Annotated in this window: 50 protein-coding genes and 1 tRNA gene (1 of these 51 running past the window's edge); 25 read left to right on the top strand and 26 right to left on the bottom strand. The window is 41.1% G+C overall.

Annotated features, from left to right (window positions below; all coding sequences use genetic code 11):
• The 4 genes from LX64_RS14455 to LX64_RS14470 all read right to left on the bottom strand — a co-directional run.
• Positions 1-277, bottom strand: partial view of a hypothetical protein gene (locus LX64_RS14455; protein WP_111598383.1) — the 5' portion only. The gene continues 14 nt to the left of window position 1, outside the view; 277 of the gene's 291 nt are visible here — the first part of the coding sequence; the start codon lies at positions 275-277; the stop codon falls past the left edge of the window.
• Positions 278-1,073: 796 nt separating this feature from the next.
• Positions 1,074-1,478, bottom strand: a complete 405-nt coding sequence (locus LX64_RS14460; protein ID WP_111598384.1) for a protein-export chaperone SecB — start codon at positions 1,476-1,478, stop codon at positions 1,074-1,076.
• 8 nt (positions 1,479-1,486) lie between these two features.
• Positions 1,487-2,056, bottom strand: a complete 570-nt coding sequence (locus LX64_RS14465; protein ID WP_111598385.1) for a hypothetical protein — start codon at positions 2,054-2,056, stop codon at positions 1,487-1,489.
• 4 nt (positions 2,057-2,060) lie between these two features.
• Entirely contained in the window at positions 2,061-2,465 is a 405-nt protein-coding gene (locus LX64_RS14470; protein WP_111598386.1) for a HEPN domain-containing protein, read from the bottom strand.
• A 636-nt stretch (positions 2,466-3,101) separates the two neighbouring features.
• On the opposite strand from LX64_RS14470, the gene LX64_RS14475 reads away from it, so the two are divergent.
• Entirely contained in the window at positions 3,102-4,379 is a 1,278-nt protein-coding gene (locus LX64_RS14475) for a hypothetical protein (protein WP_111598387.1), read from the top strand.
• 403 nt (positions 4,380-4,782) lie between these two features.
• Here the strand turns inward: LX64_RS14475 and LX64_RS14480 are convergent, their stop codons facing one another.
• From LX64_RS14480 to LX64_RS14500, 5 genes are all read right to left on the bottom strand, one after another.
• On the bottom strand, positions 4,783-5,676 hold the full coding sequence (locus LX64_RS14480; protein ID WP_111598388.1) for a site-specific integrase: 894 nt from the start codon (positions 5,674-5,676) through the stop codon (positions 4,783-4,785).
• Positions 5,677-5,758: 82 nt separating this feature from the next.
• Positions 5,759-6,982: a site-specific integrase gene (locus tag LX64_RS26060; protein WP_158538629.1), complete on the bottom strand. Its 1,224-nt coding sequence runs from the start codon at positions 6,980-6,982 to the stop codon at positions 5,759-5,761.
• Between the two features lie 294 nt (positions 6,983-7,276).
• A tRNA-Ser gene (locus LX64_RS14490) sits at positions 7,277-7,363 on the bottom strand.
• A 76-nt stretch (positions 7,364-7,439) separates the two neighbouring features.
• On the bottom strand, positions 7,440-8,474 hold the full coding sequence (locus tag LX64_RS14495; protein ID WP_111598389.1) for an asparaginase: 1,035 nt from the start codon (positions 8,472-8,474) through the stop codon (positions 7,440-7,442).
• A gap of 42 nt (positions 8,475-8,516) precedes the next feature.
• Positions 8,517-9,290, bottom strand: coding sequence for a TatD family hydrolase (locus LX64_RS14500; RefSeq protein ID WP_111598390.1), 774 nt, complete (start codon positions 9,288-9,290; stop codon positions 8,517-8,519).
• A gap of 110 nt (positions 9,291-9,400) precedes the next feature.
• Between LX64_RS14500 and LX64_RS14505 the strand changes: the two genes are divergently transcribed.
• Positions 9,401-10,285, top strand: a complete 885-nt coding sequence (locus tag LX64_RS14505) for a hypothetical protein (RefSeq protein ID WP_111598391.1) — start codon at positions 9,401-9,403, stop codon at positions 10,283-10,285.
• Positions 10,286-10,364: 79 nt separating this feature from the next.
• Here LX64_RS14505 and LX64_RS14510 read toward each other — a convergent pair whose 3' ends face one another.
• The gene (locus tag LX64_RS14510) at positions 10,365-10,988 is read right to left on the bottom strand and encodes a polysaccharide deacetylase family protein (RefSeq protein WP_111598392.1); all 624 of its coding nucleotides are present in this window, start codon (positions 10,986-10,988) and stop codon (positions 10,365-10,367) included.
• Positions 10,989-11,097: 109 nt separating this feature from the next.
• Between LX64_RS14510 and gltX the strand changes: the two genes are divergently transcribed.
• Positions 11,098-12,630, top strand: a complete 1,533-nt coding sequence (gene gltX, locus LX64_RS14515; protein WP_111598393.1) for a glutamate--tRNA ligase — start codon at positions 11,098-11,100, stop codon at positions 12,628-12,630.
• 954 nt (positions 12,631-13,584) lie between these two features.
• Here gltX and LX64_RS14525 read toward each other — a convergent pair.
• Positions 13,585-15,249 carry a glutamine--tRNA ligase/YqeY domain fusion protein gene (locus LX64_RS14525; RefSeq protein WP_111598395.1) on the bottom strand — a complete coding sequence of 555 codons (1,665 nt, stop codon included), beginning with the start codon at positions 15,247-15,249 and terminating at the stop codon, positions 13,585-13,587.
• Positions 15,250-15,386: 137 nt separating this feature from the next.
• Here LX64_RS14525 and LX64_RS14530 point away from each other — a divergent pair, with 137 nt between their 5' ends.
• The 6 genes from LX64_RS14530 to fumC all read left to right on the top strand — a co-directional run bounded on the left by LX64_RS14530 (position 15,387) and on the right by fumC (position 20,793).
• The gene (locus LX64_RS14530) at positions 15,387-15,815 is read left to right on the top strand and encodes a cobalamin B12-binding domain-containing protein (RefSeq protein WP_245952679.1); all 429 of its coding nucleotides are present in this window, start codon (positions 15,387-15,389) and stop codon (positions 15,813-15,815) included.
• Positions 15,816-15,874: 59 nt separating this feature from the next.
• Positions 15,875-16,621, top strand: coding sequence for a hypothetical protein (locus tag LX64_RS14535; protein WP_111598397.1), 747 nt, complete (start codon positions 15,875-15,877; stop codon positions 16,619-16,621).
• 114 nt (positions 16,622-16,735) lie between these two features.
• Positions 16,736-17,524 carry a hypothetical protein gene (locus tag LX64_RS14540; protein WP_148707323.1) on the top strand — a complete coding sequence of 263 codons (789 nt, stop codon included), beginning with the start codon at positions 16,736-16,738 and terminating at the stop codon, positions 17,522-17,524.
• A gap of 85 nt (positions 17,525-17,609) precedes the next feature.
• A complete protein-coding gene (locus LX64_RS14545) occupies positions 17,610-18,380 on the top strand; it encodes a hypothetical protein (protein WP_148707324.1) in 771 nt (256 codons plus the stop codon).
• Positions 18,381-18,522: 142 nt separating this feature from the next.
• The gene (locus tag LX64_RS14550; protein WP_111598633.1) at positions 18,523-19,299 is read left to right on the top strand and encodes an enoyl-CoA hydratase/isomerase family protein; all 777 of its coding nucleotides are present in this window, start codon (positions 18,523-18,525) and stop codon (positions 19,297-19,299) included.
• A 96-nt stretch (positions 19,300-19,395) separates the two neighbouring features.
• Positions 19,396-20,793, top strand: a complete 1,398-nt coding sequence (fumC, locus tag LX64_RS14555) for a class II fumarate hydratase (protein WP_111598400.1) — start codon at positions 19,396-19,398, stop codon at positions 20,791-20,793.
• Between the two features lie 198 nt (positions 20,794-20,991).
• Here fumC and LX64_RS14560 read toward each other — a convergent pair whose 3' ends face one another.
• The 8 genes from LX64_RS14560 to LX64_RS14595 all read right to left on the bottom strand — a co-directional run bounded on the left by LX64_RS14560 (position 20,992) and on the right by LX64_RS14595 (position 33,661).
• Entirely contained in the window at positions 20,992-21,966 is a 975-nt protein-coding gene (locus LX64_RS14560) for a sulfite exporter TauE/SafE family protein (RefSeq protein WP_111598401.1), read from the bottom strand.
• 153 nt (positions 21,967-22,119) lie between these two features.
• Positions 22,120-24,996, bottom strand: coding sequence for a TonB-dependent receptor (locus tag LX64_RS14565; protein WP_111598402.1), 2,877 nt, complete (start codon positions 24,994-24,996; stop codon positions 22,120-22,122).
• Positions 24,997-25,352: 356 nt separating this feature from the next.
• Positions 25,353-26,036, bottom strand: coding sequence for a lipoprotein signal peptidase (locus tag LX64_RS14570; protein ID WP_245952681.1), 684 nt, complete (start codon positions 26,034-26,036; stop codon positions 25,353-25,355).
• An 80-nt stretch (positions 26,037-26,116) separates the two neighbouring features.
• Positions 26,117-28,624, bottom strand: coding sequence for a bifunctional UDP-N-acetylmuramoyl-tripeptide:D-alanyl-D-alanine ligase/alanine racemase (locus LX64_RS14575; protein WP_170132817.1), 2,508 nt, complete (start codon positions 28,622-28,624; stop codon positions 26,117-26,119).
• Between the two features lie 132 nt (positions 28,625-28,756).
• A complete protein-coding gene (locus LX64_RS14580; RefSeq protein ID WP_111598404.1) occupies positions 28,757-29,698 on the bottom strand; it encodes a TerC/Alx family metal homeostasis membrane protein in 942 nt (313 codons plus the stop codon).
• A 70-nt stretch (positions 29,699-29,768) separates the two neighbouring features.
• Positions 29,769-31,487, bottom strand: a complete 1,719-nt coding sequence (gene gldG, locus LX64_RS14585) for a gliding motility-associated ABC transporter substrate-binding protein GldG (RefSeq protein ID WP_111598405.1) — start codon at positions 31,485-31,487, stop codon at positions 29,769-29,771.
• A 60-nt stretch (positions 31,488-31,547) separates the two neighbouring features.
• Complete coding sequence (gene gldF / locus LX64_RS14590) at positions 31,548-32,285, bottom strand: gliding motility-associated ABC transporter permease subunit GldF (RefSeq protein ID WP_111598406.1); 738 nt, start codon at positions 32,283-32,285, stop codon at positions 31,548-31,550.
• A 158-nt stretch (positions 32,286-32,443) separates the two neighbouring features.
• On the bottom strand, positions 32,444-33,661 hold the full coding sequence (locus LX64_RS14595; protein WP_245952683.1) for an IscS subfamily cysteine desulfurase: 1,218 nt from the start codon (positions 33,659-33,661) through the stop codon (positions 32,444-32,446).
• Between the two features lie 92 nt (positions 33,662-33,753).
• On the opposite strand from LX64_RS14595, the gene mce reads away from it, so the two are divergent.
• Complete coding sequence (gene mce, locus LX64_RS14600; RefSeq protein ID WP_111598636.1) at positions 33,754-34,158, top strand: methylmalonyl-CoA epimerase; 405 nt, start codon at positions 33,754-33,756, stop codon at positions 34,156-34,158.
• Here mce and LX64_RS14605 read toward each other — a convergent pair.
• The 3 genes from LX64_RS14605 to LX64_RS14615 form a co-directional block, all read right to left on the bottom strand.
• Complete coding sequence (locus LX64_RS14605; protein ID WP_111598407.1) at positions 34,153-34,593, bottom strand: hypothetical protein; 441 nt, start codon at positions 34,591-34,593, stop codon at positions 34,153-34,155. The two genes, mce and LX64_RS14605, sit on opposite strands and share 6 nt — an antisense overlap.
• A gap of 86 nt (positions 34,594-34,679) precedes the next feature.
• Positions 34,680-35,489: a fimbrial biogenesis chaperone gene (locus LX64_RS14610; RefSeq protein ID WP_111598408.1), complete on the bottom strand. Its 810-nt coding sequence runs from the start codon at positions 35,487-35,489 to the stop codon at positions 34,680-34,682.
• A gap of 67 nt (positions 35,490-35,556) precedes the next feature.
• Entirely contained in the window at positions 35,557-36,075 is a 519-nt protein-coding gene (locus tag LX64_RS14615) for a hypothetical protein (protein ID WP_111598409.1), read from the bottom strand.
• Between the two features lie 88 nt (positions 36,076-36,163).
• Here LX64_RS14615 and LX64_RS14620 point away from each other — a divergent pair, with 88 nt between their 5' ends.
• Positions 36,164-38,947, top strand: coding sequence for a hypothetical protein (locus LX64_RS14620; protein WP_148707325.1), 2,784 nt, complete (start codon positions 36,164-36,166; stop codon positions 38,945-38,947).
• Between the two features lie 404 nt (positions 38,948-39,351).
• Here LX64_RS14620 and LX64_RS14625 read toward each other — a convergent pair whose 3' ends face one another.
• Positions 39,352-40,635: a UDP-N-acetylmuramoyl-tripeptide--D-alanyl-D-alanine ligase gene (locus LX64_RS14625; RefSeq protein WP_111598411.1), complete on the bottom strand. Its 1,284-nt coding sequence runs from the start codon at positions 40,633-40,635 to the stop codon at positions 39,352-39,354.
• A 124-nt stretch (positions 40,636-40,759) separates the two neighbouring features.
• Here LX64_RS14625 and LX64_RS14630 point away from each other — a divergent pair, with 124 nt between their 5' ends.
• The 5 genes from LX64_RS14630 (at position 40,760) to apaG (ending at position 44,034) form a co-directional block, all read left to right on the top strand.
• Positions 40,760-41,131 (top strand): hypothetical protein, encoded by a 372-nt coding sequence (locus LX64_RS14630; protein WP_148707326.1) that lies wholly within the window; start codon positions 40,760-40,762, stop codon positions 41,129-41,131.
• Positions 41,132-41,145: 14 nt separating this feature from the next.
• Complete coding sequence (locus tag LX64_RS14635; protein WP_111598413.1) at positions 41,146-41,694, top strand: YceI family protein; 549 nt, start codon at positions 41,146-41,148, stop codon at positions 41,692-41,694.
• Positions 41,695-41,702: 8 nt separating this feature from the next.
• A complete protein-coding gene (locus LX64_RS14640; RefSeq protein ID WP_111598414.1) occupies positions 41,703-42,635 on the top strand; it encodes a DUF5777 family beta-barrel protein in 933 nt (310 codons plus the stop codon).
• A gap of 609 nt (positions 42,636-43,244) precedes the next feature.
• Entirely contained in the window at positions 43,245-43,562 is a 318-nt protein-coding gene (locus LX64_RS14645; protein WP_148707327.1) for a DUF4157 domain-containing protein, read from the top strand.
• Between the two features lie 22 nt (positions 43,563-43,584).
• Positions 43,585-44,034: a Co2+/Mg2+ efflux protein ApaG gene (gene apaG / locus LX64_RS14650; RefSeq protein WP_245952686.1), complete on the top strand. Its 450-nt coding sequence runs from the start codon at positions 43,585-43,587 to the stop codon at positions 44,032-44,034.
• 26 nt (positions 44,035-44,060) lie between these two features.
• Here the strand turns inward: apaG and gldB are convergent, their stop codons facing one another.
• The gene (gldB, locus tag LX64_RS14655) at positions 44,061-45,107 is read right to left on the bottom strand and encodes a gliding motility lipoprotein GldB (RefSeq protein WP_111598417.1); all 1,047 of its coding nucleotides are present in this window, start codon (positions 45,105-45,107) and stop codon (positions 44,061-44,063) included.
• A 78-nt stretch (positions 45,108-45,185) separates the two neighbouring features.
• Between gldB and LX64_RS14660 the strand changes: the two genes are divergently transcribed.
• From LX64_RS14660 to LX64_RS14700, 9 genes are all read left to right on the top strand, one after another.
• On the top strand, positions 45,186-45,869 hold the full coding sequence (locus LX64_RS14660) for a porin family protein (RefSeq protein ID WP_158538630.1): 684 nt from the start codon (positions 45,186-45,188) through the stop codon (positions 45,867-45,869).
• Between the two features lie 85 nt (positions 45,870-45,954).
• Positions 45,955-47,625, top strand: coding sequence for an NAD+ synthase (locus LX64_RS14665; RefSeq protein WP_111598419.1), 1,671 nt, complete (start codon positions 45,955-45,957; stop codon positions 47,623-47,625).
• A 107-nt stretch (positions 47,626-47,732) separates the two neighbouring features.
• Positions 47,733-49,004 (top strand): serine--tRNA ligase, encoded by a 1,272-nt coding sequence (gene serS, locus LX64_RS14670; RefSeq protein WP_111598420.1) that lies wholly within the window; start codon positions 47,733-47,735, stop codon positions 49,002-49,004.
• Positions 49,005-49,093: 89 nt separating this feature from the next.
• The gene (locus LX64_RS14675) at positions 49,094-49,375 is read left to right on the top strand and encodes a c-type cytochrome (protein ID WP_111598421.1); all 282 of its coding nucleotides are present in this window, start codon (positions 49,094-49,096) and stop codon (positions 49,373-49,375) included.
• Between the two features lie 91 nt (positions 49,376-49,466).
• Entirely contained in the window at positions 49,467-50,018 is a 552-nt protein-coding gene (locus tag LX64_RS14680) for a GNAT family N-acetyltransferase (protein WP_111598422.1), read from the top strand.
• Positions 50,019-50,024: 6 nt separating this feature from the next.
• Positions 50,025-51,125 (top strand): M48 family metallopeptidase, encoded by a 1,101-nt coding sequence (locus LX64_RS14685; protein WP_111598423.1) that lies wholly within the window; start codon positions 50,025-50,027, stop codon positions 51,123-51,125.
• Positions 51,109-52,194 carry a HesA/MoeB/ThiF family protein gene (locus LX64_RS14690; RefSeq protein ID WP_111598424.1) on the top strand — a complete coding sequence of 362 codons (1,086 nt, stop codon included), beginning with the start codon at positions 51,109-51,111 and terminating at the stop codon, positions 52,192-52,194. The genes LX64_RS14685 and LX64_RS14690 overlap by 17 nt, the downstream gene beginning before the upstream one ends.
• A gap of 70 nt (positions 52,195-52,264) precedes the next feature.
• The gene (locus LX64_RS14695) at positions 52,265-53,710 is read left to right on the top strand and encodes a DUF1800 domain-containing protein (protein WP_111598425.1); all 1,446 of its coding nucleotides are present in this window, start codon (positions 52,265-52,267) and stop codon (positions 53,708-53,710) included.
• A 29-nt stretch (positions 53,711-53,739) separates the two neighbouring features.
• Entirely contained in the window at positions 53,740-54,948 is a 1,209-nt protein-coding gene (locus LX64_RS14700; RefSeq protein ID WP_111598426.1) for a DUF1501 domain-containing protein, read from the top strand.
• Here the strand turns inward: LX64_RS14700 and LX64_RS14705 are convergent.
• Positions 54,934-55,431 carry a hypothetical protein gene (locus LX64_RS14705; RefSeq protein WP_148707328.1) on the bottom strand — a complete coding sequence of 166 codons (498 nt, stop codon included), beginning with the start codon at positions 55,429-55,431 and terminating at the stop codon, positions 54,934-54,936. The two genes, LX64_RS14700 and LX64_RS14705, sit on opposite strands and share 15 nt — an antisense overlap.
• A gap of 65 nt (positions 55,432-55,496) precedes the next feature.
• Complete coding sequence (locus LX64_RS14710) at positions 55,497-57,572, bottom strand: OPT family oligopeptide transporter (protein WP_111598428.1); 2,076 nt, start codon at positions 57,570-57,572, stop codon at positions 55,497-55,499.
• Positions 57,573-57,671: the final 99 nt, after the last annotated feature.

A 57,671-nucleotide genomic window follows, 5' to 3' on the forward strand; every position in this document is an offset into this window, starting at 1 on the left:
CATACCTGTGTGTGAGTGTTACAACCTCTCCTGTAGCTGGAATTGCGTATTCGTAAGCAGCACATTCTTTTTTGACGATTGTACCTGATATTTGCTTTCCAATCATGAGCTTTGCAGTTGCTTCATCCAGTCTGGTAGGCATTTTACATTTTTTTATGTCCACATAGAACTTACCTGAATTGGATTGAAAAACTTCTATATTCCCAACCAGTTCAAAGTTTATAAACTGTTTCCCATCCCCACTTTGAGCGAGGTAATAATTTTTGATAGTAAGCATCGTGAGAAAGTATTTTTGAATTAAAAAATTGATTTATGGCAAATGGGGAATACTGTGCAACCCCCAAAATTAGGCTGGGGATGAGTGATGGGGTGGCCATTATATTAATACGATTATGCCATATATTTTAATAGGAAGTAAAAAATTGGCTGGTGAAATTTTTTGCTGAATAGTGGCTATAAGAGCATATGGTTATATTTATGTATATTCCCAATATAATCCTGAATCATGACCTTGAAGGAATTACTGATAAGCAACCCAGACAGGCATTTAACTTATGTAGAGTATTTAACAACAGAGGAATGGGATAGTAAAAGAAATGAAATGAAATAATTACAAGAGATGGGTATCTTTGTACGAATTGTAATAAAGCAGCTACATTTTATCTTAAGAATTTTAATTCTCCTACGAAATATCACTTCTGGAATATTGCTGAACAAGAGAATAGAATCATCCCTTTAAAAAGTGCAGAGAAATCACACTTAATCCATGCTGATAAGGCTTATCATTTAGAAGTACATCACAAGAAATATATAATTAACAGATTACCCTGGGAATATAATAATGATGACCTGATTACTTTTTGCAATCACTGCCATGCTGAATTCCATCAGAATAATAAGGTGGCTGTGTATAGTGAATTTGGTCTAACTATGCTAGAATATGAAATATGTGATAGATGTAATGGATATGGTTATTTACCAGAGTATAACCATATGCAAAATTGGATTTACTTTAAATGTAATGGAGAACGATATCTTAAATCTTTAATTAGAGAGTAGGCAATAACTTAAACTCAGATTTTAAAATTGACAGAAGGTAAAAGTACAGTTCCGATGCCAGCTTTAAGTGTCAATGATGAAACATGTTCTCTTATGAAGGGATATATAATTGCGGGTGCATTTACTTTTTTAAAAGCTTCTTCTGATAAAACTGCATCTCCTGCCTTTTCAAATAGCCCAACCATTTTAATTCTTATTTGAAACGCAATTTCTTCATTCTGTACTGCTTTGAATTCCAATGTCATGCTGACAGTAAATTTACTCTCACTTACTTCCTCATCGGATACTTCGTTTTCAATTGAGATTTGATTGTCAAATCCTCCCTCATTAAAAGAAATATGGGGTTGGCGAGAAAAAGTTGATTCAACCAAAAAAATATTATCAATTTTATAACCAGATCCTTTTTGTTGTTGTTCCATATAATTTTTTAAGCAGCCATTGTAAAATCATCGTCAATAAATACTTCACTGTTCCTGTCATCTGATCTTGGTGACAGAACAATATTAACAATATTTTGATAGTCTAAATTGAACTCTGTTTTACTAAAGCTTACTTTAAATGATGTGTCACAAGACTTTATTAGTGCAGAAAAATTAGGCAGCTCTACTAATTCCGTAATGCTGGGGAAAAGTATGTCCGTAGCTTTAAACTTGTCCAGATAAAAGGAAACTTTTTCTGAAAAATGGAAATCTAAAATAGTATACTCAGCGATTTTATTCCATTCAAGTTGTGGGTTAGTTACTTTTAAGGAGGAATCTGAAGATATGAATGCAATATCTTCTAATTCGTACCTGCCTTTAAATTCCAAGGATATTGGTATCCAAGCATTGTCTAGCTCCTTATTATTATAATATTCATAAATAGGAGTCAATTCCACAATATGGGTATTGATGGATTCATTAAATTCATATTTTATTGTAATATATTGAAATTCAGAGGCTAATTTTTCCAAATTTTCCTTAATGAATTCAACAGGAATATCGTGAATATTAGACATTGTTTTAAATTTTGTTAACGAGAGTTGCAATGCTTTGAGCTTTATTGAGAGCCTCATGTACCTCTTCTTGGGCTATAAATTCGTCAGAGTAATCAGCTTTTTCTCTCAGCTTTTTTAATTCAGGAAAGTGCTTTTGATACCATTTGTAGTCCTCCATATTTACTTTCGCTATTTCAATTCCTATCAATTTTGATGCCTGCAAATGCGTCCCCGTATTATTGTTTTTTGTATCTGCAATAAATTGTGCCTTATCATATTTCTTTTTTGTAAATAATACGTGCAACAGATTCTGCAAACAATAATAAAAAGAACAATGTACACTACTACAGTATATATGTTTGTCTATCAATAGCTTTGCAGAAATGAGATTTTGATTTGCTTTTTCTTTAAAACTTGGTGCATTACTCATGTAGTTCTTAAGTAACCGTATTGAAAAAAGGGATAATATTTTTGGGAATTCACGCAACAATAATAACAAAACTTTTTATAAAAACCCCAAAAAATATATAAAGGTTTAAAAAATCATTTAAAATCCCCTTAAAAGACAGCTTATTCACTTCGTAATTAATTATGTTAATAGTACAAAATAATAATGCAATTAAATGGCAGTTTCATGAATTGTTTCAGGATCAGTGCAAAAAGAAAATGTTACTTCAGAATCCTATATTTAAAAACGCTTTGGATGCAATCAAGATTATAAAATTTATAGGAACTATTAATAGTTTTTTTGATTAAAAGTGATAGGGTATCACCGAATTGGCAAGAGAGCTCTTGTTTTTCTATTTACACATTTTGAAATTCGATAGATTATCTTCGATTTATTCCTCCAAAAAAAGAAACGATTAAGATTTTTTTCAATGCTATTTGCAATGAAATTCATCTAATTTAATTTTGTTTCCACAAATTTTAAAAAGACTGTTCAATATGGGATTTGCCCAACAGTCGAGAGGATTTTATTAATCACCTTAAACGAAAAAATTATGAAGAAAATTTAATGCCCACAGTCAGCTATAACATATAAGCTGATTGTAAAATCGTTATTGAAATGAATCAATTCAATTTCTTGATTCCTGAAAACCTTGATTTAGACGAGATAATCAAGAACAACCCCATTGTTGACTTTAAGAGCTTTAATAGAGAAAAACTGCTCTATGTCTTACACCTTCTGGCAGATATTCCATCGAATAACAAAGATTTGGCAAATGAGGAGGGCTATGTACCCATTAATGCTGAAATCCTTAAACAGTGGATAAATAAGGGGTATTCGCGCTACCTGAAATACTTAATTGATGCTGGAATTATTGAGACAGATAATCAGTTTGTTGTAGGATTGAAGTCAAGAGGGTACAGGTTTTGCCCTGTTTACCAACAGCCATTAAAATCAATTCCTGTTACTAATTCCATCCTGCTAAAAAAGATGGCTAAACGAAATCAGTCAATTTCAGCAGAGTTAACTATAGATGAATTACCTAATGGAATTGATTTGCCTGCCATTGCAAGAAAATATTTGCCAATTGAAAGATGGTACAATACTGGTGGGCTGAAAATTAATGATAAGGCTGCCCATTCATACAATGCTGAACAGTTTCTACTAAAGAAATCAGATCGCTCAAAATGGGATAAAACTGTTTCTGCAAGAGGATTTGAATGGAAAAACCCATTTATACAGTATTTAGGGGGGGATTCCAATATTGAAAAAATTAAAAATGGCCAGTTTAACGCGCATTTTGATAAAAATGTGTTTAGATACCATTCTGCTTTGACTTCCTGCAAAAGAGAGATCAGAAATATCATTACCTATGATGGTGAAAGGTTGGTTGCTATTGATTTATCCAATAGCCAACCCACACTGCTTACCTTACTATTGGATCATGAATTCTGGTTGAATGAATCGAAGGGAGGAAAATTGAATTCTTCAGATATTCCTTACCTATTCATTAATCCAATATTCTCTACCAACAACCCATTTACCAATTTCATTACTCTGGTAAAAAAGGCCCAGAATAATAGAATAACAGAAGGGGGTGAGTTGTGGAATTATTATAGAATGGTGGGAAGTGGAAATTTCTATTATGAATTTCGCCAGTTACTTAAAGAAAAGATGGGATCAAATTATGCCACGAATGATAAAGTAAAACCAATGCTATTTACTGATAACAGATTTATTGGTCAGAAAGGAGCCAAGCCCAAAAGGATTTTCAGAAATTTGTTTCCCACCATATACGAAATAACTTCTCGCATAAAAAAACATGGGGCTAAGAATTTGCCAATTTTGTTGCAGCGAATTGAAAGTTACATTATGTACCATAAGGTTGTACCTTGAATAACAAGAGAAAGAGGTTATTTACCCATCTTTACACTGCATGATTCAATGGTTACATTAGTGGGGCATGAAGATTATGTAGAAAATGTAATGAAATAGGAATTTGGCAAATGCTTGGGCTTTTCTCCCCATTTTAAACGAGAGTATTGGAGTGAAGAAGTGCTGAAAATTGCAGCTTAGGTTTAATATAACAGGTGCAGTACATATCTCTGCACCTGTTTATACTACCTGCTTGACAGAAAACCTACCAGTATTAAAATCAATAATCCTGCTATAATCTGGCCTATGGTGTTCTGATCTAAATCAACAATTATTACACTTAATAGTCCCCCTAATCCCCAACAAATCAGCAGTAACAAAGGAATGCTGAATGCTATACTTAAAATTTCCATGAGTGCCAGATTTAAAAGATTTCTGAGATTTTCTTCCTCAACAGGTTGAAATCATAAAGAGGACATTCATCAACCAGATTCAGATACTCCTGTGTTCTTGTCAAGTTGGAGTGATCCAGTAGCTTGCTGACTACTTCAATAGGTACGCCATTATTCAGGGCCACTGTTAACCCAAAAGTTCTTCTGACCACAATAACAGTTACTTTCTTTGAGATGCCTGCTAATGCGATTATCTCAATTAAGTATTTATTAATACTGTGGCTTCTGATATAGGGTAATAGTTTTTTCTTTTCTGCTTTCTTTTGCCAGTTGTATTTTTCAAGAATTTTCAGCGCTGGTGGAAGTAATGGAATAGGGATTCTGTCCTGTAATATAATCCAGTGTTTGCCTTTTTTATCAACCTGAATGTTGGTTTTGGTAAGAGAAAGAATTTCTGCGTAACCTAATCCTGTAAAGCATTGGAACAGAAAAAGATTTTTTGCTATTTCCATTATCTCACTGGTTGGCTTTATTGCCATCACTCTTACCAATTTTTCCATTGTGAGGATAGTAATCTTACTTTTCCCATACTGTGTTTGATGAGTTTTAAAGGGGTTAGCATCTAACCAGTTATTTTGCACACCAAAATTGACAAATATTTTGAGGTCAATAGAATGTTGCCTTACTGTATTGGGCTGGTGATTCAGCACATTCAGAAGGTAGTTTTCAAAGTCGATAATAAATTCTGGTTGTAAGTCAGAGAGGTTTATATCCTGTTGGTTGTACTGGTATTTCACAAAACTTTCCAGCTTTTTAGCACTAAGTAGATGTTTTTTATATGGCCCAATTGCTCTGGTATTGCCAACTGCATCCTGCATTTCATTTTGGTGGAATGCTATAAGTTCAAATAGTGTTTTATTTTCCATGATAGTTTGATTGGTGAGGTGAGGAAATGAAAAAGCCCTACCAGTGCTTACTGATAAGGCTTTTAATGTAGAAGTGATTACTTTATTTATCCAGTTGGGTTTTGTCAGACAGTATGGATTTTAACTGCTGCATATCCTGACTAATCTTCGTATCCACCACTTTAGCATATACCTGTGTAGTTTTAAGGTTGGTATGCCCCAGAAGTTTAGATACACTCTCAATAGGCACACCATTGCTCAAAGTAATAGTCGTGGCAAAAGTGTGTCTGGCCAAATGGAAGGTGAGTTTTTTAGAGATGTCACATATATCCCCTATCTCCTTTAAATAAGCATTTATTTTCTGGTTGCTTATTATTGGAAATATCTCTGCTGCTGCATTTTCAAGATATGGCGTTAATATAGACAATGCTTTGGGGAGTAAGGGAACACTGGTTCTGACATTGGTTTTCTGTCTGAATGTATTAATCCACTTTTCACCATCCACACCAGTGACAATATTAGCAGGTTTAAGCTGACTCACATCTGCATAAGCAAGGCCAGTATAGCAGGAAAATAGAAATATATCTCTTACCCTGCATAGCCTGGCATTTGAAATGTGTTTAGCCTCTATTTTGCTCAGGTCTTCATTGGTGAGATAGCCCCTTTCTACAGCCTTTATAGAGCATTTGAAGTTCCTGAAAGGATTCACTGTAATCCAGCTATGTGCAATGGATAGATTGACTATTTTTTTGAGATGCTGGATATATTTAATTGCAGGATTATGGATGATCTGTTCTGTTACTTTCAGGTATATTTCAAAGTTCACCACAAACTCATGGTTTAGCTCCTTCAAAAATATATCCTTTCGCTTGTAGTACTGTTGAATATACTTAGTAACCTTATTCTGTAGGGTTCTGTATTTTGTTAAGGTTGCCCTGCTGTTCTTTGTGCCTACATCTTTCAGTAATAAGTTATCATGATAAGTAAATGCTTCCAGCAGTGTTTTCTTCTCAATGTCTTTCCCTGCCAGTCTTTGCTTAATAACCTCAATGGATATAGAAATTTCCTGCTCATTCAGGTTATTATGAATTTGGAGAATTCTGGTCTTTAATGCAGCAAGGGACTTATTAATTTCCAGTGATTCAGGCTTGTTTCCTTTTACCAGGTACTTTTTCCCATCCCATGATTTTTCGTCAATAAATAAGCCTGTATTGTGATTCAGCCTTTTTCCCTCATAGCTTATTCTGGCAAATATGGGAATGATTCCTTTTGTGGTCTTTCTGGATTTGTATAAAAAGAAGCTGATAAATATTCTTGTTCCCTCCATTTTTTTAAAAGGTTATAGCGCTCCTTTTTAAAGAAATGGCCTAAAGGTGTAAATATGTATTTACTTGATATAGAAGTTATTAAATGGTATTTTACTGCTACCTCGAAAAATATGTACTGCTACCTTCAGTGCTACCTCCAAACTGAATATATAGCACGATTTATAAGCAGCAGAAAATTAAAAACAGTAATACAGTAAAATGTGTGATCCTTTAAAACCCTTTGTAGTAGTGGTTTTCAACTTGTCCTAAAACAAAAAGCCCCCAGATCTTGCGACCTGAGGGCTTAAAGCTTGCGGAAGAGAAGGGATTCGAACCCTTGAAACCCTTTCGAGTTTACACACTTTCCAGGCGTGCCAGTTCAACCACTCCTGCACTCTTCCAGGGTTGATTGGGGTGCAAAGATAATCGTTTTGTTTAATTATCCAAAAAAGCCCGGTCACCCGGGCTTTAATTCAGTTATACTTGCTCTTCAATCGTTAATTCCCCGCGAAGAGGAACCTCAATCAAGCGCTTAATCTCGTCATGACTCAAATGCTGACCCAGCAAGAACATCAATTTGGTAGTCGCAGCTTCGAAAGTCATATCATGACCGCTTACGATACCAATATTCTGTAAGTACTGGCTGGTTTCGTATTTGCCCAATTCTACAGAGCCACCATCACATTGGGTAATGTCTACGATGATGATACCGCGTTTAATAGCGTTTTCCAAACACTCAATAAACCAGGGTTGCGTAGTGGCATTACCGCTACCAAAAGTTTCCAAGATCACACCACGTAGGCCTTCCACGTTTAAGATGGACTCTACTACTTTGCGGGTAATACCAGGGAAAATCTTCAGTACACTGATATTGGCATCCAACTCCTTGTGCACCTTTAATGGAGCGGTTGGAGATGGCAATACGTAATTATGTTTATGCTTAATATCGAAGCCGGCTTCTGCTAGGGCCGGGTAGTTCATCGAGTAAAATGCTTCAAATTTCTCGGCATTATACTTCTTCGCGCGGTTACCACGGAAGAGCATAAAGTCGAAGTAAATACACACTTCTGGTACCATCACCGTGCCGTTAGAATGCTTCATAGAAGCAATTTCCATAGCAGTAATGATGTTTTCCTTGGCATCCGTTCTAATCTTACCAATCGGTAATTGGGAGCCTGTTAAAATCACGGGCTTCGATAAGTTTTCTAGCATAAAACTTAATGCGGAAGCAGTGAATGCCATCGTATCCGATCCGTGTAAAATCACGAACCCGTCGTAACGATCATAGCGATCCTCAATAATGCCGGCTAATTCCGACCATATCTCCGGTTGCATGTCCGATGAATCGATCGGTGGATTAAATGCGTAAACGTAGAAGTCTATTCCCATGCGGTACAGCTCGGGCAAATTGTTGCGGATCTCGTTAAAACCAATCGGTCTGAGCGCCTTCGTCTTGTCGTCGTAAATCATCCCCACGGTACCTCCGGTGTAGATGATGAGAATTTTAGTCATTGGCCGGTTTTAAAATGCAATGCAAAGGTATTACCTAATCAATTAGAGCGTTTTGAATAATTTCCTAGCATTGGTGGACGTTATGGCCGCTACGTCCTCAATTTTTAGATTTTTTACATCTGCGATCTTTTGAGCCACTAATGGCAAATACGCACTCTCATTGCGTTTGCCACGGTAAGGTACAGGCGCTAAGTACGGGGCATCCGTTTCTAACACAATATGCTCCATCCCAATTTCCGCTACAATAGCATCCAAACCAGCCTTCTTAAACGTTACTACGCCGCCAATGCCCAGCTTAAAACCTCCCATGTCGATAATCTCACGGGCTTCCTCCAAAGTGCCGGAAAAACAGTGAAATACGCCTGTTAAACGGCCATCATGGAGCTTTTTTACTATATCAATACACTCACGGGTCGATTCGCGGCTATGGATGGCGATCGGTAAATCGTGTGCTAAAGCCAGCTTAATTTGAGTTTCGAAGGCATGGTATTGCTGTTCCACGAACGTCTTATCCCAATAAAAATCCAACCCAATCTCGCCCACAGCATAAAATTTTCCCTTTTTTAACCACTCCGCCACAATAGCCAACTCATCTTCTACGTTCTCTTTCACGTAACATGGGTGCAAACCCATCATCGGGAAACAGTTCGACGGGTAATTTTGCACTAGCTCCAACATTCCGGCAATAGATGAACTATCAATATTTGGCATGTATAATTCTTGTACACCCGCATCCAATGCTCGTTGTACCATAGCCGTCCTGTCAGTCCCGAATTCTTCCGAATACAAGTGCGTGTGGGTGTCGATAAAGTTCATTATATATTCTTTTTTTATTATGAAATTCTTTCAATAACTTTAGTAAAAATAACCATATGTATATGGTGACGGTACGCAAAGTTACCATTACCTGCACAAAAAATCTATCAATGAAAAGCTATTTTAACACTAACAAAGTACTTACAGGTGCTGTATTAAGCGTATTCGCCGTAACTGTTTTCTTTGCTTGTAAGAAAGATGATAAACAAAATGAAGACGTTAGCGATAACGCCGTTATTGCCGTGGCTACACAGCAATCCGAAGCAGCCGACTTGTACGACGATGCTTTTGATATCGCCGTAGCTACCAATGCCAACAACCAAGGCTCTCTCGGTCGCCAAGCCGCTAACGAAATCGAAACAGCCATCAATTCAAAAATATGGTATTGCGCCAGCGCCAGTGTTAGCATTACACCGCTCGACCTTACCACTTGGCCCAAAACAGTAAGCATCAACTTCAATACCGGTTGTACCGATAGTAGCCGCACACGCAGCGGTAAAGTAAACATCGTACTCAGCAAACCGTTGTTGCAAACTGGTGCTACTGCTACCATTACGTTCGAAAGCTATAAAGTAAATGGTATCAGCATTCAAGGTAAAGAGGTAATCACCAACCTCAGCGCTAACAATGCCCTCGCATATAGCATCGCCGTAACTGGTGGTAAAATCACTTACCCCGATGGTAGCTGGGCTACATACGATGGTACCCGCACGGTTAAACAAACGGCCGGTGCCAATACATTGTTGAACTTGTTAGATGATGTATTCTCAGTAGAAGGTAGTGCCACTGTTAGCAATTCTAATAATAACAGCGCTTCCGTAGTAATTACGAAACCATTGGTGCGTAAGCTGAATTGTGGTTATATTTCTGAAGGTACTTTGAAGATTTCTGTGCTTTCACAATTTGCTACAATCGATTATGGTAACGGCAATTGCGATAACAAAGCATTGCTTACCTACAACAACAAAGAGAAAGAGATCATTCTCACTAAATAGATAAACGTACTTTTTTTGCTTGCTTAAAATAGGTCGTCTCTACTTTGTAGAGACGGCTTTTTTCGTTTAATACGGCCCACTAGTCAAGCTTTTCCATGCTCCAGCCTTGCTTCTTACAAAACTCAAGCACACGCGGTAAAGCATACTCCAATCTTTCAAACGCCTTTTCACTATCGTGAAACACAACAATGGAGCCTTTCTGTACCTTAAATACCACGTTCTGTACACACTGCTCGCCGGTAATGTTCGTGTCGAAATCAGCACTTAACACATCCCACATAATAATCTTGTAGGGCGGCTTTTGTGTAGTGAGTTGCTTGATTTGAAAAGGAGAAATTCTACCATATGGTGGACGAAATAGGTGAGAATCAATATATTTCCGGGCTTCGAAGATATTCGCTAAGTATTTGTCAGTACCTACTTTCCAGCCATTTAAGTGGTTATGGGTATGATTGCCTACTGCATGCCCTTCATTGAGAATTTGCTGGTAAATCTCGGGGTGGTTCACCACGTTCTTCCCAATACAAAAGAAAGTGGCTTTCGCATCATATTTCTTCAACTGCTCCAATACAAAAGGCGTAATGGTAGGGTGGGGACCATCATCAAAAGTGATATACACCTTCGGCGCCATAGGCGACAAACTCCAAGTACAACTTTTATAAATAGCCTTTAAAAAGGACGGTGTTTTCGTAAAATAGAACATATGTGAACTTTTATAGCGCGATATCGTAAAGGTATGACGTAAAATTTTATAGTGTATTTTTCTCTTCCCCATCTTCCTAATCAAAACATAAATTTTACCTTTGCCGTCTATGGCACACAATAAAGTAAGAGTGCGCTTTGCGCCAAGTCCCACAGGCGGTTTGCACCTTGGAGGTGTGAGAACCGTGTTGTTTAACTATTTATTTGCTAAGAAACATGGCGGCGAGTTTGTGCTTCGTATTGAAGATACGGACCAAACACGTTTTGTAGCCGGTGCCGAAGAGTATATCCTCGAATGCCTTGAATGGTGCGGCTTAATAGCTGATGAAGGTCCGCATATCGGTGGCCCGTATGCGCCTTATCGCCAAAGTGAACGTAAACAATTATACCGCCAGTATGCCGAGCAATTGGTAGAAAATGGCTATGCATATTACGCTTTCGATACGCCAGATGAGTTGGAAGCAATGCGCGACCGCGAGAAAATCAATGGTAATCAAAGTCCGCAGTACAATCATCATATCCGTCATACCATGCGTAACTCGCTCACTTTAACGAAAGAAGAAGTGAACGAATTATTAGCGAATAACACGCCGCATGTAATTCGTATTAAAATGCCAACCGACACCAGTGTAACCTTCACCGATATGATTCGTGGTGAAGTTACCTTTAACTCGGGCACGGTAGACGACAAGGTATTATTGAAAGCCGACGGTATGCCTACATATCACCTTGCCGTGGTAGTAGACGATTACTTGATGAAGATTTCGCATGCCTTCAGGGGTGAAGAATGGTTGCCTTCGGCACCGGTTCATATCTTGTTGTGGCGTTATTTGGGTTGGGAAGATGCGATGCCTGAATGGGCGCATTTACCGCTTATTCTTAAGCCAGACGGTAATGGTAAATTGAATAAAAGAGATGGCGACCGCTTAGGTTTCCCTGTTTATGCCATGAACTGGACCGACCCACGTAGTAATGAATTTACCCGTGGTTTCCGTGAAATGGGATTCTTGCCAGAAGCCTTTGTGAACATGTTAGCGATGTTGGGTTGGAATGATGGTACGGGACAAGAGATTTTCTCTTTTGAAGAATTATTACAAAAATTCAGCATCGAACGTGTACACAAAGCCGGTGCGAAATTCGATTTCGAGAAAGCGAAGTGGTTTAACCATCAATATATTCAGAAGAAAACGGGCGAGGAATTGGCAACATTATTTGCGCCGGTTTTAGATGAAAAAGACATCCAGGCTGATCCTGCAACGGTGGCCGTGATTGCTAACTTGGTAAAAGATCGTTTACATTTTGTAAACGAGATTTGGGATCAAGGGTTCTTCTTCTTCCAAGCACCGACCACCTTCGATAACGAAGCCGTGAAACCGAAATGGACCCCAGAAAAGCAAGCATTCTTCGAAGAATGGATGCAACAACTGGCTACTGTTCCTACATTCGACCTTGCTACCATCGAAAGCAGCTTCAAAAACCTTGCTGCTGAAAAAGGTATCAAAGTGGGCGAATTACAATTGCCTTTCCGTATCATGCTAACAGGCGGCAAATTCGGCCCTGCCGTATTCGCCATTGCAGAAGTACTGGGCGCTGTTGAAACAATTGCTCGTATCAAAACAGCTTTACCTACTTTCCAAGCATAAGTTTTATCTACAAATAACTAAAAGGCTGATTAATACATTTGATCAGCCTTTTTTACGTAGCTACCTACACGAGAACCTTATGGTCTTGCCCAGGCCTAATATTTATTTACTGGTAGTATTTTCAGTATTTACACTTTCATCACTATTGCTAGTAAATATTGTTATCTAAAAACAGCTTCAATACCCTGCTCTTTAAAATCTCATTTAAGACCATTTTTGGCCTGTTTTAGCGATGTTTTTCTGTAAGGTGAATGTTGTGTTGAAATAGTTTGTTTGTGTGTTAAAAGGGCTTTATTTCGAAAATTTGGATAGGCGAATTTTCGAGTTGGACAAAAAACACCTCTAATGTCCATGATTGCGACAAAAAATGCTGTAAAACCCGGGAAAGTCACCTTCTGGAACCCACTACCAGTAAGGGTCATGTCGACAAAATGCCGAGAAAAGGCTTACTAAGTGCTTGGAAATACTGGTAGTTTGTCGGTGAACAGTCGGTGGAGAGTCGGCTGAATGTCGGTTGAACCTCGACTAGCACTGGTGTTGCTTTGGTAAATAGTCGGTGAAATGTCGGTGAAGTGTCGGTGGAACCTCGGGTCAAAATCGACAAAATATCGTAGCCCTGCCGATGTTAAAATAATATTACTTGTGCCAATTTGTGCTATTTCCTGCAGTATACTGCGAAGTAGTAAAGTGCTGGAATCGAACAACATGCAAGTAGGTGCAATTGGTTTTATAATATCTTCCAATGTTATCCCAATGTTCTTCCAATGTTTCCCCAATGTTATCCCAATGTTCTGGATATATTCGACATATATTCCCCTTCGTGTTGCTAATAAGTAGGGATATATGCGCTATATTTTGCAGTGTATTTGCATTTATACCTGTTATTAGGGTAGGGGCAAACAAAAAGGCATCCCATTTAGATGAGATGCCCTTTATATTTTTTACCAGTAAATTTTAGTGTTTGCTTTCTTTTGCCCAAGTATCTTTCAACGTAACGGTACGGTTGAATACAAGTGCGCCAGGTTTACTATCTGGATCTACTGCGAAGTAGCCTTTACGTAAGAACTGGAAGCGGTCGCCTAATTGTGCTTTCGCCAAAGCAGGCTCGATGTACGCTTTCTCTACTATGTGTAAAGAATCTGGGTTGATGAAGTCTTTGAAATCGCCTTCTTCAGCCGCCGGGTTTTCTACTTTAAACAAGCGATCGTACAGGCGTACTTCTGCTGTTTCGGCGTGTGCGGCACTTACCCAGTGGATGGTACCTTTTACGTTAATACCGCTGGTGTCGCTGCCGCTTTTGCTTTCTGGGATGTAAGAACAGTAAATCGTAGTAACGTTACCGTTTTCATCTTTCTCAAAGCTTTCGCATTTTACGATGTAAGCGTGTTTTAAACGTACGCTAAGACCAACACCTAAACGGAAGAATTTCTTCGGCGGGTTTTCCATGAAGTCTTCGCGCTCGATGTACAATGTATTCGAGAACGGGATTTCGCGTGAACCACCGTTTGGATCTTCGGGGTTGTTTTCACCGTTTAATATTTCAGTTTTACCTGCTTCGTAGTTCGTAATTACTAACTTAATAGGATCTAATACAGCCATTACACGGTTGGCCGTTTTGTTCAATTCTTCACGAATACAGAACTCCAACAAGCTTAAATCGATCAAGTTGTCGCGCTTTGCAATACCGATTCTTTCACAAAACTCGCGGATACTCGCAGCTGTATAACCTTTTCTTCTAAAACCACTAATCGTAGGCATACGCGGATCGTCCCAACCAGTAACGGTTCCTTCTTGTACCAATTGCAATAATTTACGTTTGCTCATCACCGTATAAGAAAGGTTCAAACGGGCAAATTCGTATTGGTGAGAAGGGAATATATCTAATTCTTTAATGAACCAATCGTATAAAGGACGGTGCGGAATGAACTCCAACGTACAAACAGAGTGGGTAATTTTCTCGATACTATCACTTTGACCATGGGCAAAATCATACATCGGGTAAATACACCATTTGTCGCCCGTGCGGTGGTGATGTGCATGCTTAATACGGTACATGATAGGATCACGCAACAACATGTTGGGCGATGCTAAATCCACCTTTGCACGTAATACCATGGCACCATCAGGGTGCTTGCCATCTTTCATTTCGCGGAATAACTGTAAGTTTTCTTCCACGCTACGGCTGCGCGCAGGTGTAGGTTTACCTACTGTAGTAGGTGTGCCTTTGAAAGTAGCAATTTGTTCAGGTGTAGATTCATCTACATACGCTAATCCTTTCTGGATCAACGTTTCGGCATAAATATATAACTGATCAAAATAGTCAGAAGCAAATAAAACTTCGTTCCACTGGAAGCCCATCCATTTAACGTCTTCCATAATGGATTCTACGTATTCAACATCCTCCTTTACAGGGTTGGTATCGTCGAAACGTAAGTTGGTTAAGCCATTGTATTTCTGGGCTAAACCGAAGTTGAGGCATATAGATTTAGCGTGACCAATATGTAAATATCCATTTGGTTCAGGTGGGAAACGTGTGTGTACACGACCTCCATTCACGCCGTTGGCAATGTCTTCTTCAATAATTTGTTCTAGAAAATTAAGTGATCTTTCTTCGCTCATATATTTAATTTACCGAATTGCAAATGTAATATAAAGTATGTTTTCGAAAATGCAGTGGCCACACGGTTTTTCAATAAACTACCGGCCTGCAAGTGTTCACGATAGCCAAAATAAGTTACATTTACAGCAATAATTCAATGCAAATAATGGTCAACCAATTGAATAGACCCATCAGGGTATTAGTAGCAAAAGTAGGGCTCGACGGCCACGATAGGGGTGCAAAAGTAATTGCTGCCGCCCTTCGCGACGCGGGTATGGAGGTGATTTATACAGGACTTCGTCAAACACCAGAAATGGTAGTAAATGCCGCTTTACAAGAGGATGTTGACGCCATCGGGGTAAGTATTCTTTCCGGGGCGCATATGACAGTATTCCCTAAATTGATCCAGCTGATGAAAGAAAAGGGTATGAACGACGTGCTATTAACTGGCGGCGGCATCATCCCGGAAGCTGATATGCAAGAATTGTATGCCTTAGGCGTTGGAAAACTCTTCCCGCCGGGTACTAATACTTCCGATATTGCCAAATATATCGGCGAATGGACAATTGAACACAGGGACTTTTAAATACTAAAACAATAGATTATTTTTATAGGGCATCCCATTTAACGCTTAAAATCCCTATAATGTTAAAAGCCATTTTACCATTTTTAGCCCTGCTTGGCCTGTCTACAATGACCATGGCCAACAATTCCACCGCATCCACGTATGAAGAAATGCCCGGCGATACAGCCGTGCCTTCTAAGCACCACTTATCTGTAGGTGTAAATTTAGGTAACGTCGATTTCGGAACTTATAAAGGGTATGATCCTCCATATAAGTACAAAACCTTATCACCTACGCATTGGCTCACCCAAGTGCGCGTAAATTATCATTACGACTTGAGTCGTCAATGGGGCTTATTTACTGGTGCTAGCTTGTCGAAAGTAAGGTTTCAATATGAATCCGATAACAACCCATATGTAAAGCACAGGGTTGAATGGGATTACACGGCCGTGGGTGTACCATTAGCGGTTAAATTCGGCAATATGCTAAAAGATAAGTACGTGTATGCTGGGGCACAGTTTGATTATGCCTTTAAATGCAACTTTGCACAGTACTTCGATAATAAACTACAATCTCGTCGTAGTGGCGATAAAATAAGCGATCAAATTGGTGGTTTTAAGCCATCGTTAATTGTAGGTATACGGGCTGTGAGCATTGTTGGGATTCGATTCCAATATTACCCGCAAAATTTCTTACATCGTGATTACGAGGAACAAGCTTGGGAATATATAGATCAACCATATAAAGATGTTACCAGTAAAGTGATGTCGGTAGCTCTAACGATAGATTTAGGCCGAAACTTCGTGCAATCGGTGTTCAAAAAATAAAAGCCTTGCCTAGTAAGTGTTTCAAGATAATTTGAACTTTTTTTACTGCATTTTGCAACTTTTTATTTGGCCGGTCGTCTCTATATAAATGACCCTTTAAAAAGCAAGCTATTTATGAAGAAATACTACATATTAGGCACATTGATGATGATGTTGGCAATACCATTTGCATCCCATGCCCAAGAAGAGAACAAGAGTGATTCAACTAAACCAAAGAAACGCGTTTTACATATTGGAAGTGACGACGACCGTGATTATACTCCCCGTAAACCAGCAAAAACGTATTTCACTTTAGCAGGTGATGTGGGTATGTTATCGTTCTCTAAAGTAGAAGAATCGGGCGATCAAATCAGCTCTGTACCTCGTTTTACGGCATTTTTGCAATTAGGCCTTCATTACCATATTAACTTCTCTAAGAAAGTAGGTATCTTCACAGGTGGTGATATTAAGAACTTGGGATTCATTGCGAAAGATGAGCCAGGTGTAAAAGTTAAGCGCCGTGTATTCACCTTGGGTGTGCCATTGGCATTCAAAGTGGGAGATATGAATGGTTCTAATTATTTCTACTTCGGTGGCCAATACGATTTGGCATTGAATTATAAAGAGAAAGTATTTATCGACGGTAAGAAATCACAGAAGTTCAATGAGTGGTTCAGTGATCGTACGCCGTTATTAATGCCTTCTGTATTTGTGGGCTACAGGTTTAACCAATTCTTTGGTTTGAAAGTACAATACTGGCCACAAAACTTCATGAACCAAGATTTTACATTGCATAAAGTACCAGCCGGTGGCGTTTCCCAACCATATGCAAACTACGAAGCAAGAGTAGGTGCCGTTACTGTGAATTGGGATTTTGGTTCTGCTGTAAGAACGAAGATTTATACGAAGTATAAGCAACATTAATATTGAGCATTGTAATAAGACGAAGAACGCCCGGGATGCAAGCATGCCCGGGCGTTTTCGTGCAAATAACCTAACAAAAATACCCATGAAACACATTCTTTTACTATGCCTATGCACTATGTGCACCCTCTGTAGCCAAGCCCAAAACGATAGCATTCTTCATGGTCCTCGCCATTATTACGATACAACTACCTATTGTTATGATTCAGTAGCTGGGTATAAAAAAGCATATTTTACTTTTTTAGTAAACTTGGTATCCTTCCAAGAGCAAAAGGTAGAAGTAAACAAAGAAATGGTTGGTAATACCACGCGTAGCATGATGTTCCGTATTGGTACACGCTTTCATTACGATATGCATAAACATATTGGGCTATTGAGCGGCGTGGAGTTTGGCAACTTGGGTACTGTATTTCATGAAGAAACAACCAATGATAAAATCAAACGGCGAGTATTAACATTAGCAGTACCACTAGGTATTAAGCTAGGGAACCTAGAAAAAGGCAATTACATTTTTGGTGGGTATCAACTCGATTTTGCCTTCAACTACCGCGAAAAACGCTACCATGATGGTCATAGAACTTCGTATAACGAATGGTTTAGCAACCGAACGCCAGCTATTATGCCGTCTTACTATTTTGGCTATACTACTTGGAATATGGGGGTGAAAATTCAATATTATCCCAATAACTTTTTCAATACCCGTTACACCAACCCCGAAGAGCTTGTGCCAACCCCGTATACAAACTACCGCGCAACTATTGGTGCAATCACATTTTTCTTTGAACTAGGTACCAACAAAAAATATAAACACATCGTTGCTCCTAACGGCCACCATCATCACCGCCACTATCTTTAAATAACACGTAACTAATTGCTGTGGCCCCGTGAGAATGCTTGTCAACATCCTCACGGGGATTGCTCATTTTAAGAAACCTGGCTTTTATCACCTTCCAACCCTGCAAAAAAGCCTAAATTTAGCAACACAAAACATACACCTTATGTACGAAACTCTCAGCACGCAGCTAAGCGAAGGGATTTTTATCATTACGATCAACAGGCCCAGCAAGATGAATGCGCTGAATGCTACCGTTATGTCGGAATTAGCATTGGCGATCGATGAAGTTTATACCAATAAAGACATTAAAAGCGCCATCATTACCGGTTCCGGTGAGAAAGCATTTGTAGCCGGTGCAGATATTAGCGAATTTTTGTCGCTAACAACCACGCAGGGTGCAGAATTGGCGAAAAAGGGACATGTTGTGTTCCAACGTATTGAAGAATGTCCGAAGCCTGTAGTAGCGGCCGTAAATGGCTTTGCATTGGGCGGCGGATGTGAATTAGCCATGGCTTGTCATTTTAGAGTGGCAGCCGAGAACGCGAAATTTGGTCAACCGGAAGTGAACTTGGGTATAATCCCCGGGTATGGCGGCACACAGCGCTTGGTGCAGTTAATTGGAAAGGGAAAAGCGATGGAGTTGATGATGACGGCGGACATGATCGACGCGGGAGAGGCTTATACATTGGGCTTAGTGAACCATGTAGTGCGTTTGGAAGAGCTATTGCCAAAAGCAACGAGTATTTTACAGAAAATCCATACCAAGGCGCCATTAGCCATTGCAAAAGTGGTGAAGTGCGTGAATGCCTATTATAAAACGGGTGTTGACGGCTTCGAAACGGAAGTGACAGAATTCGCGGAATGCTTCGCTACGAAAGACATGCAAGAAGGAGCCACCGCATTTGTAGAAAAAAGAAAAGCAAACTTTATAGGAGAATAAAGCGGCTACAAGCCTGTGCGCAAATATGAAAATTAAAGTTTATGTCATAGGATTTTGCTTTAATTGGCGTAGGTTTGTAACCCAAAAATTAAGCATATGGATTTCAGAATAGAGAAAGATACGATGGGAGAGGTGAAAGTGCCTGCCAATGCATATTATGGCGCACAAACCCAACGTTCTGTTGAAAATTTCAAAATCGCGCAAGACATCAACCGCATGCCGAAAGAGATCGTGAAGGCATTCGCTTACTTAAAGAAAGCGGCGGCATTAACGAACCAAGATGCAGGCATCTTGCCAGCAGAAAAAGCAGCATTGATCGGTAAAGTATGCGACGAAATTCTCGAAGGTAAACTCGACGATCAATTCCCATTGGTAGTTTGGCAAACCGGTTCTGGTACACAATCGAACATGAACGTGAATGAAGTGATCGCTTACCGTGGTCACGTGTTGAATGGTGGTTCGTTGACCGACAAAGAAAAATTCTTAGCACCAAACGATGATGTAAACAAATCACAATCATCAAACGATACATTCCCAACAGCTATGCACATTGCTGCATACAAAATGTTGTTGGAAACAACCATCCCAGGTATCAAAAAATTACGTGATACTTTAGATGCAAAAGCGAAAGCTTACATGCACGTTGTGAAAATCGGTCGTACCCACTTCATGGACGCTACACCGCTTACACTCGGACAAGAAATCTCTGGCTACGTATCACAATTAGATCATGGTTTACGCGCGATCAATAATACATTGGCGCACTTAAGCGAATTAGCTTTGGGTGGAACAGCTGTTGGTACCGGTATTAACACACCAAAAGGTTACGCTGTAAACGTAGCAAAACACATCGCTACTTTAACAGGTTTACCATTCGTTACAGCAGAAAACAAATTCGAATCACTCGCAGCACACGATGCTATTGTTGAAGCACACGGTGCTTTGAAAACTGTAGCAGTTAGCTTGATGAAAATCGCGAATGATATTCGTATGCTAAGCTCTGGCCCACGCGCAGGTATCGGCGAAATCCATATCCCAGATAACGAACCAGGTTCTTCTATCATGCCAGGTAAAGTAAACCCAACACAATGTGAAGCGTTAACAATGATTGCTGCACAAGTGTTAGGTAACGACGTAGCTATCAACATCGGCGGCGCAACCGGTCATTTTGAATTGAACGTATTCAAACCAATGATGATCTACAACTTCTTGCACTCTGCAAGATTGATTGGTGAAGGTTGTGTTAGCTTTAACGATAAATGCGCTGAAGGTATCGAACCAATTGAAGCAAACATCAAAAAACACGTAGAAAATTCTTTGATGTTAGTAACCGCTTTAAACCCGTACATCGGTTATTACAAAGCAGCTGAAATTGCACAAAAAGCCCACAAAGAAGGCACAACGTTAAAAGAAATGGCCCTTAAATTAGGCTATGTAACGAGCGAAGACTTCGACAAATGGATCGATCCATTATCAATGGTAGGTGAACTCTAGTAGTACTACTGCATATAATTTCGAAAGCCCACTCTACATGTAGAGTGGGCTTTTTAGATTTTGGTTGACGAAATAGTAAAAACTTGCTCGTGTATGGTGCGTTAAATTTTCGTATAAATTTTCGTTTAAACAACTTAGCCTGCAAAAGCAGGCTAACTAATAAACCTATTAATGGAAAAGTGAACAGACAAGATAAGATTATTTCTGTAAATACAATAGCAATATTGTACGCAGGCTCAAAATAATTACTAATACGCCTACCATAATCATCAATGGTTTGCGCTTCACTTTGCGTACTAAAATTGCCGCAAAAGGAGAGGCAATCACGCCACCAATCACTAAACCAACAATCACTTGCCAACTGGCAACGCCATTAAAGAGTAAGAAAGTACCCGCACTTGCTAATGAAATAAAGAATTCTGCAGCATTCACAGAACCAATGGTGTAATGCACGGTTCTACCCTTGCTGAGTAATGTAGAAGTTACGATTGGGCCCCAACCGCCACCACCGATGGCATCCATGAACCCGCCGAAGAAGGCGAGTGGACCGAGGCGTTTTATTTTTGTTTTTGTTTGTTTCTTTTTGAAAGCCTTTTTAAGAATAATGATACCCAAGATCATCAAATATGCACTCATAAAGGGTTTTATTACATCACCATCTATCTTATCCGAGAGTAAATAAGCACCAATTACAGCGCCTAGCATACCTGGAATTAATAAATAGAGGAATAATTTCTTATTCACATTGCCCAGTTTGAAGTGCGCAATCCCAGAAGCGCCGGTTGTAAAAACCTCTGCAACGTGTACGCTCGTGCTGGTAATTGCAGGCGGAACACCCATACCCAGCAACATAGATGAGGAGGAAGCACCATAGGCCATACCCAAAGCACCATCTATAATTTGGGCCACTAAACCAACACCAATAAAGAAAAACAACTTCTCAGTAAACACATTCGATAAGGTTTCGTGGATCATACTTTGCGTAGCCGGCGTTATACCGAATATGTAAGTAAACCACAAAGCCGCCACCACAACAGCGATGCCTACAGCCAGGATGATCCAAAGCCAGTACTTTTTCTTATTGTCGGCATTTACGAGGTCGATCAATACCTCCTGCGTTTCTAACGAAGCAGGAGAGTTTTCGATCTTTTCTATGTAGTCGTTGTGTGACATGTATATATTTAATATGGTATTGTAGTATAGTCTATAGAGATTGTAGACTAAAGATAGTGGGAAATTGTTTCCTATGCAAATATTTTCGACGAGTTAGTAAAAAAAAATAGCGAGAACGGGGTGTCTGTTCTCGCTATGAATGGTTGGTTAAATTCACGGGTTTTTTTTCTTAAACACACCCTCATATGTTATCGTCAAATAGTATAAACCTTTGATGGAAGGCCCGCCCACGTATTGAAAGTACGTGGTATTGAATAAGTTATTCGCGCCCACCTTCAAGCTGGTATGTAGTTTTGGAATGCCGTAAGTTACCTGTGCATCTACAGTGCTGTAGGCTGGTACATCGCCATTGCCGAATAAGTTTTGCCAGTAGAAATTATCCTGCCAATGCCATACAATGTTGAAACCCAAGTTCTTCGCAATGGCACGGTTGCCGAAGCTCACATTCGTAAACCATTTCGGCGTATTGAATCCCGGGATAAGGGCATCGTCTTTGGTTTTGTCTTGCACCAAGGTGTTGTAATTCGCATTACCGCTGATGGTGAAGGTTTTATAGAAGTTATAAGTTAAGCCCAAGGCAAAGCCGTAGTTCTCAACTGTAGATTTCGAGTTTGTCCACACGCGGTAACGATCTTGCTTGGCTTTATCGAGCATTTGGTTTAATACCTCTTGGGTAGGGTTGTTCACATTGCCTGTTTTGGGAACAGCTACTTCAACTTGACCAATGAAGTTGTTATAACGACTGTAATACGCATCAAAGTCTACAAACACTTTATTGTCGAATAACACGCTTTTGTAACCGGCTTCGTACGCATGAATTTGTTCAGGCACTACTGCATCGAGGTTGGCTACTTTCAGTACGTTCGCATTGGCGGCCGCTGCTTGTTCGAGTGTCATACCGGGGTTGGCATTTTTCGTTTTATTGCTAGCTGTTACAAACGCATTGGCGCTAGTGGTTAGGTAGGAGTTTTTAAAATACCCCAATCCTTCTTCAATAAAGGCTAAACCTCCTACACGACGTACTTGGCCGTTATTAACAAATGAATACGCTTCGAATAATGATGGGAAGCGGAACCCATTTTGCCAAGATACACGGAAGTTATGGCGTTGATTTGGCGTAGTATATACGGCGGCTAAGCGTGGATTGACTTTACCGTCAAATTCCTCGTTTTTGTCGTAACGGATCGACCCTGTCAATTTCAACTGGTTATTAAATAGAAGCTTAGAGATTTGTGCGAAGCCGCCGTATTTACCGTACCAAATATTTTTCCCACCGGGCGTATTTCTTTTGTCCATCGGCTTCGAGAAATCCACGAAGTTGTTGCCATCTGGAATGATCTCGTATGTTCTATAATCGGCACCTACTAATACATCGGCGAAATGGATGTATTTGCGCAAGTTCCATGTTCCTTCAACATGGTAGAAGCGGCTTTTTTGGATTAAAGCAGCGCCACCACTTGTATTACTAGGATTTTTGGAAACAGGGTAGATGTCCCAATCATTGATACTTTTAATTTTTGCGAGCTGTTGGTTGAATGCTTCTGTACCCGGTGTGAACCTGCCATTGTCGGCAGCAGCGCGGGCGGCAGCATGTGCAGCAGCAATATCTTTACCTTCAGTTAAGGCACTATTTAAGGCGCTTGTATAGTCTGTTTTCCATTTAGCATCTGTTTTGAATGATTTTTCGAGGTTATCGGCTAAAGGATTCATGTTATACGAGTCGCCCGTATTTTCAAGGGAAACATAGGTGCGTAGGGTGAAATCGGGGTGAACTAATTCCAACTTATGGTTTTGTACCACTACATTTTTCAACCCAATCCTGTTACCACGTTGGAAGAATCCATCCATCAAACCAACACGGTAGGCGTAAGAAGCCTCCATATTGCGACCCACTTTTAGATGCACGGCACCGTCGAATTTTGCATTGCGTACGGTGAAATCTTTTACCAAATCCTTTTCCCAGTAGCCGGTGCGGCTTACATTGTAGGCCTTACCATTTTTATCCACAATTTGCATCGTAGATTGATCGGCGTATTTATTCCAAGCATCGTTGGCTACGTTATTAGCGCCTACGAGTGTGGGAAAATCGGGGTTGGCTTTTGTACCAGGATTGAAATCGTTGTGTGAATCGGCAAACCAGTCTGTGCCTTGCATATAACTGAAATTCAGTTTAATGGCTACGCGGCTGCTGAGTGCTTGTGCGTAGCGTAGGGCTGTTTCGGTGATAGGTTTGGCAGATGTACCTTTCTCTCCTACGTGGTTCACTGCTATTTTCTGTGAAACAGAGATGCCTTGGTATTGGAAAGGATTTTTAGTCAAGAGGTTACTCATCCCGTTTATGGCATTCATACCGTATAAAGCAGATGATGCACCGGGCGTAACTTCCACGCTTAGAATATCCAATTCGGTTGGCCCAATCGCATTACCCAAAGGCACACCCAAGGTAGCTGCTTGGTTATCCACACCATCCACTAATTGCATAAAGCGGAAGTTGTTAGGAACGTTGAACCCGCGGGTGTTGAACACCTTAAAGGTAAGCCCGGCGGTGGTCATTTGCACGCCTTTTAGGTTACCAATAGCATCATAAAAGGAGGCTGAAGGGGTTTCTTTCAACGCCCTGATATCCAATTTCTCAATAGCTACAGGCGAGCGCAGTAACTTTTCTGCCTGCCTGGAAGCGGAAACAACCACTTCATCTACGAGTAATGATTGTGTATATAACTGTAATTGGAGATTACTTTTGCTGCTCTTCACCTCGAATTCCTGTTGTTGGAAGCCCAATAAGCGCACCACCAGTTTGAAGGGAAATTTCACACTACTTATCAATTGGAATTTACCGGTACTATCGGTAGCTGTACCAATGTTGGTGCTTTTAATTTGGATCGTTGCACCGGGTAGGGCATTGCCTTTATCGTCGACAATTCTGCCTTCTAGGATGTAAGAACCGTTGAGCTGCGCCTGTGTAAGAACAGGTACCGACAATAGCAGAAAGAATAATAAGTGTTGAGAAAAACGTAGAAACTTTTTCATTTTTAGTTGAATAATATTTTTTTTAAATGAGGGGCGTAAACAATCTCAATCGGCATATCAACTACACATGTTACAATCGTTCTGTCTTTAAGTTATATAGTCTATAGAATTTGTAGACAAATGTAGAATGGCAAATTCAATTATTCAAATAATTTGTTAAAAAAAGATAGAAGTGGTTGATAACGAGCGATATAATTTTATAGATGATTGATGTGTCAACTATATCTGTGCTTGGAGAAGGTGGGGAGATGAGTTTTCACCGGCTTGGGACGGGCTTACTTTATGAGCTGCCCAAGCATAAAAAAGGGTAGCAATTGCTTGCTACCCTTTTGAAGATATTGAAAAGGTATTGAACCTTAGACTGCTTTTTGTGTGCTTTCGTCGTTAGGCGTAACTGCTTGTTCTGTTGCAGCTTGTTGTTCCTTTTCTTGCGCGATTTGAGCGTGTAAGAAACGTTTTTGGAACAACAATATCGCGATTACACCTACAGAAATGGCTGCATCGGCGATGTTAAACACCGGTCGGAAGAAGATAAAATATTCGCCGCCCCAAATAGGTACCCATTTTGGCAAGTAGCCTTCATAGAGTGGGAAGTATAACATATCTACTACTTTACCATGTAAGAAAGTACCGTAACCACCACCTTGTGGGAACAATTGCGCTACTTCGTATGGTGAGCTGTTAGAGAAGATTAAACCATAGAACATGCTATCGATCAAGTTGCCTGCTGCGCCTGCTAAGATGAGGGAACCACAAATCAGCAAACCCTTATGGTATTTCTCACGCACCAATTTGCGCATAAATACAAAACCTACCACTACGGCCGCCAAACGGAAAAGTGTCAAAAAGATTTTGCCGAATTCTCCGCCAAACTTCAAACCATAAGCCATCCCCTCATTTTCAATGAAGTGAATGTGGAACCAATCGGGTATAACAGTAAATTGCTCCGTAATAGCCATATTGGTTTTTACCCAAAATTTTACGGCTTGGTCTACAATCAAAATGAGCAATACAATCAGTACAACGTTACGATATTTCAAAATGATCTAAATTTTCTCAAAAATAAGCGTTTAATCCAAACTCGGAAACCCAAGCCAGGTAATATTACGTTAAAAGATATTTATTCCTGGAAATATACACGCTTTACTCGCTGAGAGATTCCTGTTAATATTTCATACGGGATCGTATCCGCCCAAGCAGCTAATTCTTGTACCGGTAAGCCTTCCCCAAATACAATCACCTCGTCGCCCTCTGCTGCCTGCGGTACTTTTGTAACGTCTAACATCAGCATATCCATGGCAATAATGCCTGCTACCGGTACTAATTGACCATGTAACAGCATTTTACCCTTACCATTACTTAGGTTACGTGGGTAACCATCGGCATACCCAATGCGTACTGTAGCGATGGTGGCCGGTTCTTTCGACTTCCATTTCGCGCCATAGCCAACAGGTTCGCCTGCCGGGATGTGTTTTAATTGGGCAATGGTTGTTTTTAAGGTGCTCACGTTTTTGAGCTTCTCTTGCATGGTAGGCAGGTTATCCACACCGTACATGCCAATACCCAGGCGTACCATATCGAATTGCAATTCTGGATGGCGACTAATGCCTGCGCTATTAGAGATATGACGTAATACAGGGTAGCCCAATGCTTGGGTAATTTCCTTGCTCATCTCGGTAAACAAGGTAGCTTGCTTTTTCGTGAAGGCATCTTTCGTAGGATCTTCACTAGCTGCTAAGTGACTAAATACCGACTGCACTTTGAAATAGTCTTGTTCTTTCAAATGTTGCAGGAGTAAAGGAATATCTTGTTTCTCGAATCCAAGGCGATGCATGCCTGTATCGAGTTTAAGGTGTACTGGGTATTGAGTTTTACCAGAAAGACGAACTTCTTCTTCCAATAATTGGAACAAATGGAGCGAATAAATCTCTGGCTCTAGGTTCCATTGCAGGATGGCGTCGAATGAACTTGGCTCGGGATTCATTACCATGATTGGTAAGGTAATACCCGCGCGGCGAAGTTCTACCCCTTCGTCGGCATATGCCACGGTGAGGTAATCTACGCCCATAAATTGCAACAAGTTCGCAATTTCGAAGCTGCCGCTGCCGTATGAGAATGCCTTCACCATGCCCATCATCTTTGTACCGGGCTTTAAGAGCGCTTGGTATTGTTGCACATTGTTGGCAATGGCATTCAAGTTGATTTCGAGGATGGTTTGGTGTGCTTTCTGTTCCAACAATTTTCCAATCCGTTCAAATTCAAATACACGTGCACCTTTCACAAGGATGGTTTCGTTCACGTATTCTTGCGGGTTGAAGTTTTGAAGGAATTCTTCTGTGCTATTATAGAAGGAGCTTTTTAAGTTCGGGTTTTGCTGGAACACGCGTTTTTCGCGGCCAATGCCTTTCCCGATGCCCACTAGCTTTTGTATGCCTTGTTGTTCAAGTAATCCTGCCACTTCTTCATACAACGTAGCCTCGCTTTTCCCACTTTGCAAGATATCACTAAGAATAACTGTGCGTGTAGGGTGCTGGCGTTGTTGTTGCAAGAAATCCAGCGCGATGGTTAACGAGCCGAGGTCGGAGTTATAGCTATCGTTAATAATCGAACAGTTGTTAATCCCTTGTTTCAGTTCCAAGCGCATGGCGATGTTACCAAGGGTTAGCATGCGGTCTTGGATTACTTCTTGCGATTTGCCCAAGAACAACATCAATGCCCAGCAATGGATCGCGTTTTCGATGGAACCTTCATCCACGAATGGAATGGTAATGTGTAATGGTTCGTTTTTGTAAAGCGCGTCGATGCGGGTATGCTGATCGTTTTTGTCGATGCTGAGGATTTTAATATCTGCCTCTGTTTTACGCGACCAGGTAAGCAATTGCATGTTATTATCGCCTTCTTTTTTACCTACTTGGTTGTGGAAGGTGTTAATACATTCATTAAGTACGAGGTAGTCTTTACAGTAGATCAGCACATCACTTTTCATGAAAAGGACGAGCTTTTCGTTGATCTTTTGGCGGATATTCAGGAACCCTTCGTCGTGTGCTTCACCGATATTGGTAAAAATACCGATGGTAGGACGAATGATTTTTTCCAAGTTCACCATTTCGCCGGGTTGAGAAATACCGGCTTCGAAAATGGCAAGTTCATGTTCTGGCTTCATTTGCCAAACAGACAAAGGCACACCGATTTGCGAGTTATAGCTTTTAGGGCTGCGAACGATATTATAATCTTTTTCGAGCAGTTGGTAGAGCCATTCTTTCACAATCGTTTTACCGTTGCTGCCGGTAATACCAATCACGGGGATATGGAATTGGTGGCGATGAGCGGCAACGAGCGCATGAAGTGCTTGGAGCGTATCTTTTACGAGGATAAAAGTTGCTTTGGGGAATTTTTGCAGGTCGGGGGTTTCAGATACCACGAAGTTGCTAACACCTTTGCCATATAATTCCGCTAAGTATTGGTGAGCGTCACGCCGGGCGCTTACGAGGGGTATAAAAAGCGAAGTTTCCGCAAAGTTGAGTTTACGGCTATCTAGCAAGATATGTTCAATTTCGGGGTGACCCGCCTGTTGCAGTATTTCTCCTTTTAGGATTTTACTGATACTTTCTGCGTTATACACGTTCATCTAATTAAAATAAAGAGTTGGCTGTTGTGCCGGTCCAGGTATAGGGATAAATGAGCGTCGGGCTGGTACCGTATTTATTCTCAGCGCCTCTTTTCCACTCTCACACGTTTTATCGCGAAAAGACGTTACCGATTACTCGGTAACATCTTTAGGTAAATTCTTTTTGTTGTGGTAGATCGAATACAAGATAGAACCTGCCAAACACGCTACGATGACGATCAAAGAAACGTAGATCGGGATGTGAATATCGAAAAACTCGACTAACATCTTCGCACCAATGAAAATTAATACAATGGCAATACCTTGTTGCAAATAATCGAATTTGCTCACCGCACCTCTTAATAAGAAGAACAATGAACGTAAACCCAATACCGCAAATATATTCGATGTATAGATAACTAACGGTTTCTGTGAAATCGCAAATACCGCAGGAATACTATCCAAAGCGAAAATTACGTCTGTCACAGCCAACATTACCACAACTACGGATAATGTTGTTAAATATGTTTTACCATTCTTCTTAATAGAAAACTTGCCTTTCGGATCTTCATGCGAAATACGCAAGTACTTATTCATGAAACGGTAAGCAAAATTCTCTTCAGGTTTGAACTCCTCGTCGTGGTTCACCACGAACATTTTGAAACCTGTATAAACCAAAATGGCACCGAAGATATATAAGATCCAGTGGAATTGAGCAATTAATGCCACGCCAACCGTAATAAATATCGCACGGAATACAATGGCCATCAAAATACCAATCAGTAATACCCGCGCCTGGCTCTCTTCCTTGATCTTAAAGAAGGAGAAGATGAGGATAAATACGAAAATATTGTCAATTGATAACGACCATTCCATCAGGTAGGCACTTAAATATGCTACCGCAGTGCCTGAATCTTCTTCAAACCATACGAAAACAAAAAAAGCAAGGGAAAGAGCCACCCAAAAACAGGTTTGGAGTAAGGCTTGTTTGATGGAAACGGTTTTGGATTTTTTACTCAGTAATCCGAGATCGAAAATGAGGGCCAGTATTATTACTATACCGAATACGGTATACGTCAATTGGTCCGGTGTCATATATGAGTGGTTATTTAAAATTGAACTGCAAAGATAATGTAATTGCAATCATCCCGCTATTCTTACCAGGCTAAGCGGCGTATTTTCGTTGCCGAATAAAGTTGAAAATACTAGCGAAAAGCAATACTAGCGCGATAGGCACTGCGAAGCAAATGATCTGCCATTTTGTTTTTTCTTGTTTCACTTTTTCACTGTCTAATAAACGCAAGGTTAATTCTTTGTTACGCGTTTCCAAAATGCTCGCATTCCCGGTTAAATACTCCAACGAGTTCAAGAAAAACTCCTTATTCGCAAAAACGTACGACTGGTTAAACGGGTTAATCCCCATCTGTAAAGGCCCTTCTTTCTTTGAAACAGCGTTGGTAATAATATCAGCATCACTCACAATAATCATGCTATTCTCTTTGTCAGCGCGCGTTTTGTAAGGCATACCAGAGGCCGACTGCCAAGCTTGTTGGTCGCTAACAGGTATATGGTGATTGAATAACGAAGTAAACTTTCCTTCTAATAAAACAGCTACCGGTATAGCAGCACTACGGAACTCGCGTGCATTCGGTTTTTGTTTCATGTCTTCCAAGCTGATCTGCATAGGAATTCTAACCGTTCTACTATGTGCCGACGTAGCCAACAATACAGTTTTGCGAATATCGCCGCCCTTCACCGTATCTATGCTGCTCGGGAATCGTGTCATTATCACATCCATATTTTTTACAATAGGATGTTTACCAGTAGGAGTAATTAATGGGAAGTAAGGAATAGGCACGGGTTCAATCTGCGGCCTGTCACCCATTCTGCCCACAATCAATGGCACCATGTCCGACTGTAAATCTTGCACCAAATCAATATTAATGCGCGCACCGTATCTAAATAATAAATCTTCTAAACCCAATTGACGATCAAATGCCACAAATTGGTTCGTAAATTCCAAGGTATCGGTATCGGCCGTGGTATTATCAATCATCCACAAAACCTTCCCTCCATTCATCACGTATTGATCAATCTTTAATTTATCGGAGTCGTTGAACGGCACAGTAGACTTAGCTATTAATAACATCGCGAAATCTTTCGGGATGAAAGGATTCGTGCGGATGTTTACTGTATCGATGAGGTAATTGGTTTGCAATGTATTCAAAGCATCGTACATATGAAGACCCACTTGTTCGCCATGACCTTGTGCATAGCCTATAACCGGGGGATGTTCTTCTTGTAATTTTGCAATGGCATTGGCGAATTGGTATTCTAGTAATGCCTCTGAGCTATTGAGCGATTGTTGAGGATCGCCGCTAGCCACGTTTTTAAGTAAGTTAACGCCTGTTGATTTTCCTTTATATGTGATAAGCGCACCGGGGAATAGCAATTTCTCGCTATAGTCGGCTTTTGCATCTTGTTGTACTTGGAGGTTGAAGGGCATAATGCCTTTTGCCATTAATGAATCTTGGTAGGCTTCGCGGGTAGAATCGGGTAAATCGGTACCTGGATTCACGAAAACGAAATGCACATTGTCTTTTCCATATTCACGGAATTCTTCCAATAAATCGCGGGTCGATTGTGCTAGCTGGCGGAAACCTGCTGGGAATTCGCCTTTTAGGAATACTTCAATCGACACGGGCTCTTTCAAATTGCGTAGCAATGTTTTCGTGGAAGGAGCGAGGGTGTAACGTTTTTCCGCGGTTAAATCCAAACGCAGGTGGAAATACGAGGCAGCAATATTCACGGCAATCAATAGCAATATAATACCAATGGCGCGTTGAATGTACTTTTTTCGTTTAGTCGTTTGCGTTACTTGCATGGATATATGATAATAAGAAAATGAGTGTTGATGGTTGAATCGTGGGCTGCCAGGTGATGGTTAGCCTTGCCAGATTTTACGTTGTAAAGAGGTTTTCGTGAGATATAACATCAACCAAATGACGCTCGCGAAATACACGATATCTCTACTATCGATTACGCCCCTGCTGATGGAGGCGTAATGGAATTTAATCCCCGCCATTTGTAAATAATAGTCGCCTTTGCCTACAAAAGCAGGCACTTTACTTAAGGCATCAAAACCATTATAAAACACGAAACAAACTGCTACGGCCACCAAGAAAGCCACTACGGCATTGGAGGTAAGGGAAGAACTCCACACGCCTATAGCTGTAAAAGTGCATCCCAACAACAATAATCCAATATAAGCGCCCAAAATACCACCGTTATCCAAGTTGTTGTGGATAGCGGATAGTTGGTTCACAGCGATATAATATACGATGGTAGGTATTAATGAAATCAATACAATTGTGGCACTGGCCAGGAATTTCCCCCATACAATCTGCCACCAGCCCAAGGGTTTAGTGCTTAAAAGCTCCATGGTGCCGGACTTAAACTCATCGGAAAAGCTGCGCATGGTAATGGCAGGAATGAGGAGTAGAAAGATATTCGGCGCTAGTTCGAATAGCGGGTCGAGATTGGCATAACCTGCATCCAGTAAGCTGGTGCTTGGAAAAACGAAGAGGAACAATGTGTTGGCCAATAAGAAAAGCAGTATGGCTACATAACCGGTAATACTACTAAAGAATTGGCGGAACTCTTTTTTATAAATTGCGAGCATCGACGTAAGATAGTATAGTGTTTGCTGATAAACTAGGCAAATATAATAGCTGTGCCTTTAAAATAATGTTAAACAAAAATAAGATGTGTTTTCCACAGGGAATAAACGTACATGAAACGTTCGAACCCCAGCTTGGCGTATATGGGAATTAAGATATTTTATGGATGATGCCAGCCCTCGTGGTCAATTTCTACCCCGTCTTTATGTAATTCCCAGAGTGGACTTTCTGCTCGTAAAGTGGCAATGGTACCCGTAATGGTGGTTATGGCGAATTGGATTTCTTCTTCCGAAGTGAACCTTCCCACCCCGAAACGCAAGGAAGCATGGGCCATTTCGTCGCCCAAACCAATTGCTTTTAAAACGTAACTAGGTTCATTCGTACCGGCTGTACAAGCTGAACCGGCAGAAATAGCTACGGTTTTGCTTAGGGCCGCCATTAAAGCGCCGCCCGGCACATACTTAAAAGCAATATTGGTAACATGCGGTAAGCGCTGAACTTTCGAACCATTCAAATAAGCGCCTTCAAGTTGTAGCAAAGCGTGCTCAAGCTGATCGCGTAGTTTTTGTTGTTGTGTTCCTTCATCGAGCATGTTTTGCCCGGCTACTTCGCAAGCTTTTCCTAATCCTACAATGCCGGGTACATTTAATGTACCGGAACGCATACCTTTCTCGTGGCCGCCACCATCCATTTGCGCAATGAGGCGTACACGGGGTTGCTTTCTGCGAACGTATAAAGCTCCTACGCCTTTTGGTCCGTACATTTTATGGGCACTCAAAGCCAATAAATCGATGCCATCGGTATTTACATCCACGGGTACCTTTCCAACTGCCTGCGTAGCGTCGCAGAAAAAGATAATGCTGTGTTCCCTTGCAATGGCGCTAATATCGCGAACCGGTTGTAACGTGCCGATTTCGTTATTAGCGTACATAATGGAAATGAGTATCGTGGTGGGTTTGATCGCGTTTTTGAGATCTGCTAGGTTAATTCTCCCGGCAGCATCTACAGGCAGGTAAGTAACTTCCGCCCCCATTTGTTCAAGGTGATGACAAGTGTCGAGTACGGCTTTATGTTCTGTAATGGAAGTAATGATGTGATTTCCTTTTGGGTTGTACATTTCATATACACCTTTCAAGGCTAAGTTAATAGCTTCCGTAGCACCCGAGGTAAAAACGATTTCCCCAGGTTCTGCGCCGATGAGGTGCGCCGTTTGCTCGCGCGCTACTTCTACGGCTGCATTGGCAGTAAACCCAATGGTGTGGTGTTTGCTAGCTGCATTGCCGAAATGTTGTGTGAAATAAGGTAACATGGTGGCCAGCACCTCGGGGTCGCAAGGTGTGGTGGCATTATTGTCCAAGTAAACCGGTAATTGCAGCATGGGAAATAATTTTGTCGCGATCAAATTTACAATATAAGTTCTACTTTTACCGGGTTGCGCAACTGGCGCAGGTGTACATCAATACAATCGTTATGAAGAAAGTAGAACACATTGGCATCGCCGTAAAATCGATGGACGTTTCTTTACCATTATTTGAAAAATTATTGAATACTGCTTGCTATAAACAAGAAGCGGTAGAGAGCGAGCATGTACTCACCGCGTTTTTTAAAACCGGGGAAACGAAAATTGAGCTACTGGAAGCTACTGCCGAAACGAGTGCTATCGCGAAGTTTATTGAAAAGAAAGGAGAAGGTATTCACCATATTGCGTTTGATGTGGAGGATATTGAGGCAGAAATGAAACGTTTACAAGGAGAAGGTTTTGTGTTATTGAATGAAGTGCCCAAACGTGGTGCCGATAACAAACTGGTTTGTTTTTTACACCCGAAAAATACAAACGGCGTACTGGTAGAATTATGCCAAGAAATTCGCTCATAACCCAGTGTACGTAAAGGTAAGGGTAGAAGTGTACGTACCACTTGGCTTTAATAAATGCGCGCCACCTTGCATGGTAACGGAAACAGTGTAACTACTTAATAAACTAATTACCCCGGTTGCCAGCGTAACATTGGTAGTAGATAACGGTACGTTGGCTGCGCCAGATAAATTTGCTTTTAAAATCACTTTTGTAATATCAATCGTATTGGAGGCCGGTCCGGAAAGCGTCGTAGCTCTTACTTGCACTTGCCATGCTACCCCCACCGGTATGCCAACAGTAATTAATGTAGCAGAAGCTTTCCCATTCTGATATTCTGCCGCTGTGGAGAATGTAATACTTGGCGAACCGGTAATCGTAAATCCTAAATAATTCAAATGATTCAATAACGAAGCCGGGATTATTTGTGCTTTCGCAGTGAATGAAATCCCGGTCATCGCTATGATAAAAATTATTTTTCTTATCAATGATGTATATGTCAACTGATGATATGACATTATTTAATAAATCATTTATTGATAAGTTAACGTTTGAATTCTAAGTCACCAATTTTAAGTGGATCTTCCGGGCCGAGATGTAAAATGGCTACAGCCAGGTAGTTTCCTTTCTTTAATTTTTTCGGTAACGGGATGTTTATAACCCTTACTGTGCCGGGCATTGAAGGAATAGGGATGTCGTCTAACGGTATTTCTTCCGCCGTATCTTGGTTGGTTAATTCTAGCTTCACTACACAATCGTTTGTTACATCGCCCGTATTCTTTACGGTAAGTTGTAATATTTGTTGTGCTGTATCGGTGTTTTGTTTCGACCAACCTTTATCTACGAAGTCGAGGATTTCCATTTCTTTCTTATGCCTCGATGGGGGCGTGTTATAGACATGTATCCCCATTTCCATTCTAATAATGAATTGGGCGCCCATTTTCATTTTCTCATCAATCTCTGCTTGTGATTTTACTTCCGTGAAAAATATCATGGCATTATGAACAGCATCATTGCTAGGTGCATTCACCGTAACGGGGAATTGCCTTTCTTCGCCGGGTTGTAAGGTAATGGCGTTAGTTGGCAATGTAATCCAGTTAGCACAAGAATGCGGTAATGTACCTGCTTTTAGATAAATTTTTTCACCGGTCGAATCTCTATACCAATCGGAAATCGTGATGGCTACAGTAATAGGCTTTGTACCTGGGTTACGTAAGTTGATGTCCTGTACTTGGCGTTCGCCACTTGCGCAAGTAAAATACAAGCGGGAAGGCACAACGCCAATACTAGGCTGTGCTGAGCTCTGGTTATGTACACATAAGAGTAGCAGCACGAAAGCGTATACGTGCTTCATGCAAAAACATAAAAGAGTAAGTTAACAATGCAATTACTTTGAAACGTTTACGGCTACACGAAAACTATTATAGTGCCGTTGCCGTAAATGTTAATGTAGTTGTATAGTTACCTGAAGGTTTGCCTACGAATGCTGGATTACCTGCAGTTGTAGAATAAGTTAAACCAATTCCTTTAGCAATGGCAGCAGGTGCATTGGTTACTATTGCTAAATCTGTTGTAGATAAAGCGCCAGAACCGGTTGTACCCACACCTGTTGTACCACTAACGGCCACATTTACATTACTTACTGGAATTGTGTTGGCCCCATTTGCTAAATCAGCAGAGCTCGTTTTAACTGTAATACTGTAATTCGCTGTGCTCGTAACTGTAATGGCATTTGCATATGTAGCTGAAACACCATTTGCATAATCGTTTGCAGTAGCGAAAGTAAGAGTAGGCGGTGTTGCACTTAAGGTCATTACCAACACTGGGTTAAGGATGACCGTTAATGTAGTGTTTGCTGTAGTTTGTGCCGACGATTTTTGAGAGAAAGAAAGCAATAAACCGCATATTGCTATGGCGACACATGATTTGAGGTTCTTCATACAAAATGAATTTAACTAAATTTAAGATTTATATATTACCGAAAAAAATTAAATTTATAGTAAGCAATCCTACTGAAAAACATTGCCCATGTTTGTTTTACGCCTCTTTATGTATGTAATTACATGCTTAGTATGTACTAAGCTGGCGGCGCAATCGCGTGAACAAATAAGCATGACTTTCACACAAAGCAGTATCTCCATTCAACCGGCACAAACGGTGCAAGCTGTTGTCTCTTTCACAAATAAATCAAATGATACGATCAAAGGACTGCTAACATTACAATGCGAAGGCGTTGAGTTATTAAGTGCTGAACAAAAACAAATCATCATTCCACCGCAAAGCAATAAAATACATGCTTTCAAAATTTTCGCGCCAAACAACCTTAAAGCGAGTCAACAATATTCTTGCCGGGCTAGTCTACAATCAAACGAACATTCTTCAGTAATAGGGAGCGCTACTTTGCCTATATACGTAAACAAACAGCATAAGGTTTGGATGATTCCACAACCGCAACAACCTATTATTGGATCGCTAAGAGATACCGTGTATTGGCAAGCACGTATTGTAAATAACGGCAATAGCGAAGAAAGCTTACAATTAAATACGAATCCCCTGGCCGGTGGCTTCCTCGTATTTACGCCTGTTATAACATTTAATTTACTACCCGGGCACGATACAATGCTGTTGGTGAAATGTATACCCAACCAGCAATTTCCTTCCTTGTTACATCCACAGGTTGGGGTAAACCTAGTCGATACGCGCGGCATAAACGTGGCAATGGCCTATTTCGAACCCCAAGTGCTCAGTAATTACTATCGTAATACCGTTAACCGGAATATAACGCAGTTCAATTACGTAGATGTGTCATCCAATAACCTATTCACTAATTTTGCTACGCAAGAGCTTACGGTTCATTCCCAATTCAATACACCAAGAACAAATGCCGATCTGCACTTGCATGGTTTATACTTCTACAATACTACCCAAACAGCTTTGTCCGACAGTTACCTGTTTCTACGCTCCGGGGCTCTTTTTACCCGGCTAGGTTTTATTATGCAACAAGGCGAGGCTTTTGTGGCTGGGCAAGGGGTTACGGCTGGTGTGTTGCCAAATGATCATTCTTCTGTAGCTTATACCTATATCAACGATAACAGTAATTTTCTCGATATCAACTCGAAAGGCTATCCTTCGGCACCACGTGTACAAAGTCATAGCGTAAACATGGAATACTCCTTTAGCGATACCATGTCTTTCTCCTCGCAATTTGTGTATAAAATGGACGACCGTGAACGGGTAAATGGCAGCTTGGGAAGTATCAACTTTAAGTTTGTACGGGGGCCTGAAATGCGTGTGCAATCTATCTTTGCATTAAGTAATGAATTCGATCGCGATACGAAGAAGAATTATGTAAGTGCAGCGGCAGGTTTGGATTTTGTAGGTACACATAAGCAATACGATTGGTTGTCCAGTAACTATGTATCGGGCGATCATTACGTGGGCTTGCGACGTGGATTTAAGTATTTCGATGAACGATTTGGCTTTACCTTGAACGAGAAATTCCGCTTGGGTGTAAGGTACTTGCAACAATCGCTTAGCCCGGCTTACTACGAGCCTTTGTTCTATAACTTCATGCCGGCGAACGACCTTCGGCAAACGGCAGAAGTAAACTTCCAAGCGAATATAACCGACCGCCTAAGGGTGGTGTTTAGGCCATACCGTTTCCGGCAAGAGCTTCGATACGATTCGGCCGCAAAGGTGGATTATATTTCCATCTCTAACCGGGCAGCCGTGGATGTTTATTGGCAAGGCAAGAAGAACGGGTTTTTGTATTTGACGTATGATGTGGGCAGGATGAATTATGAGATCAACGATAAGGAAATCAACAAGTTTTGGTCGCATAAAGCTAATTTCAGCTTTACCTATAAGTTTTTTAGCGTGAACGGGATCTTGCAATATTCACCCTATTTCTTGTACGAGTTTGCCGGCAAACCAAGAAGCTACCAGTACAACAACACCTACCAAATTGGGCCATACGTGCAAAAAACCTTGCTCAAAAACCATTTGTATGCCATGGCCGGGGTGCAGTTCTTATACCAAGATATTATTGGCGGCTGGTTTACTAATTATACAGCCCGGTTTAATTATGAATTCTTGGGCAGGTGTGAAGCACACGCTTTTTATACCTATATGCAGCAAGATTATTTCAAACAACATAACTTAAGCGTAGGGCTTACCTATTTCTTCGAACAACCCATTGGTCGACCTACCCCCACTAAAACCCGCCTATTCTTCTACCGTGATGATAACAACAATAACCAGCGAGATGAAGGCGAACCGCCTGTAGAGCATGTGCAAATGAAGCTGAACGGGCAAACGCTTGTAGCTGGGAACCAAGGCGTATTAAAGGCCGATAAGCTGCCGCCGGGCAAGTACATTGCCGAAGTAATACCGCCTAATGGGATGATTTACCCACCGGGCCAAATTGTATTACATATCTCGAAGGGCGAACAAATTGTACATATACCCTTAAAACAAGGGGCCTCTATTCAAGGCACGGTAGCCATCCTCAAAGGCAAATACTTCAACAGGGAAGTTAGCGCCATGGGTTGGCAAATAATTGCGAAAGACGTTAATAATCAACCATATCAAGCATTTGTTTCCGACGATGGAAGCTTCCACCTGGTAGTGCCACCAGGGGAATACAAATTGGATGTAATTCCACAGCAAACCCCCAATGTAAAAATTGATATTCAACTACCTAAGCAAAAAGTAAGTGTACAAAAGGGATTACCTAACCTCGTAAAGATTGAAGCAACGGCGAATAACGGCGACCAGTCGGTGAAACATTTCGGGGTAGCGAAGGAACGATGAAAATTTTTTTTAAGATTTTACGACGCTTAAAAAGAGAGGGGTTTTATGGTTGTAATTGGCCATGGAGCTGTATTGGTAAGGTTTGTGTTAGGGGATATACTTACGTATTAGAATAAATTTTTAAATTTTTTTTCGAAAAACAAATCTTTCGCTCAACCTTTTCCGTACATCTACGTTATAAGATATATACAGTTTCACGCAACGATAGTGAAACACTTATAAAATAGCTTATCCTTAGCCTTCGGGCTAATTAAAAATAACTCTAAAGTTGGCATAGGTTATGAAAACCTGTGAGTTTTTTAACTCGCAGGTTTATTTTTTTTTAGCACATCCCCATCTTCTTGCTATAAAAAGAAAAACCCCGTCTCGCCAAGAGAACGGGGCTAAGTATATAAAGGGGGAAACTATGCTTCAATTACACGTTCCATCCCAATTCCTCTCGATCCTTTAATTAAAATATGTGCCTCCTCGAATTGCTGTTGTTGCAACCAAGTTTTTGCGGCCATCGCATCCGGTAAATAAATGTAAGGGTGACGTACATGTTCAAAATCTCCTCCTACTAGTACTACGGCGTGCCAATGTTGTGTTTCCAATAAGTCAACCACAGCTTGGTGTTCCGCTACACTATTTTCTCCTAGTTCGCGCATGGCGCCTAGTAGTAACACTTTTTTTGTTGCATGCAAAGATGCAAAGTTATCGATGGCGGCTTTCATACTGCTTGGGTTGGCGTTATAGGCATCCATAATGATCGTGTTCGAGCCTATTTGCATTACTTGCGAGCGGTTATTGCTAGGTGTATAGTTGCTAAGCGCTGTATGAATTTTTTCAACGGGCACTTTAAAGTATGAACCTACTGTTACGGCGGCTAGCACATTGGTATAGTTATAATCGCCAACGAGGTTGGTTTGAATACTTTCCAACCCCGGGATGTTCTTTACACTTACTTCCAATAAAGGTTTGCCTGGCACAGGTTCTCCCGAATAATCGGCCTCGCCCTTTCCATATGTTACTACTTCAGCAATACCGGCACTCATGTCCACCAAGTAACTTAAGTCGTTACACACAAAGGCGGTGCCTTTATTAGCACGGGCATAATCGTATAATTCTCCTTTGGCACGTTTTACCCCTTCTACACTTCCAAAACCTTCTAAATGCGCTTTACCAATGTTGGTAATAATCACGTGTGTGGGGTGGGCTACTTTGCAATAGCCTTCAATTTCTTTTTCGTGGTTGGCACCCATTTCAATAATGGCCATTTCTGTTCCTGCTGGAATACTTAACAAGGTTAAGGGTACGCCAATATGGTTATTCAAATTGCCAACAGTGGCAACGGTTTTGAAATGTTGTGATAGTACAGCATTGATCAACTCTTTCGTAGTGGTTTTACCGTTTGTACCGGTGATACCGATGAAAGGGATGTTGAATTGTAAACGATGATGCTCGGCTAGCTTTTGTAGCGTTGTTAGTACATCGTCGACCAAAATTGTTTTATCTGCATCGATGAAGTATGCTTTATCATCGATAATGGCGGCACGTGCGCCTGCTGCTAAGGCATTGGCGGCGTAGGTATTGCCATCAAAATTGGGTCCTTTTAAGGCAAAGAAAAGATCGCCTTGTTTGAGTTTCCTTGTATCGGTTTGAATCGATGGGTTTTGCAGGTATATATCGTAGAGTGCAGAAATGGTCATGGTACTTCTTCGTTTCCTACAAAAATAACAAAGCAAAGCATTCGTTGAACTACTCTTTAAATTTTTAGATGCAGGCAACGCTTATTCCAACAATCACGTAAGAACAGGTAAACTCATTTCCTGCATGAAACGATTGTTAAGTATTGGCCTTTTATGTTCAATGGTGATATATGCTTGTACGAATACCGAAGCGCCCGAGCCGGCAAAGCCACTTACGGCTTGCGATTCGGCCGATATAAGGGCGGCGCGTATTTACGAGATTATTTCAACTTCTTGTGTTAACCGTAGTTGCCATCCCGGTGGTGGAACGCCGGCGCGGGCAGATTTTTCTTCTTTACAGAAATTAGAAAACTATATCACTGCTAATCCTTCCTTTTTCGCAACACGGGTAACAAGTGCCACCGCAGATATGCCACAAATTATGGGCTATCAGCCGCTCAGCGCAGCTGTAAAGGATTCTATTGCCTGTTGGATTTCAAAAGGTATGCCTCACTAATAAAATTGCTCACGATGAAAGCTTGCTTATGGCTTTGTTGCCTATTATTCTTCACGCTCCATGCTGCAGCCCAAAACATTTTCTCGGCTAAAAATGTAGCCAGTAGCTTCTTTTCTAAAGCGCCTTTGGAAGATATTGACGCGCATTCGAAAAGCGGCGTATCTGCTATAAATGTGCAAGCACGCACCGTGTTTGTACAGGTGCCTATTAACTCGTTCGAGTTTAAGAAAAGCTTGATGCAAGAACATTTTAACGAGAATTATATGGAGAGCGACAAATACCCCAATGCCATTTTTAAAGGAAGGATTGTAGATGAGATTAACCTTGCTACCAACGGTACTTACACGGCTACTGTAACGGGTAATTTGCTGCTGCATGGTGTTGATAAAACGTATTCCGAGAAAGTGACCTTCACGGTGAATAACGGGAAAATCAATGCCGTAGCCAATTTTAAAGTCAAACTCGCCGATCATAAAATCAAAATTCCTACGATCGTTTTCAAAAATATTGCTGAAGTGGTAGATGTTTCTATCGAAGCCAATTATCTCCCTTATTCAAAATAACAATCGCTATGCGTCGACTATATTACCTTTTACTGGCTTGTGTATTGCCATCAGCTGCCTTTGCACAAGACGACCTTTCCCAATTATTCAAAGATACTGTGAACCGTCGCCAACCCGTGTTGTGGACATTCAAATCGACCCGTATTATCAACGGCGAATCTACAGAGATGCTGAAAAAGCATGAGCTTGATTTCCGGGTATCACACCGTTTTGGTGATTTTGCCGGGTCGAATGGAGGTGGTAAAACCTTTTTTGGTATGGATAACAGTTCCGATATACGGATTGCATTCGAGTATGGTGTAACCGATGATTTTACAGTAGGTATAAGCCGTGCGAAAGGTTCGGGCAATTTATCGCAGTTATACGAAGTATTGGGAAAATACCGCTTGGTACAACAAACGCAGGATAACCATATCCCGGTAAGCGTGGCCGCATTTGGAAACGTAGTAACAAGTGCCATGAAAAGCAGTACAACGGAATCGGACCCAAGCTACTTCGGTCGTTTTAGCGACCGTATGAGTTATACCGCCCAAGTGATTATCAGCCGGAAATTCGGTAAATCGTTATCGTTGGCGGTATTGCCTTCGTATGTGCATCGTAACCGGGTGGAATTCATGGATATGAATAACATGTTTGCCGTGGGTGTAGGTGGCAGGTTGCGCCTCTCGAACCGCGTTGCTTTTGTTGCCGACTACTTTGTACCGTTTAGAAGCCGTGAAAGCAAGGACTACTTCGCATCAATGGGGCGGAAATACTATAATTCTTTGGGTGTAGGCGTAGAAATTGAAACCGGTGGCCACGTATTCCACCTAAACTTCACGAATGCCACAGCCACCCTTGAGAATCAATTCATTCCAGAAACAACTAGTACTTGGTTAGATGGCCAGTACCGCTGGGGCTTCAATATTTCCCGGAGGTTTTCTATGAAGCATAAAAAATAACCGCCTGTGTATCGGCCAGGCACAAATAGGTAAGCATACGAGTACTTCCGCGGCAGTATCCGTATGCTTTTCTAGGCTACAATCGTCGAAGTTATTGTAAATGAATACGTAATAAGCAGCGGCTGTAGGATTAGCAATGTCGATATAAGGAGAGGATAAGGTAAAGATAAGGAAATGATAGGGTAGAATACGGTGTAACAAAGGCGCTGTAACGTAGAACCACGGCCGATTACAAGGCAAACTACAGAGAAACTACAGAGAAATTACAGAGAAGCTACAGAGAAACTACAGAGAGGTTACGGGTAGCATAATGTAAAGTGCTGAAAATTAAATGGTTGTCTTTCGCTTTAAATAACTTGAAAGTTAGCTAGCGATGTAAGGAATGAGTTTGACAGCCAGGTTCTATATGGAATAAATAAGAGAAGTGGAAATTGACCTGCTAGGGGAGGCGTACGATATTTAAAGATACTGAATAAAACTGCATATTGCTAGCATAATAACTAAGTGGGAAAGAACGTTTTATGTCGAAGGTTTTCTATTACGTAACTTTATTATGGTAATAGTTATTTAGTACGCATAAAAAGCAAAACGAGGAAAATCGACTTGTTATTGACAGTTAAGATAAAAGAGAACTCCCTAGTGGCGAAGATCGCTGCTGGGCGCTTAAAAAGCGCTGATATGGCGATTGTATTTGGGGATACGATTTATTTGCACGGGGTAAGTAAGTCGGCATTCCTGGCACAGCCGGCTTGGGTGAGGCATGAAGTTTGTCATGTATTGCAATACAAGCAGTTTGGTTTTCTGAACTTCTTGTGCCGTTACCTCGTAGAGTGGGTAAAGGTTGGCTATCACGCGAATAAGTACGAAGCAGCCGCTCGTGATGCCGAGCGCGACCCCGGGGTCATGAACGGTGTAATCATTGCTTAAAGATTCGTTAAATAGCAACCGATTGTATAAAAAATGGCCGCTGAGCGGTTATTTTCCTTATTTTTACGTTAAAGGTTGTTTTAATATGGTAAAAAAGGTTACAGAAGGTATCACAATAAGCGTTGAAACGTTCTACCAGCCTGATTATTCGAATCCGATTGGAAGCGAATTTATGTTTGCATACCGTATTACCATCGAAAACAATAATACCTTCCCAATTAAATTACTTCGTCGCCATTGGTACATCATTGATTCTAATGGTAATCATCGCGAAGTTGAAGGTGAAGGGGTGGTAGGTGTGCAGCCGCTTTTGGCGCCAGGCGAGAGCTATCAATATGTTTCCGGGTCTAATTTGCGTACAGAAATCGGAAAAATGTACGGAACATACCAAATGGAAAACCAGTTGAATAAGAAATTATTCGAGGTGAAAATTCCAGAATTCCAGATGATCGTTCCGTTCAAACTGAATTAATTATTTTTTTCTCCCTAGTTGAACCGCTACCTAGGCCGGTACTTCGATTCCGTAAAGATTTGTAATGCGTCTTTATGCTCCATGAGTTGCTGTAATGTAACGTCTGGATGTTTTTCCATGTATTGTTTTACAATTTGCCAACCCACATAATAGCCGATTTGCCCCGGTGCTTCACCAGGCATGCCTTGCGTTGACGGGGTTTCATTGGTATAATGCATAATTTTCTGGAAGTCGGTTGTGTACAAAAGCTCGTTCATCACGAAGTATTTGTAGATCATCTCTTCATTTTGCTCACACCATTTGAGTTGCGCCGCGGTATAGCCAATTTTCAGCGTATCGGGGGTGTTCGGCATTACTTTGTCTAGGAAGTACTGCTGCTTGCCCATGTCGACAAACTGCTCGATTAACTTTGCTCCATCTGCACGGAAGGGATAATGTTGTTGCGCCCATGCACGCATGGCATTGGGTACAATGTACTGCGGGGTAAACTTGCGTACCATGTATGCTGGAAATTCTTCTGCCAGCAAGCCATAAATAGGAAAATCTTCTCCCAAATACATATCTAATCCAATTCCCAACACGCTATCGACGGTTACGGCCCCAAAATTGCTAATAGCAGAAATAAAGCCGACAACTTTAGGGGCGTTAAAGCTTGGAATGTAATATTTGGTATAACGAAATGCTTCGCTGAGTTCTTTTGCTATTTGTTGGGTATTGGGGAATTTTAGGTCAACCTCCTCGGCTAACCCGCGGATGTCTTTGTTGGTGAGCATGTTGTGCATTTGCTTCATCACCAAAGCACTACTGTCGCTATAAGGACCCATATTCATGATATGCTCAACAAAAACAGGGAAAAACACAGGGTAAGTTTCGTTCAATAATTTTAAACCACTTGCCACGTTATTAGTATCGACGCGCATCAAAGCTTGGTCGAACCTTTCCACCTTTACATTGATAGCGATTTGACTAATATCGGGAGCTTTAGATTTAGTGCCACAACTAGAAAATAGAGATAAAGCTAAGCCTGTGCCTAAAAGCAGTCGGAAAAAATATTTATTGATGTAGTTTTGCATCCCCTTTTAAACAATTTAAGAATGGTAAATTTAGATGTTAAGCATGTAACCAGGAAACGTAAATCAATATTTCCTGTTATGTTACTCGGATTATTTTTTTTGATGCATACAGATGTGCAAGCGCAAAGAGGTGATTATGGTAAAAGGTATAGCAATGAAAAACAATTCCGTTTAGGGTTCACCCTTAGTCCACTCGGTTCTTTCTTTAAAGCACAAGAACCCGGTGTAGAACGCAATGCCGGCCGCTTCGGTGTTAACTTCGGTGTAATGTTCGACTACTTTTTAGACGCCGACAATCATTACGCGATTTCTTCCGGTTTAAGCGCAGTATCTGCTGGTAGTACGTTGAAGTACGACGCTGGTAAAGGTTTGAAAGACTTTTCTACCTTCCCGGCTGAATACGATATCCGTATGCAGTACTTGGAAATCCCTGTTTCCTTGAAATTGAAAACCGACCTCGAGAATGATTTCTCCTTGTACGGTCAATTCGGTACCTTCTTCCAAGCGCCCATCCGTGCAAGAACAGACATTATCACGAACGGTCTTAAAACGGAGAAAGTGAACATCATGGGCGATGTAAATCCTTTAAACATGGGTTTACTTGTAGGTGCGGGTGTAGAATATCCTATCTCGGAATCGTTGACATTAACAGCTGGATTGAGCTACCAAAATGGCTTTATCGACGTTACCCGCAACAGCAAATGGCATGACGGTCGTATCAACAACAACTCGTTTGCATTACGATTAGGGTTATTCTTCTAATAAATAGAAATACATTTTTTGCATAGCAACCTGTTAGGTAACTTTACACCTAGCAGGTTTTTTGTTTATTAGAAACAGTACTAACATGAAGATTATTCTTGCCCAACAAAACTATCACATTGGGAATTTCGATGACAACGTTGCAAAAATTGTAGCTGCTATTCAAGAAGCTGCCGTAGACGGCGCTGATTTGGTGGTGTTTTCAGAACTCTGCGTATGCGGTTACCCGCCGCGCGACTTTTTAGAGTTCGAAGATTTTATTACCAAATGTTATCAAGCCATTGATACGATTAAATCATATACCCAAAAAGTAGCTGTATTAGTAGGTGCTCCTTGCAAAAATGAAATTGCGGAAGGGAAAGACTTGTTCAATGCTGCCTGGTTTTTACACGAGGGCGAAGTGAAACATGTAGTACATAAAACGTTGCTACCAACATACGATGTGTTCGACGAGTACCGTTATTTCGAACCGGCTTACAGTTGGAATGTTATTCCTTTCAAAGGAAAGAAACTGGCGGTTACTATCTGCGAAGACATATGGAACTTAGGCGATAACCCTTTGTACCGCGTTGCGCCAATGGATCAAATGATGGCCCAGCAACCCGATGTAATGATTAACCTTAGTGCATCCCCGTTCGATTATAATGCCGACGAGAAACGTAAAGAAATTATTCGTGCCAACGTGTTGAAATACAAATTGCCGATGTTCTATTGCAATACCGTAGGCTCACAAACCGAAATCGTGTTCGATGGCGGTAGCGTAATTTACGATGCCAATGGCAACATCGCCAAGCAATTACCTTCCTTCGTTGAGGCAATGGATGGTATGAACTTGGAAGATTTAGCACCTTACAACCCTAGCCAGTCTTCAATTCAAGGCGAAACATTCAGCTATACAGATCTAGTATTTGACCAACATATCGACCGTGTATACGATGCGATTGTAATGGGTGTAAAGGATTACTTCCAGAAAATGGGCTTCAAGAAAGCCATTTTAGGTTCTAGTGGTGGTATTGATAGCGCTGTAACCCTTGCTATTGCTGTAGAAGCCTTAGGAAAAGAGAATGTACGCGCCATTTTAATGCCGTCTCCATATTCTACAGAACATAGTGTGGATGATGCGGTAGCCTTATCGAAGAATTTGGATAACCCGTACGACATCATTCGAATTAACAATATTTACGAGGCTTTTTTAAAGGAATTAGACCCGTTCTTCCAAGGTTTACCTTTTAACGTGGCAGAGGAAAATACGCAGAGTAGGATTCGTGGGAACTTATTGATGGGCTTATCGAATAAGTTCGGTTATATCTTGCTCAATACTTCTAACAAAAGCGAATTATCTACCGGCTATGGTACTTTGTACGGTGATATGGCCGGCGGTTTATCCGTTTTAGGCGATGTGTACAAAATGCAGGTATATGCTTTAGCCCGTTATATTAACCGCGAGAAGGAGATTATTCCAGTTAATATCATCGATAAAGCGCCTTCAGCCGAGTTAAGGCCTAACCAAAAGGATAGTGATAGCTTGCCAGATTATACTGTTTTGGATAAAATTCTTTTCCAATATATTGAGAGAAGGCAAGGTCCACGCGAGATTATCGAGCAAGGATACGATCATGCTTTGGTAACGCGTACTTTGAAAATGGTGAACACCAATGAGTATAAGCGTAACCAGTTCTGCCCTATCATTCGTGTGTCTAGTAAGGCTTTTGGGGTAGGAAGAAGGGTGCCTATCGTGGGTAAATACCTCGGTTAAAATATTTTTCGCCCGCGTATACAATTCGCTGGGCAAATTTTATCTTTGCTACTTCCCGGGCCTCTATGCAGGCCCGGTTTTAAATAGATCAAAACAAATTCAATTACATGTTACAGGTACAGTTTATTCGTCAACACAAAGAAGAAGTGTTAGAACGCCTGGCGCTAAAGCAATTCAAAGAATTGCATCTCGTGGATGAGATCATAGCGTTAGACGATTCGCGTAAAAAGTTGACAGTAGAATACGACGAAACGAAAGCACAAGCCAATGCGCTCTCCAAAGAGATTGGCAAATTGATGGCGCAAGGCCAGAAAGAAGAAGCTGAAAATCGTAAGTCGACTGTATCGTCGCTGAATGCGCGCCTGCAACCAATTGATGAACAACTGAAAGCAACAGAAAAAGCGCTACACGATGCTTTGATTTTGCTTCCGAACTTGCCATCTAAACTTGTTCCTGCCGGTAGAACACCGGAAGATAACGAGGTGGTTCGTTCTGGTGGTGACTTGCCAACTTTATACGAAGGGGCAGTACCGCATTGGGATTTAACAAAGAAATACGATTTAATCGATTTCGAACTCGGTAATAAATTAACGGGTAGTGGTTTCCCTGTTTATAAAAACAAAGGCGCACGTTTACAACGCGCATTAGTAAGCTATTTCCTCGATTTCAATATTGATGCCGGTTACACAGAAATGAACGTGCCGCATCTCGTGAATGAAGATTCTGCATACGGTACCGGTCAATTGCCCGATAAAGAAGGACAAATGTACCATGTAACGGAAGACAAGTTCTACTTGATTCCAACTTCAGAAGTACCGTTAACCAACCTTTACCGCGACGAGATATTGAAGGATACAGATTTACCTATAAAGATGACGGCTTACACGCCTTGTTTCCGCCGCGAAGCAGGATCATACGGTAAAGATGTACGCGGTTTGAACCGTTTGCACCAGTTTGAAAAGGTGGAGCTTGTACAATTGGTTCATCCTAATAAAAGCTACGAAGTGTTAGACGAGATGGTAGCACACGTAGAGAAATTGGTACAGTCGTTAGAACTTCCGTACCGTATTTTAAGATTGTGTGGTGGCGATATGAGCTTTGCATCGGCCTTAACATACGATTTCGAGATTTACAGTGCAGCGCAAGAGAAATGGTTAGAGGTAAGCTCTGTATCTAACTTCGAAAGCTTCCAAACAAACCGTTTAAAAGCGCGTTTCAAAGAAGGACAAGAAAAAGCACAATTGCTCCATTCATTGAATGGTAGTTCATTGGCATTGCCGCGTATTGTGGCTTGTTTGTTGGAAAACAACCAAACAGCTACTGGTATTAAGTTACCGGCGGTATTGCATACATATTTTGGTGCAGAAGAGATTGCGTAGATGAAATGTTTATGAATTGCATTTTTTTATCATAAAAAATCTTACTTTGGAGTAGGTTTTTTACTGGTCACGAAAAACACAATGCAATTATGAAAACATTAGGTCTATTAGCTGTGATGGCGCTTTTGATTTATAGCTGTTCGCCTAAATCGGGAGCATCTAGTAGCGAGAAATTTGCAAAATACGCCGACTCTGAAGGGAAAACCCTATTCATGGACAAATGCGGTCGTTGCCATGGTTACAAATTACCAGAAACACGCTCTGCAGATAAATGGGTAAAGGTGATCGACAGGATGGCGCCTAAAGCAAGGCTCAACGCAGATCAAAAAGCAGCCGTGCTGACCTTTGTTCAGCAATACGCAAAATCGTAAAATTCTTTTGCCATAATTACTTTTCGAGCGATCCATTTGGGTCGCTCTTTTTTTTGTTGTATACCCGGAAATGGACCTTTAAATTTGTAGTATGTTACAGTATTTACCAACAGGACAGGCGCTTACCATCCGGCCATTAACCATGGCGGATGCCCCGGCTTTATTGGCTAGTTACCAAAAGGCAGTAAGTGAAACCGATATGTTGTTACTTACGAGTAGCGAATCCCAAAGCATCCAGCTTGCCATGGAAGAGGAGTTTATTCGTCCTTTTACCAATAGCACAAGGCATTTGTACTTAGTAGCTGAAGTAGAAGATGACATCATCGGTGGTGTTTCTTTAAAGCGGAGAAGTGTGCAGAAACAGGCACACTTGGCAGATTTGGGGATTTTTGTGAGGAAACCTTTTCAAAGTATGGGTGTGGGAAGACGGTTGATGACAGCCATGCTGCGCTGGGCAGAATCGAACCCTCACATAGAAATTATCACATTTGAAGTGCTTGCCAACAACGAAAAAGCAATTTATTTATATCATCATTTTGGCTTTGAGATCAATGGTAAAGTACCGCAAGCCATCAAACAAGTGAATGGCGATTATGCCGATATATTGATCATGTCTAAAATCATTCACGCCAAACCTAACTAATAACCTATGAGTTTTACAACAAAAGCACAATATATTTCCCCCAAAGATAGTGCTCCTAAACCCGCCGACGTAGCCATTTTAAGCGATAAATTGGATATTCAATTAACCGGTACACACGGCGAAGAACTGCATGTTTATTGGTTTTGGGATAATATAGAAGTCGTAAAAGAATCGGTAGGGTCTATAGAGCTTCGTTATAAAGGCTATCCTGCACAGCACTTAGTTGTGCAATCGATGGTGTTTAACGACCTGTTTTTTGCTGCATGGAAGAAAAAGAACAAGCTGACTTTCATGCGGAAGCATCTTCCATACACCATGAAAGCTTGGTTGGTGATGTGCTCGGCGCTAATTGGGTTGTTGGTAGTAGCCTATTTTTTCATTGTTCCATTTCTCGCAAACCTAGTATTGAACAATATTCCAAAGGATTGGGAAATAGAATTGGGTAACAATTCTTATAACGTAATGGCAAAAGAGTTTACCATCGACTCGTCGAGAACAAAGCTGGTAAACGATTTCTGGAAAACGATGGATGTGAATAGTGTATATCCTATTCAAATTACAGTGGTGAAGGACACTATTTTAAACGCTTTTGCTTTACCGGGTGGACATATTGTTGTATATTCAAAACTACTCGATAAAATGAACAGCGGAGACGAGCTAGCAGCATTGCTTTCCCACGAATTCAGTCATATAGAATTGCGACATACAACACGTACTTTTTTGCGTAGTACCGGCACTTATATTCTTATCAGTTCTTTGTTCGGTAGTTTGGATGGTATTGCGGCTGTGTTGGTGGAGAATGCGAAAACGTTGAAATCGTTACAATATTCTCGCAAGTTGGAAACGGAGGCGGATGATAACGGGATGGAGGAATTGAATGAGCGGGGTATCCCATTACGCGGGTTCATCGATTTATTTAAAACATTAAAAGGAGCAGGGCAGCAAGCGCCATCGGAATGGTTAAGCAGTCATCCTAATTTAGAAAATAGAATTTCCAACGTGGAAGCGCAGATGGAATACCAGTTCCCGAAGCACGAAGATCGTTTGGAAAAGATGGATAGCATTTGGAAAGAGATAAAAACTACTGGAAATGGAGAGATACACTAGACAAACACGCTTAGCGGGATTTGGCCCGGAGAAACAAGCATTGCTTTCGAAAGGTAGTGCATTGGTGATTGGTGCAGGAGGATTGGGTGTACCTGTGATGCAATACTTGGTGGGGATGGGAATTGGGAAGATTGGGATTATTGATATGGATACAGTTGATGTGTCAAATATACATCGACAAATATTGTACACGACTGAAGATAAGGATTTACCTAAAACGGACGTAGCGTACAAAAAACTAAAGGCTTTAAACGAGTTAGTTGAAGTAGAAACATACCATGCCTATATTACACCGGAAAATGCGCTGGATGTTATTCGTCCTTATGATGTAGTGATTGATTGTTCGGATAACTTCGGTACGCGTTACCTTGTAAACGATGCATGCGTAATATTGAATAAGCCCTTTGTATATGGTGCAATATACCAGTTTGAAGGGCAAGTGAGCGTATTCAACTACAATGGTAGTGCTACATACCGTTGTTTATACCCAGAACCTCCGATGGAAGGGGAAATGTTGAATTGCAGTGATATGGGCGTATTGGGGATTTTGCCAGGGATTGTGGGCTGTTACCAAGCGAACGAAGCCATTAAGATTTTATGTGGTATTGGAGAAGTATTGGCGAACAAATTGATGATCATCCAAACACTTACGAATGACCAGCAAATGTTCAACTATACATCCATTGAAGAAAACCATCAAATAAAAACATTACAGAAAGATTATCAACAAAGTGTTTGCGAAGCAATGCGTGTACAAGAAATAAATGTAGAAACCTTGAACCAATGGTTCGAAGAAGATAGACCTTTTCAATTGATTGATGTGCGTGAAGAGGTGGAATGGGATATTTGTCATATTAACGACTCGAAATTAATTCCCATGAATACGGTTCCTCGCCATTTGGGCGAGATCGACAAGTTTCAGCCGGTGGTGTTGATTTGTCATCACGGGATGAGAAGTCGCTCCGTAGCAAACTTCTTAGTCGATGAAGGCTATAAAGATGTGTATAATGTAACGGGTGGTATTCATGCTTGGGCCAATAAAATTGACCCGGCTATGCGGCAATATTAATTTGGTATAAAGATTGGAATGGTTTTAAACTTTATTAAAACCATTCCGTCTAATCCAAAAATACACGCCTATGACCACCGAAAAACAGGTCGTTGAGCTACAACATCTCGCTTGGCGAGCCGGGTTTGGAGAGCAAATGCAAACCATTCAAACTTGGCAGTCGATGAAGCGAAAGAAGTTGATAGATCAAATATTGATAGGTAAGCAAAACGAACTACCACCCATTACGGTTATTTCATTACCGGGTATTCCTGCATATAAGCGTGCAAAAGATATGAGTGCGGAAGAACGAAAGGCAGCGAGGAAACTCAATATCGACGGTATTAAGCAACTCAACGTACAATGGCTGTCGGCCATGGTAAACTCTGAACATCCTCTCCGCGAAAAGATGGCCTTATTCTGGCATGGCCACTTTGCTTGTAGAACACAGAACGTATTATACAACCAGCAACTACTTCAAATTATACGAGAAAACGCATTAGGCAATTTCGGCGAGCTGTTAACGGCTGTATCGAAAAGTGCTGCCATGCTTCAATTCCTCAATAATCAACAAAACCGCAAAGCGCATCCCAATGAAAATTTCGCCCGCGAGGTGATGGAGTTATTCACCATGGGGCGCGGCAATTACTCGGAACAAGATGTAAAAGAAGCGGCGAGAAGCTTTACCGGTTGGGGCTTTAATGAATTAGGAGAATTCCAATTCCGTGAACGCTTACATGATGAAGATGAAAAAACGTTACTGGGTAAGCGTGGCAATTTCGATGGAGATGATGTGTTGAAAATATTACTAGAACACCGTGCCACGGCTACTTACATCACGAAAAAGTTATACGCTTTCTTCGTGAATGATGTACCCCATGATGCGCATATTCAAGCATTGGCCGATATATTCTACCGTTCTAATTACAACATCAAAACGCTGATGAAAGCCATGTTCGAGGCCGATTGGTTCTATGATGCAAGCAATATGGGATCGCATATTAAATCGCCGGTAGAATTATTAGTAGGCTTGCGTAAGCGTGTACCCATGCAGTTCGAGAACGAAGACGTGATGTTGTTGTTCGAACGTGTGCTAGGCCAACTTTTATTCTATCCCCCCAACGTGGCAGGATGGCCCGGGGGGCGTAGCTGGATTGATTCTTCCAGTTTAATGTTCCGCATGCGCGTGCCACAAATCATCTTCTATTCACAACCATTCAATATTGTTCCAAAGGAAGTAACGCCCGAAATGGGAGAGGGAAATAATTACAAGGTAACGGCTGAATTGAATAAGTATTTAGCCAAGCAATATGGTAATAAAGTAAAAGCTACTATTCAATGGGAACAATATATAGCACAGTATGAAAACATACCAAGGGAACAGTTGGCAGCAAGGATTGCAGCCGATTTGTTAGGGGTGAATAATAAACAACCCACTTCGTCGTACGAGCAATTTGCGGATAAGAGTTCCCGGGAAAACTTTATTCGTACAGTGACCGTCAACATAATGAGTACGCCCGCTTACCAGCTTTGCTAGTAGTATTTGTATTTCTAAATTGTAAGATCATGTTTATCATCAATAGGCGACGTTTTTTACAAGTAGGTTCTTTAGCATCGGCATCGATGTTATTGCCGAAGTTCTTAAAGGCTTTCGAAAAAGGGCAACTGGTGCCACCAGGCAATAAGGCGTTGGTGGTGATACAGCTTTCGGGTGGTAATGATGGGTTGAATACGGTCATCCCGTATCGCAATGATATTTATTATAAGCTTCGTCCTAACCTCAGTATTAAACGCGATAGTGTATTAGAACTGAACGATGAATTGGGTATACATCCTTCACTTAGCAGCTTTAAAAGTTTGTATGATGAAGGTTACCTAGGCGTATTGAATAATGTAGGATACCCGAACCCCGACCGCTCTCATTTCCGTTCGATGGATATATGGCAAACAGCTAGTGATGCCGGCGAATACTGGCGTACAGGCTGGTTGGGGCGGTATTTAGATGCACAATGTAAAGGATGCGATAAGCCAACGCAAGCGCTGGAAATTGATGATACATTGAGTCTTGCCCTTAAAGGCAAACAGGTGAAAGGATTGGCATTTACAGATCCCCAGCGTTTGTACAGTACGAGCAATGATAAATACTTTGCTTCATTGCTGAAGAACCACCAGGATGATCATAACCATGAACACGAGAATGTAGACTATTTGTATAAAACGATGGCAGAAACCATGTCGTCGGCTAATTACATTCAAAGTCAATATAAAACCTATCAAACCAAGGAAACTTATCCAAACACTACGCTTGGCAAGAGCTTGAAAACTATTGCGAACCTTATCATGACGGATATTAATACCAGCGTGTATTATGTGTCGCACGGTAGTTTTGATACGCATGTGAACCAGCAAGACCAGCAAAGTAGGTTGTTTACGCAGTTAAACGAAGGTATAGCTGCCTTGGTGAAGGATTTGAAGAATAATGGGCGGTTTGAAGACGTGTTGGTGATGACTTTCTCGGAGTTTGGGCGAAGAGTGGGGCAGAATGCCAGTGGTGGCACCGATCATGGTACTGCGAATAATATGTTTTTTATTAGTGGTGCCTTGAAGGAAAAAGGGATATTGAACCCGGGCCCGGATTTATCGAACTTATTGGAAGGAGATTTACAGTACAAGGTAGATTTCAAAAGCGTATATGCCACCATATTAAAGAAATGGCTAGGAGCAGATGATCGCGCGGTGTTGGAGCATGAATACGATTATCTACAGTTCATTTAGGTTACCGGCTACGGTTTCAAAATAAACCCTAAAGAAGCCATCTTTTACAACAGCAGGCGAGCCTGTTTGGAAATCTTCCACGGTACCGCTGAAAGTGGCTTCAATTTCAGTGTTTTTAGATTTAATGATCGTGTAGTGGAAATTGCCGGCATTGGCATTTGCACCGAAAGTGCGGTAGTATGGAACGGTAATGATTTTGAACTCGTTACTATTAGTATTGAGGTAAGTGCCCGGCAAGAATTGCGTAGTGGGGCTTTGAAGGTTCAGGGTTACAATATCACCGTATTGTGAAGATGCGATGATACTAAGCGTTTGATCGTTGTTTTGATTGAGGGAAACGCTTTTTGTGCTATCACATATGTAAATAACTCCATCTAACTTGAAGGAAACGAAGGTACGGGTAACCACCGTTGTACCATTATTTTCTTTCTTGCATGCTGTAAATAGCAATAGCATAGAGAGGCATAGAGCAATGTACTTCATAACTAAGGGATATTAAAAAACCGGCTGCGGTTGTTAAACACAGCCGGTTGTATTGTAAGTTGCGATTATTTTTCGAGTTCAGCAATGGTAGTTGATCTTTGGCGACCAATGCGGTATAAAATATACCCCATTAACGCAAAGAACACCACGCCTAGTATTTGGTAGCCGCCATTTCCAAGCATTTGACTTAAACCGTGCTCTGCATTGATTTTTGCCAGCTTTTCGGTGACGGTTTCATTTACAGATAATATGGCTACAATTACGCCGGCAACGGCACCTCCAGCTACTAACCCGGTGGCAAATAGGTTGCCTTTACCCAGTTCTTCATCTTCAGCAGATAATTTTACACCTGATCTCTTCTGTTTCCAATCTACTAATCCACGAATACCACCACCAATAGCAATTGGTAAGGTTGTAGACAATGGAAGATAAGCACCTACGGCGAAAGAAAGTGATTTAATACCACATAGCTCCATCGTGATAGAAATGAATACACCCACCATCACAAACTGCCAATCGAGATCGCCTTTCAGGATACCTTTAATCAATGTAGCCATAAGGGTTGCTTGGGGAGCAGATAGTTTATCTGTACCTATAGCGTGTTGGATACCGGCAGCTTGCATTTCGCGCGTTGGTGTATCTAAGATGTGTACAGTATAACCGATAACGATTGAAGAAACAACAGCACCAATTAACAATGCAATTTGTTGATTACGTGGAGTGGCGCCTACTATGTAACCACTTTTTAAATCTTGTGAGGTAGCACCTGCGTTGGCAGAAGCAATACAAATAATACCGCCTACTACAAGCGCCATGGGTTGGTAAATTTGGCCTGTCCAACCTATAGCAATGAAAATCAAACAGGTACCCATAATAGTGGCAATGGTCATACCTGAAATAGGGTTGTTACTAGAACCAATTAAGCCAACAATACGGCTGGAAACGGTTACGAAAAACGCACCGAAAACTACTACTAATACCCCGATCAGCAACTTGTCGAGTATGCTATCACCTGGTATTTGTGGCAACAATGCCATCAAAACAATCAACACTAAGCTACCAATACCTACAATTTTCAAGGATAGATCCTTTTCTGTACGAGGTACAGCTTCCTCACCTTTTCCATCTTTTAAGCTGCCTAAGCTGGCTTTAAATGATGAAACAATGGTAGGGATTGTTTTAATCAGCGTAATGAACCCACCTGCTGCTACAGCGCCCGCACCAATTTGTTTTACATAGGCTTGGTAGATAGCAACAGAATAGTCACCGAATGTTTTCGTTACGGGGTCCCAACCACCAGGGCCGCCAGCTTTAGTAATATCGCCTAGCATACCGAGTTTAGCCAATTGGAAGGCAATGGTTTCTGCCGGTACTAAGAATGCTAATAAAGGAATGAATGCTAACCAAGCCATTACACCACCGGCAACGAGTACGCCAGAGATGCGGGGACCGATAATATAGCCCACACCTAAGTATTCAGGGGTGATTTCACCGCTTACTTTGGCAGAAGGGAAGTATTTATTTTTTTGGCTAGCTAGGAAGGTAGGGGCTTCCGCAATAATGTGGAAAACCTTTTGAAGGATCGCGTATAAGAAAGCTACGCCTAAGCCTAGGAAGGCTGTTTTGGCAAAATCGCCGCCTTTTTCACCCGCTTTTAATACGGCACCACAGGCAGTACCTTCTGGATAAGGCAGGGTATCATGTTCTTTTACAATGAGCGATCGCCTCAGCGGGATCATCATTAAGGTTCCTAAGATACCACCGAAAATAGCGAGTACTAGGATGGTGATATAAGTGAAATATTCCTCGCCTGCACTTTTACCATCTGCACCGATGGAGAGGAATAGGAACCCCGGTAAGGTAAACACCACGCCTGCCGCGATGGATTCGCCCGCAGAGCCTGTTGTTTGAATAATGTTGTTTTCTAAGATGGTCGTTTTGAAGAATTTACGACCCAGTGTAATGGCGATAACAGCAATGGGAATAGACGCAGATACTGTTAAACCCGCTTTCAGTGCGAGATATACCGTAGCGGCACCAAAGATGATACCGAAGACGCACCCCAATATGATTGATTTTAGGGTGAGCTCCTTAACGTTCTCTTCCGGTGCAACATATGGTTTGAATTGTTTTTCTGCCATAGAGGTTGAATTGTTGTAAGGTTAAAGTTGAAGGCTTAAAGATAAACGAAAAAAGGAGTTGAACGTATTCAACTCCTTTTTATATCGTTGGCTAACTAG

The organism is Chitinophaga skermanii, assembly GCF_003259335.1.
GTDB classification, from domain to species: Bacteria; Bacteroidota; Bacteroidia; order Chitinophagales; family Chitinophagaceae; genus Chitinophaga; species Chitinophaga skermanii.

What these genes read in the sequence shown, in the direction of transcription:
- LX64_RS14460 (WP_111598384.1), bottom strand. Translation starts at nt 1,478, where the DNA reads ATGGAACAACAACAAAAAGGATCTGGTTATAAAATTGATAATATTTTT.
- LX64_RS14465 (WP_111598385.1), bottom strand. Translation starts at nt 2,056, where the DNA reads ATGTCTAATATTCACGATATTCCTGTTGAATTCATTAAGGAAAATTTG.
- LX64_RS14470 (WP_111598386.1), bottom strand. Translation starts at nt 2,465, where the DNA reads ATGAGTAATGCACCAAGTTTTAAAGAAAAAGCAAATCAAAATCTCATT.
- LX64_RS14475 (WP_111598387.1), top strand. Translation starts at nt 3,102, where the DNA reads ATGAATCAATTCAATTTCTTGATTCCTGAAAACCTTGATTTAGACGAG.
- LX64_RS14480 (WP_111598388.1), bottom strand. Translation starts at nt 5,676, where the DNA reads ATGGAAAATAAAACACTATTTGAACTTATAGCATTCCACCAAAATGAA.
- LX64_RS26060 (WP_158538629.1), bottom strand. Translation starts at nt 6,982, where the DNA reads ATGGAGGGAACAAGAATATTTATCAGCTTCTTTTTATACAAATCCAGA.
- LX64_RS14495 (WP_111598389.1), bottom strand. Translation starts at nt 8,474, where the DNA reads ATGACTAAAATTCTCATCATCTACACCGGAGGTACCGTGGGGATGATT.
- LX64_RS14500 (WP_111598390.1), bottom strand. Translation starts at nt 9,290, where the DNA reads ATGAACTTTATCGACACCCACACGCACTTGTATTCGGAAGAATTCGGG.
- LX64_RS14505 (WP_111598391.1), top strand. Translation starts at nt 9,401, where the DNA reads ATGAAAAGCTATTTTAACACTAACAAAGTACTTACAGGTGCTGTATTA.
- LX64_RS14510 (WP_111598392.1), bottom strand. Translation starts at nt 10,988, where the DNA reads ATGTTCTATTTTACGAAAACACCGTCCTTTTTAAAGGCTATTTATAAA.
- gltX (WP_111598393.1), top strand. Translation starts at nt 11,098, where the DNA reads ATGGCACACAATAAAGTAAGAGTGCGCTTTGCGCCAAGTCCCACAGGC.
- LX64_RS14525 (WP_111598395.1), bottom strand. Translation starts at nt 15,249, where the DNA reads ATGAGCGAAGAAAGATCACTTAATTTTCTAGAACAAATTATTGAAGAA.
- LX64_RS14530 (WP_245952679.1), top strand. Translation starts at nt 15,387, where the DNA reads ATGCAAATAATGGTCAACCAATTGAATAGACCCATCAGGGTATTAGTA.
- LX64_RS14535 (WP_111598397.1), top strand. Translation starts at nt 15,875, where the DNA reads ATGTTAAAAGCCATTTTACCATTTTTAGCCCTGCTTGGCCTGTCTACA.
- LX64_RS14540 (WP_148707323.1), top strand. Translation starts at nt 16,736, where the DNA reads ATGAAGAAATACTACATATTAGGCACATTGATGATGATGTTGGCAATA.
- LX64_RS14545 (WP_148707324.1), top strand. Translation starts at nt 17,610, where the DNA reads ATGAAACACATTCTTTTACTATGCCTATGCACTATGTGCACCCTCTGT.
- LX64_RS14550 (WP_111598633.1), top strand. Translation starts at nt 18,523, where the DNA reads ATGTACGAAACTCTCAGCACGCAGCTAAGCGAAGGGATTTTTATCATT.
- fumC (WP_111598400.1), top strand. Translation starts at nt 19,396, where the DNA reads ATGGATTTCAGAATAGAGAAAGATACGATGGGAGAGGTGAAAGTGCCT.
- LX64_RS14560 (WP_111598401.1), bottom strand. Translation starts at nt 21,966, where the DNA reads ATGTCACACAACGACTACATAGAAAAGATCGAAAACTCTCCTGCTTCG.
- LX64_RS14565 (WP_111598402.1), bottom strand. Translation starts at nt 24,996, where the DNA reads ATGAAAAAGTTTCTACGTTTTTCTCAACACTTATTATTCTTTCTGCTA.
- LX64_RS14575 (WP_170132817.1), bottom strand. Translation starts at nt 28,624, where the DNA reads ATGAACGTGTATAACGCAGAAAGTATCAGTAAAATCCTAAAAGGAGAA.
- LX64_RS14580 (WP_111598404.1), bottom strand. Translation starts at nt 29,698, where the DNA reads ATGACACCGGACCAATTGACGTATACCGTATTCGGTATAGTAATAATA.
- gldG (WP_111598405.1), bottom strand. Translation starts at nt 31,487, where the DNA reads ATGCAAGTAACGCAAACGACTAAACGAAAAAAGTACATTCAACGCGCC.
- gldF (WP_111598406.1), bottom strand. Translation starts at nt 32,285, where the DNA reads ATGCTCGCAATTTATAAAAAAGAGTTCCGCCAATTCTTTAGTAGTATT.
- LX64_RS14595 (WP_245952683.1), bottom strand. Translation starts at nt 33,661, where the DNA reads ATGCTGCAATTACCGGTTTACTTGGACAATAATGCCACCACACCTTGC.
- mce (WP_111598636.1), top strand. Translation starts at nt 33,754, where the DNA reads ATGAAGAAAGTAGAACACATTGGCATCGCCGTAAAATCGATGGACGTT.
- LX64_RS14605 (WP_111598407.1), bottom strand. Translation starts at nt 34,593, where the DNA reads ATGACCGGGATTTCATTCACTGCGAAAGCACAAATAATCCCGGCTTCG.
- LX64_RS14610 (WP_111598408.1), bottom strand. Translation starts at nt 35,489, where the DNA reads ATGAAGCACGTATACGCTTTCGTGCTGCTACTCTTATGTGTACATAAC.
- LX64_RS14615 (WP_111598409.1), bottom strand. Translation starts at nt 36,075, where the DNA reads ATGAAGAACCTCAAATCATGTGTCGCCATAGCAATATGCGGTTTATTG.
- LX64_RS14620 (WP_148707325.1), top strand. Translation starts at nt 36,164, where the DNA reads ATGTTTGTTTTACGCCTCTTTATGTATGTAATTACATGCTTAGTATGT.
- LX64_RS14625 (WP_111598411.1), bottom strand. Translation starts at nt 40,635, where the DNA reads ATGACCATTTCTGCACTCTACGATATATACCTGCAAAACCCATCGATT.
- LX64_RS14630 (WP_148707326.1), top strand. Translation starts at nt 40,760, where the DNA reads ATGAAACGATTGTTAAGTATTGGCCTTTTATGTTCAATGGTGATATAT.
- LX64_RS14635 (WP_111598413.1), top strand. Translation starts at nt 41,146, where the DNA reads ATGAAAGCTTGCTTATGGCTTTGTTGCCTATTATTCTTCACGCTCCAT.
- LX64_RS14640 (WP_111598414.1), top strand. Translation starts at nt 41,703, where the DNA reads ATGCGTCGACTATATTACCTTTTACTGGCTTGTGTATTGCCATCAGCT.
- gldB (WP_111598417.1), bottom strand. Translation starts at nt 45,107, where the DNA reads ATGCAAAACTACATCAATAAATATTTTTTCCGACTGCTTTTAGGCACA.
- LX64_RS14660 (WP_158538630.1), top strand. Translation starts at nt 45,186, where the DNA reads ATGTTACTCGGATTATTTTTTTTGATGCATACAGATGTGCAAGCGCAA.
- LX64_RS14665 (WP_111598419.1), top strand. Translation starts at nt 45,955, where the DNA reads ATGAAGATTATTCTTGCCCAACAAAACTATCACATTGGGAATTTCGAT.
- serS (WP_111598420.1), top strand. Translation starts at nt 47,733, where the DNA reads ATGTTACAGGTACAGTTTATTCGTCAACACAAAGAAGAAGTGTTAGAA.
- LX64_RS14675 (WP_111598421.1), top strand. Translation starts at nt 49,094, where the DNA reads ATGAAAACATTAGGTCTATTAGCTGTGATGGCGCTTTTGATTTATAGC.
- LX64_RS14680 (WP_111598422.1), top strand. Translation starts at nt 49,467, where the DNA reads ATGTTACAGTATTTACCAACAGGACAGGCGCTTACCATCCGGCCATTA.
- LX64_RS14685 (WP_111598423.1), top strand. Translation starts at nt 50,025, where the DNA reads ATGAGTTTTACAACAAAAGCACAATATATTTCCCCCAAAGATAGTGCT.
- LX64_RS14690 (WP_111598424.1), top strand. Translation starts at nt 51,109, where the DNA reads ATGGAGAGATACACTAGACAAACACGCTTAGCGGGATTTGGCCCGGAG.
- LX64_RS14695 (WP_111598425.1), top strand. Translation starts at nt 52,265, where the DNA reads ATGACCACCGAAAAACAGGTCGTTGAGCTACAACATCTCGCTTGGCGA.
- LX64_RS14700 (WP_111598426.1), top strand. Translation starts at nt 53,740, where the DNA reads ATGTTTATCATCAATAGGCGACGTTTTTTACAAGTAGGTTCTTTAGCA.
- LX64_RS14705 (WP_148707328.1), bottom strand. Translation starts at nt 55,431, where the DNA reads ATGAAGTACATTGCTCTATGCCTCTCTATGCTATTGCTATTTACAGCA.
- LX64_RS14710 (WP_111598428.1), bottom strand. Translation starts at nt 57,572, where the DNA reads ATGGCAGAAAAACAATTCAAACCATATGTTGCACCGGAAGAGAACGTT.